This window comes from Pseudomonas sp. HMWF006 (assembly GCF_003061205.1).
In the GTDB taxonomy this organism is placed as follows: domain Bacteria; phylum Pseudomonadota; class Gammaproteobacteria; order Pseudomonadales; family Pseudomonadaceae; genus Aquipseudomonas; species Aquipseudomonas monsensis.
This window is the reverse complement of the sequence record NZ_QAIU01000335.1, coordinates 46,125-101,493: the sequence shown is the minus strand read 5'-3', so window position 1 is coordinate 101,493 and position 55,369 is coordinate 46,125. Positions and strand designations below refer to the sequence as shown.

Genomic DNA, 55,369 nt, shown 5'->3' with positions numbered 1-55,369 from the left:
GAGCAAGACAGCGCTACCCGAGACGACTTGCTCAAGCAACTCGAAGCCGGCAAGCCGCAGTTCGATGCGGTTCCGGCGAAGATTTTCTTCAGTCTGCTGCTGCAAAACACCAAGGAAGGGTTCTTCTGCGACCCGATCCACGGCGGCAATAAAGGCATGGTCGGCTGGACCATGATCGGCTTCCCCGGCGCCCGCGCCGATTTCATGGATTGGGTGGAACGCAACGAGCAATACCCCTTCCCGGCAGTTTCGATTCGCGGCGAGAGGGCCTAAGCATGGCAACCGTAATGAAGAAGGTCGACGCAGTGATCGTCGGTTTTGGCTGGACCGGCGCGATCATGGCCAAGGAGCTGACCGAAGCGGGGCTCAATGTGCTGGCGCTGGAGCGCGGGCCGATGCAGGACACCTACCCCGACGGCAACTATCCGCAGGTGATCGACGAACTCACCTACAGCGTGCGCAAAAAACTCTTTCAGGACATCTCCAAAGAGACGGTCACCATCCGCCACAGCGTCAACGACATCGCCCTGCCCAACCGCCAGCTCGGCGCGTTCCTGCCGGGTAATGGCGTCGGGGGCGCCGGTCTGCACTGGTCGGGCGTGCATTTTCGCGTCGATCCGATCGAGCTGCGCATGCGCAGCCACTACGAAGAGCGCTACGGCAAAAACTTTATCCCCAAGGACATGACCATCCAGGACTTCGGCGTCAGCTATGAAGAGCTGGAGCCGTTCTTCGATTTCGCCGAAAAAGTCTTCGGCACCTCCGGCCAGGCCTGGACCGTGAAGGGCCAACTGGTCGGTCAGGGCAAGGGCGGCAACCCTTATGCGCCGGATCGCTCCAATCCGTTCCCGCTGCAAGCGCAGAAAAACACGGTGTCCGCACAGCTGTTCGGCAAAGCGGCGACAGAGGTCGGTTACAAACCCTACAACCTGCCGTCGGCGAATACTTCAGGGCCGTACACCAATCCCTACGGCGCACAGATGGGGCCGTGCAACTTCTGCGGTTTCTGCAGCGGTTATGTTTGCTACATGTATTCCAAGGCCTCGCCGAACGTGAACATTCTGCCGGCGCTAAAGCCGTTGCCGAATTTCGAACTGCGGCCTAACTCACATGTGCTGCGGGTCAACCTCGACAGCACCAAGTCCAAGGCCACCGGCGTGACTTACATCGACGGCCAGGGCCGCGAGATCGAGCAACCGGCGGATCTGGTGATCCTCGGCGCCTTCCAGCTGCACAACGTGCGCCTGATGCTGCTGTCGGGCATCGGCAAGCCTTACGACCCGATCAGCGGCGAAGGCGTGGTCGGGCGCAACTTCGCCTACCAGAACATGGCGACCATCAAGGCGTTCTTCGACAAGGACACCCACACCAACAACTTCATCGGTGCCGGCGGCAACGGCGTGGCGCTGGATGACTTCAACGCCGACAACTTCGACCACGGGCCGCACGGCTTCGTCGGCGGCTCGCCGATGTGGGTCAACCAGGCCGGCAGCCGGCCGATTGCCGGTACTTCGAACCCGCCGGGCACACCGGCCTGGGGCAGCGCGTGGAAACGTGCGACCGCCGATTACTACACCCACCAGGTGTCGATGGACGCCCACGGCGCGCATCAGTCCTACCGCGGCAACTACCTCGATCTGGATCCGGTGTACCGCGATGCCTACGGCTTGCCGCTGCTGCGGATGACCTTCGACTGGCAGGAAAACGACATCAAGATGAACCGCTTCATGGTCGAGAAAATGGGCAAGGTCGCCCAAGCCATGGGCCCGAAAGCCATCGCGGTGATCGGCAAACAGGTCGGTGATCACTTCAACACCGCGGCTTACCAGACCACCCACCTCAACGGCGGCGCAATCATGGGCACCGATCCGAAGAAGAGCGCCCTGAACCGCTACTTGCAGAGCTGGGATGTGCACAACGTATTTGTGCCGGGCGCCTCGGCATTCCCGCAGGGGCTGGGCTACAACCCGACCGGACTGGTGGCGGCGTTGACCTACTGGTCGGCGAAGGCGATCCGCGAGCAGTACCTGAAAAACCCCGGCCCGCTGGTTCAGGCATAAGGAGCGATGACCATGAACAATCTCGTTATCGCCACCCTGGCCCTGCTCGGCAGCGCTGCTGTACACGCCGCCGACGTCGATCAAGCGTTGATCAAACAAGGCGAATACCTCGCCCGCGCCGGTGACTGCGTGGCCTGCCATACCGCCAAGGGCGGCAAGCCGTTCGCTGGTGGCCTGCCGATGGAAACCCCGATCGGCACGATTTACTCGACCAACATCACCCCCGACCAAACCGGCGTCGGTGATTACAGCTTCGAGGACTTCGACAAGGCCGTGCGCCATGGTGTCGCGAAAAACGGCAGTACGTTGTACCCGGCCATGCCGTATCCGTCCTACGCCCGCGTCAGTGAAGGCGACATGCAGGCGTTGTACGCCTACTTCATGCACGGCGTCGAACCGGTCGCGCAGGAAAACAAGGCCAGCGACATTCCATGGCCGCTGAGCATGCGCTGGCCGTTGATGGGCTGGCGCTGGATGTTTGCGCCGAAAGTCGAGGACTACAAGGCAACCTCGGACGATCCAGTCATCGACCGTGGCGCCTATCTGGTCGAAGGCCTCGGCCATTGCGGCGCCTGCCATACGCCACGGGCCCTGACCATGCAGGAAAAATCCCTGAGCGCCACCGACGGCAAAAACTTCCTCGCCGGCAGTGCGCCGCTGGAAGGCTGGATCGCCAAGAACCTGCGCGGCGATCACAAGGACGGTCTCGGCAGCTGGAGCGAAGCGCAACTGGTGCAGTTCCTCAAGACCGGACGCAGCGACCGCAGCGCGGTGTTCGGCGGCATGAGCGACGTGGTGACCCACAGCATGCAATACATGACCGACGCCGACCTGACCGCGATCGCCCGCTACCTCAAGTCGTTGCCGGCCAATGATCCTGCCGATCAGCCGCACCAGTACGACGAAAAAGCCGCCAAGGCTCTATGGAACGGTGACGACAGCCAACGCGGCGCAGCGGTGTACATCGACAACTGCGCGGCCTGCCACCGTACCGACGGCCATGGCTATACCCGGGTGTTCCCGGCGCTGGCCGGCAATCCGGTGCTGCAATCGGAAGACCCGACGTCACTGATCCACATCGTGCTCAAGGGCGGCACCCTGCCGGCCACCCACTCGGCGCCGTCGACCTTCACCATGCCGGGTTTCGCCTGGCGCTTGTCGGATCAGGAAGTAGCCGATGTGGTGAGTTTTATTCGCGGCAGTTGGGGTAACAAGGGCGCGCCGGTCAAGGCTGACGATGTCGCGAGCCTGCGCAAGAACGATATGCAGACGACTTCCAAGGATGATTTGGGGCAAGTCACCACGCATAACTAACGGCTGCGATTGATACGCCGCTGGCACGGTGCGACTTTTCGTGCGGTGTCAGCGGCCGATCAACGCTTGGACTGAAAGCCTTTGAACTGCGCAAATGCATCGGCCAGCTGCAGGTAAAGCTTCTCGTCGTATTTGTCGATGTCGCCATCGCCGTCAGCATCGACGGCGTCTTCGGAGATCACGTCATAACGACCATTGGCCTGCGACGACGAAGCATAGAGCGAATAGTCGTAATCCATCATCTCGGTCGCGTCTTCATCGTAGTGATAAAACGCGATTTCCGGACTTTCATCTCGGTCCATATCCGAGATTTCCAGCAGTATTCTGATAGCCATGAATAAAATCCCTCAGACTTGAATCCGTGCTTGAGATTAGAGTTGGGGATAATTCCAGTCTACTGTCAGAGTTGACAGGGTGTATAACCACTCCGTCAGTCACGTTGTTCCATCCGTGCTGTAAATGCATACACCTGTCAAGTCTGACAGTAGACGCTCGCATTTACGTTACCTAATGTGCAAAGGGACATAGATTCAGGTCCTTAATATTGCGCTGGCAGGGAGCACACAGACATGAGCTACTCACTGTTATATGAGTTCAGAGACACGGATGGGAATGGCACAGCTGAAGCGGTCATTTCCCGATACAACAATGGTGATGCTGTTAATTCATTGCCCGACATCGTCGTCACAGCGTACGCCAATATCGCCAACGGGAAATATGACACGGTAAGTGGAGTCGACGACGTTGAGGGTGACGGCGACACTGATGAGGATGACGACTCCTATTACACCCTGGCAGGCGACCTCGCCTCTGCGATTGTCGGCTTGAGCACCGTCGGCGCGGGACGTCTTTACAGTTGCATGCTTATCTCATTTGCAGACAACGCCTCAAAGGGCAAACTTGCCGACGTCAATATTGGCTTGTTTAATGTCGCAAACTCCGATTTGACTCGCCCGGATTCAGTCGTGACCGTCACGGGTTATGACAACGGATTGTATAAAAAAGTGATGGGGTCGACGGACGCTGACGGTGATAACGATATTGATCTGGACGATGAGTTTATTTTCAGAAAAATCGCGGGTTCCTTTGCATCAATGAGGGAATTTAATATTTGAAATAATCACTCACATGGTTGCTACCGTTTTGACCAATCACTGTCCGACAAAAACCTGCAGGCGTAAATCATGCAGGTTTTTTTTGCATTTGTCGCCCTGTGCGTTACGGATTAACGATACTCGCATAAGCCTTGGCCAATGCCACTAACTTGGCCTTGTCATCACTATCTATATCACCGTCGCCGTCTACATCTTTTTTGTCCGTGCGAATGGTGAAGGACTTGCCTTGATCGCTGGACACCGCGACCACGTAGATCGAATCGACCAGAGCTTCGGTCGACAACTCCTCCTCGGCATTCCAGCCCAGTTCCTTGCGGGCAAGTTGCATCGAAACAATGGTATTGGGTTCCGATTGGCTCGGCAGCAACATTTGTAGGAATACACCACGCTGATTAAGAAACGACATAAATTAAATCCTTTTAGAGTTCATATACAGGCATCAGTGCCGGTAAGTTTCGAAGGCTATAGTTGATAACTTTCCTTCACAACCAAACATATGTTTCGTGGGTTTTCTCTTGTTCCAGTTATTTATATGAACAACCCAGCACATGGCAGACCTGAACCGTGCCCGTATTCCTTGGCCGAACGGTACTGGATCGTTAAGGGCGTAACCTTGTACTGTATGCATGTACAGATTTGAGGTTCGCGCAATGATCAACCCTCTCCCCCCGCGCGGTCGCGGCACCGCGACCAATCCGCACAACCGCTTTGCGCCGAACCGTTCGGTGGCCGAGGATGACGGCTGGTATCAGGAAGTGCCCGAAACGCAGAACACCGAGGTGATGATCGAAACCGCGAAAACCATCATCACCCGCAACACCTCGCCGGACCTGCCCTTCGACCGCTCGATCAACCCCTACCGAGGCTGCGAGCATGGCTGCATCTATTGCTACGCGCGGCCCAGCCATGCCTATTGGGACATGTCGCCCGGGCTGGATTTCGAAACCAGGCTGATTGCCAAGACCAACGCCGCCCAAGTGCTGGAAGAACAGCTCGGGAAAAAAGGCTATCAATGCGCGCCGATCAACCTGGGCTCCAATACCGATCCGTATCAGCCGATCGAGCGCGAACACAAAATCACCCGCCAGACCCTCGAAGTGCTGCTGCGCTATCGGCATCCGGTGACCATCATCACCAAGGGTTCGCTGATCTTGCGCGACCTCGACCTGCTCACTGAACTGGCGCAGCAAAGGCTGGTGGCGGTGATGATCAGCCTGACCACACTGGACGACGAACTCAAACGCATCCTTGAACCCCGCGCCGCAGCGCCCAAGGCCCGGCTGCGGGCGATCCGGGTAATGCGCGACGCGCGGATTCCTGTGGGTGTGCTGTGTTCGCCAATGATTCCGATGATCAATGACAGTGAGATCGAAAGCCTGCTGACTGAGGCGCATGCGGCCGGCGCGCAGAGCGCTGCGTACATGATGCTGCGGCTGCCGCTGGAAGTGGCGCCGCTGTTCGAGGAGTGGTTGCAGGCGCACTACCCGCAGCGGGCGGCCCATGTGTTGAGCCTGATCCGCCAGAGCCGTGGCGGTGAGCTCTACGACAGCCGTTTTGGCGCACGCATGCGCGGCGAAGGGGTGTTCGCCGACCTGCTGGCGCAGCGCTTTGCCAAAACCATCAAGCGTCTAGGCATGAATCATCGCGAGGGCTACAACCTCGATTGCACAGCGTTCTGTCCGCCGGGACGCCAGATGTCGTTGATTTAGCAAATCCTTCGAGGTCGCAAACTCGCGTCTATCGAAGTCAGTAAGAAACGGGAACCCTTCGCAGAGCCTTTACGCGGGAACAAAGCCTGTATGAAGTCATACAGGCTTTGTTTTTATTCAAGGATTGATAATGGCGCTATAAGCCTTGGCCAGGGCGATTAACTTTGCCTGATCATGACGGTCGATATCACCATCGCCGTCTACATCTTTAAGCCCGCCAATTTTAAACGTTTTGCCTTTATCGGACGATATTGCACCCACGACCTTGGAATCAACAAGCATCTCGGATACCAGTCCGGTCGCTGGATCAGTCACTGCTTTCTTAGTTGAAAAGCGCATTTCCACTAGAATTTCGCTTCGAGGGACAGTTATTTCGACCCTCTCTAAAAAAACCCCTCGAACACTGTCTGGACGTGCAATTGATGTCATAAAAAATCCCTTTCAAGTTTGTTTGCCTAATGACTTCCATGGCTCTTCGGATAATACGCACCGCTGTCAAAGTGGCAATCCACTATATGTTGCATCAAGTATCGTAGTTTTAATCGGCAACTGTTCGCGCGTCCCAATCCCTGAGTACCCCTGACGCAGCAGCCAAGGTGAGGTGCCGGCGGCGAGCTCGCTGGCTCGAGGGCTTCGGGGTAAATCACACCGCCTTCTGTCCGCCGGGTCGCCAGATGTCGTTGATTTAGCGACAATTAGTCGATGGTTGATGGGTTGGAATCCTTCCGCCGGAACAGGCCAGTCACGTTTTTCGTGACCTGGAACACACGTTCTAGAGCGCTTGATTCAGTTTGAGTTAAGTTTCGGCGGCTACCTTATTCATCGAGTGACTGACGGGTCGGGATGACCCGGATGTTTTAAACAGCCACTGGCTTCATATCGGAATACACGGGAACGACTCCCCGAATCCGCCAAAGAGGATGAATCATGAGTGACAAGGATAAACAGCCTTTGGCTGCGTCGGCGCAAGCCGTCCCTGGGGCGGAATCCGCCGATGCAGCGCTGCGAACGATCGTTGACGGCTTTTTGCATTTTCATCATGAGGTCTTCCCGCAGCAGGAAGAACTCTTCAAGAAACTCGCCACGGCGCAATCGCCCCGGGCAATGTTCATCACCTGCGCCGACTCGCGCATCGTCCCTGAGCTGATCACCCAGAGCTCCCCGGGTGATCTGTTCGTGACCCGTAACGTCGGCAACGTCGTGCCGCCTTACGGCCAGATGAACGGCGGCGTTTCCACCGCAATCGAGTACGCGGTGCTGGCGCTGGGCGTGCAGCACATCATCATCTGCGGCCATTCCGATTGCGGCGCCATGCGTGCGGTGCTCAACCCGGACAGCCTGGAAAAAATGCCGACGGTCAAAGCCTGGCTGCGCCACGCCGAAGTCGCGAAAACCATGGTGCACGACAACTGTCACTGCGCCGACGAAAAAGAAAGCATGCCGATCCTCACCGAGGAAAACGTCATCGCCCAACTGCAGCACTTGCGTACCCATCCTTCGGTAGCCTCGCGCATGGCGAACGGTCATCTGTTCATCCATGGCTGGGTCTACAACATCGAAACCAGCGAAATCAAAGCTTACGACGCGGATCAGGGACGTTTCCTGCCGCTCGATGGCAGCCACCCGATTCCGGTGGCGACGCCCAAAGCGCGCTTCTAAATCTTCCTAAAAATCTGTGTGGTTTGACGCCGGCCGCTGTTTCAGCGGCCTGGCCTCGCCACGCCTGAAGAAAGCTTCGGGAGAATCACCATGCGTGCTGCTCAATTGAAAGCGGTTCTGCCACGGGAGCTGTTGGCTTCGGTGGTTGTGTTCCTGGTCGCCCTGCCGTTGTGCATGGGTATCGCAATTGCTTCCGGGTTGCCGCCGGCCAAAGGCCTGATCACCGGGATCATCGGCGGTCTGGTGGTGGGTTGGCTGGCGGGTTCGCCGTTGCAGGTCAGCGGGCCGGCGGCGGGTCTGGCGGTGCTGGTGTTCGAACTGGTGCGTCAGCACGGTATCGAGATGCTCGGGCCGATTCTGCTGCTCGCAGGTTTCCTGCAACTGGTGGCCGGTCGCCTGAAGCTCGGTTGCTGGTTCCGGGTCACGGCGCCAGCGGTGGTGTACGGCATGCTCGCCGGGATCGGGGTGTTGATCGTGCTCTCGCAGGTGCATGTGATGCTCGACGCCAAGCCGCAACCCTCCGGTCTGGATAACCTGACGGCCTTCCCCGGCGCGGTGGCGCAAGCCTTGCCGTCGTTTGGCTGGCAGGCCGGGTTACTCGGGCTGGCGACCATTGCGGTGATGTGGCTGTGGGAGAAATTCCGTCCGCACTCGCTGCGGTTTATTCCCGGCGCGTTGCTCGGCGTAGGTCTGGCCACGGGCGCCAGCCTGCTGCTGGCGTTGCCGGTGAAACGGGTCGAGGTGCCGGAGAATCTGGCCGAAGCCATCGACTGGCTGAAACCGGCGGACCTGCTCAGCCTGGCCGACCCGACGCTACTGATCGCGGCATTTGCCGTGGCGTTTATCGCCAGCGCCGAAACCCTGCTGTCTGCGGCAGCAGTAGACCGCATGCACAGTGGCGTACGTTCTGACTTTGACCGTGAGCTGTCAGCGCAAGGTGTCGGCAACATGCTCTGCGGGCTGGTCGGTGCGCTGCCGATGACCGGGGTGATTGTGCGCAGTTCGGCCAACGTCCAGGCCGGCGCGACCACCCGTTATTCGACGATCTTTCATGGTCTGTGGCTGCTGGGGTTCGTGTTGTTGCTGTCGAGCGTGCTGCAAAGCATTCCGGTGGCGAGTCTGGCCGGGGTGCTGGTCTACACCGGTTTCAAACTGGTCGACCTCAAGGCCTTTCGCGGTCTGGGCCGTTACGGGCGGATGCCGATGTTCACCTACGCCGCCACGGCGCTGGCGATCATCTTCACCGACCTGTTGACCGGGGTACTGATCGGTTTCGGTCTGACCCTGCTGAAACTGGCGTTCAAGGCTTCGCGCCTGAAGATCAGCCTGATCGACCTGCCGCAGGATGGCGAGATGGAGTTGCGCCTGGTGGGCGCGGCGACCTTTCTCAAGGTGCCAGCCTTGACCCAGGTGCTGGGCAGCATTCCCGAAGGTACGACGGTGCATGTACCGCTCAATAACCTGAGCTACATCGACCATTCGTGTCTGGAGTTGCTGGAAGAGTGGGGCCGGGCGAATGCGGCTAAGGGATCGAAGCTGTTGATCGAGTCGCGCGGGTTGAAGCGACGGCTTGAGGGGCGGGTTCGGACCAATACTGGTGTCGGCGCCGCCGGCTGAATCTCCAGGTTGAACTCAAACCCTGCAGGAGTGAGCCTGCTCGCGATGGCGATCGTTTCAATCAACATCTCTGTTGACTGACCCATCGCCATCGCGAGCAGGCTCACTCCGACATTGGATTGTGCGTGGCTTACGCGGCTGGCTGATCCAGTTCCAGGCCCACGCCCAGGCGGCGGCCCATGCATGGCCAGCGCTTCCACGCAGCACCGGTATCCGGGCTGCTCAGCTTGTCGCGGTAAGCTTCGACCGATTCCAGCGCAAAGCTCTCGTCGTCGAGCATTTCGTCGATGGTGTGATGCACCACTTCGTCCAGTTGATTGGCAAATTCCTCACCGAGCAATTGGTGAGCAATCAGATTGGCGACCGTCATGTCCAGGGGGATCAGTGGCTGGCCGAGGTGCTTGATGTACAGGTCGTTGACCTCTTCGACAAAGCGGTGTGCCAGATAGGCTTCGTCCAGCAGACTGTCCAGACCCACCGGCGGCTGGATAAAGTACTGCTCGGCGATTCTCAGCACCGGTTTGATCTGTGACTCGATTCCCGCTTCCCTGGCGACTTCATTGGCTGCATCCAGCATGTCTGGTACTTCGTCGATATAGGCGGTGACGAAGCTCGTCAACGCTTCTTCACGGTTAGCGTCCGGCAACTGGATGGCCGAATGCAGATGAGGCAACTTGGCTTCCAGCTGACGCTTGAGCCGTCCGGTTTGGTTTTCGGTTTGTCGGGCTTTTTGGATCTGCTCGCGCAATGCGGCGGTGTTCATGAAAACTCCAGGGTACAAGGCAATGAAATAGGGAAGACATAAGTTAGCTGGCTTACGAAAAATGCTAAGACGCATTTGTCATAATTATTTCATCCTTGATGCACCGGCGTTATATCGGTTCGCCACCACTCGTCTGCATCCTTCTCCATTCGTGCCCTCGAACGCAAGTACCCGCTGTTTCAGTTCATTTACGTCGGCACATTGCAAATTCCGCTCGCTGTCTATACTCGCCAGTGAATGGAGTTAGCTGATGACGCCCGACTGCACCCGCAGCAAGGCCCGGCGATTCAAGTTCGTAGTCTGATGCAGCCGCTCCCTTGCCGCAGGCGTTACGCCTCCGGGATAACAAGAACGATAAGGGGAACCCGCAATGATGCGACATCCACACGTCTGGATGGGCCTCCTGTTGTGGTCGATTTTCAGCCCGGCCCACGCGGCCTGGACTGTGAATATGGCGCCTGGAGCGACTGAAATCAGTCACGCAGTATTCGATCTGCACATGACCATTTTCTGGATCTGTGTGGTGATCGGAGTCATCGTCTTCGGCGCCATGTTCTGGTCGATGATGGTGCACCGCCGTTCAACCGGGCAGGTCGCCGCAAAATTCCACGAAAGTACCACCGTCGAAATTCTCTGGACCGTCGTGCCGCTGCTGATCCTGGTGGCAATGGCCGTTCCGGCAACCGCCACCCTGATCAAGATGTACGACACCAGTGAGCCGGATATTGATATCCAGATCACCGGTTATCAGTGGAAGTGGCACTACAAATACCTGGGCCAGGACGTCGAATTCTTCAGCAACCTGGCCACGCCCGCCGAGCAGATCCACAACAAGGAAGCCAAGGGCGAGCACTACTTGCTTGAAGTCGACAAGCCATTGGTGCTGCCGACCGGGGCCAAGGTGCGCTTCCTCGTGACCTCCGCCGACGTGATCCACTCCTGGTGGGTGCCGGCATTCGCGGTCAAGCGCGATGCGATCCCGGGGTTTGTCAACGAAGCCTGGACCCGGATCGACAAGCCCGGCCTCTACCGTGGCCAGTGCGCCGAACTGTGCGGCAAGGATCACGGCTTCATGCCGATCGTGGTCGAGGTCAAAGAGAAGGCCGACTACGAGAAGTGGCTCGCCGAGCGCAAAGCCGAGGCCGCGCAGCTCAAGGAGCTGACCAGCAAGGAATGGACCCTCGACGAACTTAAAGAGCGCGGCGACAAGGTCTATCACACCACCTGCGTGGCCTGTCACCAGGCCGAGGGCCAGGGCCTGCCGCCGATGTTCCCGGCGCTCAAGGGCTCGAAAATCGCCACCGGCCCGATCAAGGATCACCTGAGCATTGTCTTCCACGGCAAGCCCGGCACCGCGATGGCGGCGTTCGGCAAGCAGCTGTCGGAAGTCGATATCGCAGCGGTCGTGACCTACGAACGTAACGCCTGGGGCAACAACAAGGGCGACATGGTCACGCCAAAAGAAGTGCTGGAGCTGAAACAGGCGGAAAGCAAATGAACCGGTCTATCGCGTACGTCGTGAACCGGCCGGGGCAGCGCGCCCCGGCCCGCCCCACCCACTCACGTAAAGGAGACCGGCCATGAGCGCTGTCATTGATGACCACGGTCATGCCGACCACGCCCACGGCCCCGCCAAAGGCCTGATGCGCTGGGTGCTGACCACCAACCACAAGGACATCGGCACGCTGTACCTGTGGTTTGCGTTCCTGATGTTCCTGCTTGGCGGCTCGTTCGCCATGGTGATCCGCGCCGAGCTGTTCCAGCCCGGTTTGCAGATCGTCGAGCCGGCATTCTTCAACCAGATGACCACCATGCATGGTCTGGTGATGGTCTTCGGTGCGGTGATGCCGGCGTTCGTCGGCCTCGCCAACTGGATGATCCCGTTGATGATCGGCGCGCCGGACATGGCCCTGCCACGGATGAACAACTTCAGCTTCTGGCTGTTGCCGGCGGCGTTTCTGCTGCTGGTCTCGACCCTGTTCAGCCCCGGTGGCGGGCCGAACTTCGGCTGGACGTTCTACGCGCCACTGTCCACCACCTACGCGCCGGAAAGCGTGACGTTCTTCATCTTTGCCATCCACCTGATGGGGATCAGTTCGATCATGGGCGCGATCAACGTGATCGCCACCATCCTCAACCTGCGTGCCCCCGGCATGACCCTGATGAAAATGCCGCTGTTCGTCTGGACCTGGCTGATCACCGCGTTCCTGCTGATCGCGGTGATGCCGGTGCTGGCCGGGTGCGTGACGATGATGCTGATGGACATCCACTTCGGCACCAGTTTCTTCAGTGCCGCCGGTGGCGGTGACCCGGTGCTGTTCCAGCATGTGTTCTGGTTCTTCGGCCACCCCGAGGTGTACATCATGATCCTGCCGGCGTTCGGCGCCGTCAGCCAGATCATCCCGACCTTCTCGCGCAAGCCGCTGTTCGGCTACACCTCAATGGTCTATGCGACGGCGAGCATCGCGTTCCTGTCGTTCATCGTCTGGGCGCACCACATGTTCGTGGTCGGCATCCCGCTGGTGGGCGAGCTGTTCTTCATGTACGCAACCATGCTCATCGCCGTGCCGACCGGGGTGAAGGTGTTCAACTGGGCCAGCACCATGTGGCAGGGCTCGCTGACTTTCGAGACACCGATGCTGTTTGCCGTAGCGTTCGTGATCCTGTTCTCGATCGGCGGCTTTTCCGGGTTGATGCTGGCCATCGCCCCGGCGGACTTCCAGTACCAGGACACCTACTTCGTGGTCGCGCACTTCCACTACGTGCTGGTGCCCGGGGCGATCTTCGGGATCTTCGCCTCGGCCTATTACTGGCTGCCAAAGTGGACCGGGCACATGTACGACGAAACCCTTGGCAAGCTGCACTTCTGGCTGTCGTTCGTCGGCATGAACCTGACCTTCTTCCCGATGCACTTTGTGGGTCTGGCGGGGATGCCCCGGCGGATCCCGGACTACAACCTGCAGTTCGCCGACTTCAACATGGTCTCGTCGATCGGCGCGTTCATGTTCGGCGCCACGCAGATCTTCTTCCTGTTCATCGTGATCAAGACCATTCGCGGTGGCGTGCCAGCCCCGGCCAAACCGTGGGATGGTGCCGAAGGGCTGGAGTGGAGCGTGCCGTCGCCGGCGCCGTATCACACCTTCACCACGCCGCCGGAAGTGAAATGACTGTGGGAGCGAGCTTGCTCGCGAAGAACGATAACTCGGTTTCACTGAGAAACCGCAGCGCCTGCTTCGCGAGCAAGCTCGCTCCCACAGAGATTCAGGTGGAGGCTGAAAATCATGGCTGACTCGATCTCGCTGAAAAAACTCGTCACCCGGCTGCTAGGGGTCGTGGTGGCAATGTTTGTCTTCGGCTTTGCCCTGGTGCCGATCTACGACGTGATGTGCAAGGCCTTCGGCATCAATGGCAAGACCGCCGGGCAGTACGAAGGCGAGCAGGTCGTCGATACCTCACGCCAGGTGCGCGTGCAGTTCCTGTCGACCAACACCGCCGATATGCCATGGGACTTCTACCCCAAGCATGACGAACTCACCGCGAACCCAGGCGCGGTCAACGAGATGATTTTCATCGCGCGCAATCCCACCGACAAACCGATGAGTGCGCAAGCCGTGCCGAGCATTGCGCCCAGCGAGGCGGCGGCATATTTCCACAAGACCGAATGTTTTTGCTTTACCCAGCAGGTGCTGCAGCCCGGTCAGCAGATCGAGATGCCGGTGCGTTTCATCGTTGACCGCGACATGCCCAAGGACGTGAAGCACCTGACGCTGTCCTACACGCTGTTCGATATCACCGCCCGACATCCTCCGGTGGCTGTAAACACTGGCGGTTAAGCGTGCCCGATAAGGAGAACAATAAATGGCAACTCATGAGCACTATTACGTCCCGGCCCAGAGCAAGTGGCCGATCATCGCCACCTTCGGCATGGTCATCACCGTGTACGGCCTGGCGACCTGGTTCAACGATCTGAAGGCGGCACGCCCGGAATCCCACGGGCCGTACATCTTTTTCGTCGGCGGGCTGTTGCTGGCGTACATGCTGTTCGGCTGGTTCGGCGCGGTGATCAAAGAAAGTCGCGCCGGGCTGTACAGCTCGCAACTCGATCGCTCGTTCCGCTGGGGCATGAGCTGGTTCATCTTCTCCGAGGTGATGTTCTTCATCGCCTTCTTCGGCGCGCTGTTCTACGTGCGGCACATCTCCGGCCCGGCACTGGGGGGCGAAGGCCCGAAAGGCATCGCGCACATGCTCTGGCCGAACTTCCAGTTCACCTGGCCGCTGTTGCATACGCCGGACCCGAAACTGTTCCCGCCGCCCAAGGAAGTCATCAGCCCGTGGGGCCTGCCGCTGATCAACACAATTCTGCTGGTCAGCTCCAGCGTCACCATCACCATCGCCCACCATGCCTTGAAAAAGGGCCATCGCGGCGCGCTGAAAATCTGGTTGGCGATCACCGTGTTGCTGGGCTGCGCGTTCCTTGGCTTCCAGGCTGAGGAATACATGCACGCCTACCACGAACTGGGCCTGACCCTCGGCTCGGGCATTTATGGCGCCACGTTCTTCATGCTCACCGGGTTCCACGGTGCGCACGTGACCATCGGCACGATCATTCTGTTCGTGATGCTGATGCGCATCATGAAGGGCCATTTTGACAACGAGCACCAGTTTGGTTTCGAAGCGGCGAGCTGGTACTGGCACTTCGTCGACGTGGTGTGGATCGGCTTGTTCATCTTCGTTTATGTGCTTTGACAACAGCCGCAAGCGGCAAGCTTCAAGCTCCAAGCTTGCAGCTCAAAGCTAGAAGCTTGCAGCTACCACGTAACGTGGGACACCAGTTGGCCGCTGTAAAAGCCCCAGGCGATCAAGCCGACGGTGATGGCGGCCAATGCCACCCGAACACTCAAGGCGATGACCAGGCGATTCGAGCTGCTGTCGTCCTTGACCAGGAAAAACAGGCCGCTGAACAGGCTGATCACCGTGGCAATCAGCAGCACGACAATGGCTGCTTTGAGCATGGGAAGACTCCGGGGGACAGGCGATGCAGTTGAGTATAGCGATCGCGACGACTGACTTTGTGGCGCGGCCATGAAGCGCTTTCACCCGGGAGTGATACCGACCGTGGTGGTGGCGCTGTTGCTGCCGCTGCTGGTGTCGCTGGGCTTCTGGCAACTGGGCCGGGGTGCGGAGAAAACCGCCCTGCTCGCCAGTTACGCCGAACGCCGCGCCGCCGCGCCGATGGCCAGCAGCGAATTGCTGCACAGCACCGACCCGGCCTATCGCCGGGTGCATCTTTACGGCCAGTTCGATGGTGGCCACAGCCTGCTACTCGACAACCGTCAGCGCAACGGCAAGGTCGGCATCGAGCTGCTGCAACCGTTTCAGGACCGCGCCACGGGTCTTTGGCTACTGGTCAATCGTGGCTGGCTGCCGTGGCCGGATCGCCGCGTAACCCCGCAATTCACCACCCCGGCCGAGGCACTGAGTCTCGATGCCTGGGTCTATGTCGCCCCCGGCGCGACCTTCCAGTTGCACGCCGACCCGGCCAGCAGCACCTGGCCGCAAACCATCACCGCCGTCGAGCCAGCCAGGCTGTGGAAAACCCTCGACCGCGACGGTTTCGCCTACGAACTGCGCGCCGAACCCGGCCCTGCCAGCTATGAGGCCGACTGGCCGGTGGTCGCCATGGGCCCGGAAAAACACCTCGGTTACGCCGTGCAATGGTTTGCCATGGCCACCGCCCTGCTCGGTCTCTACATCTACCTTGGATTGCACAACGCAAAGGAGAAACACCATGGGAACGGCCATGAATCCACCCAGCATGTCTGAGGCAAAAACCCCGGCCAGCCGTCGTCGTGGACGGGTCCAGCTGCTGCTGATTCTGCTCGGCGTGGTCGGCCCGATGATCCTCGCCACCGGCATGTACAAATTGCAGTTCTGGGTGCCGGAAGGGCGCAGCTACCACGGCGAACTGATCGGCAACGGCCAGTCCCGCGCCGACCTCGGTGTGCAGGCCGATGAACAGCGCTGGCAGATGCTGGTGACCGCACCCAGGGACTGCGCGGTCGATTGCCAGCAACTGGTGTACCTCGCCCGGCAGATCCAGATCGGCCTCGGCCGCGATGCCGGACGCGCCAGCCACGCCCTCGCCGCCGCGCAACCGCTGGGCGCCGACTATGAAGCCAAGCTGAGCCGCGAATACCCACAGTTGCAACGCTACCCGCTGGACGCCGCCACCTTCAGCAAGACCACCGGCGACAAGGCCACGCCGCAGCTGTGGATCATCGACCCGCACGGCAACCTCGTGCTGCGCTACGACCCGAGTGTGAAGGGCAAGGACTTGCTCAACGACCTGCGCCACCTGCTGAAACTGTCGAACATCGGATAAGGGCATCGTCATGGCCAAACCTGGATTTCGCCTCGCGCTGTTTGCCACCCTGCTGGCACTGATCGTCGTGCTGCTCGGCGCCTACACCCGCCTGACCCACGCCGGCCTCGGCTGTCCGGACTGGCCGGGCTGTTACGGTTTTATCAGCGTGCCGAAAAGCGAAGCCCAGCTGGCCCATGCCGAACTGCATTACCCCGACTCGCCGGTGGAGGCGCACAAAGGGTGGAACGAGATGATCCACCGCTACTTCGCCGGGACCCTCGGCCTGCTGATTTCGATTCTGGCCGGACGCGCCTGGGTCAATCGCCGGCATCCGGGACAGCCGCTGAAGCTGCCGTTGTTTCTGCTGGCGGTGGTGTTCGCCCAGGCAGCGTTCGGCATGTGGACGGTGACGCTCAAACTCTGGCCGCAAGTGGTCACCGGGCATTTGCTCGGCGGTTTTGCGACATTGAGCCTGCTGTTCCTGCTGACCTTGAGACTCTCCGGCGTGCTGCCGGCGCTGACCGTGCCCAGGCGTTTGCAGTATTGGGCGACGGCGGGACTGTTGCTGGTGATCGGCCAGATCGCGCTGGGCGGCTGGGTCAGTTCCAACTACGCGGCGGTGGCCTGCATCGACTTTCCGACCTGCCACGGTCAATGGCTGCCGCCGGCGGACTTTGCCAACGGCTTTCACCTGACCCAGCACATCGGCCCGAATTACCTCGGCGGCCAACTCGACAGCGATGCGCGCACGGCAATCCACCTGACCCACCGCATCGGCGCGTTGCTGGTGACGCTGGTGCTGCTCGGGCTGGCCTGGCAACTCAGAGCCGTCGGCATGACCCGGCTCGCCGGGCTGGTGCTGGTCGCCCTCGGCGCACAAATAACCCTCGGCATCAGCAACGTGCTGTTCCATCTGCCGCTGCCGGTGGCGGTCGCGCACAACGCCGGCGGTGCGGCGCTGTTGCTGACGATGGTGCTGGTCAATTACCACGCACGGACCAGTCTGGTCCGGCTCAAACAGCCGGTGCTCGCACGCTGGCGCCTCAGCCCGCGTAAACACGTGGCGGCGCCCATCACCATTAAAGGAGAAACGCCATGGCGCTTCTGATCGGCGAACGTCCCGCGCAAGCGCTGTGGCGTGACTATCTGGAGCTGACCAAACCGAAAGTGGTGGTGCTGATGCTCATCACCTCTCTGGTCGGCATGTTCCTCGCGACCCGTGCCGGGGTGCCGTGGACCGTGCTGGTGTTCGGTAACCTCGGGATCGCCCTGTGTGCCGGCGGTGCGGCGGCGGTCAACCATGTGGTGGACCGGCGCATCGACGCGGTGATGGCGCGCACCCACAAGCGGCCATTGGCTGAAGGCCGGGTATCGCCGGCTGCGGCACTGACCTTTGCCTTGGTCCTGGCGCTGCTCGGCCAGGCCTTGTTGCTGACCTTCACCAACCCGCTGACTGCCTGGCTGACCCTCGCCTCTCTGCTCGGCTACGCGGTGATCTACACCGGTTTCCTCAAGCGCGCGACGCCGCAGAACATCGTCATCGGCGGCCTCGCCGGCGCCGCCCCGCCACTGCTTGGCTGGACCGCCGCCACCGGTCATGTCAGCGCCGAACCGTTGCTGCTGGTGCTGATCATCTTCGCCTGGACCCCGCCGCACTTCTGGGCGCTGGCAATCCATCGTAAAGAGGAATACGCCAAGGCCGACATCCCGATGCTGCCGGTGACCCACGGCGAGCATTACACCAAAGTGCACATTCTGCTCTACACCTTTGCGCTGCTGGCGGTGAGTCTGCTGCCGTACGTGATCCACATGAGCGGCGTGCTGTATCTGCTGTGCGCCCTCGCGCTGGGCGCAAGGTTTCTGCAATGGGCCGTGGTGCTGTACCGTGGCACTCGGCCGCACGCGGCGATCAACACCTTCAAGTACTCTATTTATTACTTGTTCCTGTTGTTCATCGCCCTGCTCGTAGACCACTACTTACTGTTGAACTTATGACTCGAACCCAGAAAACCGTCTTCATCCTCGTCGCCGTGATCGCGCTGATCCTGGGACTTACCGTCAACAAAGTGCTGAGTGGCAAGGGCCAGGGCGACCCCACTGCGCTGATCGATGCCGGCATCATCCTGCTGCCGCAGAGCCGCACCTTGCCGGGCGTGACCATGACCAATCAGGATGGCCAACCGGTCGCCATCGACGAGTTGAAAGGCAAGTGGAGCCTGCTGTTCTTCGGCTACACCTTCTGCCCGGACATCTGCCCGACCACCCTCGCCCAACTGCGCCAGATCAAGAGCGAGTTGCCCAAAGACGCTGTGGACAAGTTGCAGATCGTACTGGTCAGCGTTGACCCGAACCGCGATAACCCGCAGCAGTTGAAGCAGTACCTGGGCTACTTCGATCCGCAGTTCATCGGCCTGACGCCGAAGTCGATCGAAGAGCTGCAGAAGGTCGCCAATGCGGTGAGCATTCCGTTTATTCCGGCCGATACCAGCAAGCCCAACTACACCGTGGATCACAGCGGCAACCTGGCGGTGATCGGGCCGGACGGGACGCAGCGCGGGTTTATTCGGGCGCCGTTGAACAACGCCAAACTGGTCGCGCAGTTGCCGGTGATGCTCAACCGCAAATAAACGCTGGAGAGCGAAAAACCCCTCACCCTAACCCTCTCCCGGAGGGAGAGGGAACTGACCGAGGTGTTTGTTCGAGTTGCGCCGACCTGCAATTGTGAGTCGAACTCAGGCTCGAAGAGCTTGAAGATCGGCCCCCTCTCCCTCTGGGCGGTCCGACGTTTCGGGAGGGCTGGGGTGAGGGGAAGCTTCACAGCAGGTCCAAAGCCAGACACAAAAAAGGGGACGCTCATAGCGTCCCCTTTTTCGTTGCAGCAATCTAAATCAGAACGCCGGCAATACCGCGCCTTTGTACTTCTCGGTAATGAACTTCTTCACTTCCGGGCTGTGCAGGGCAGCCGCCAGTTTCTGCATCGCGTCGCTGTCTTTGTTGTCCGCACGGGACACCAGGATGTTCACGTAAGGCGAGTCGTTGCCTTCGATCACCAGCGCATCCTTGGATGGATCGAGCTTGGCTTCCAGCGCGTAGTTGGTGTTGATCAGCGCCAGATCGACCTGGGTCAGCACGCGCGGGATGGTCGCGGCTTCCAGTTCACGGATCTTCAGGTCTTTCGGGTTCTCGGCGATGTCTTTGACAGTCGACAGAATGTTCTTCGAATCCTTCAGCTTGATCACGCCCGCCTTGTCCAGCAGCAACAGCGCACGGCCGCCGTTGGTGGCGTCGTTCGGGATTACCACGTTGGCGCCGCTTGGCAGTTCATCGAGCTTCTTGTACTTGTTCGAGTACGCACCCAATGGCTCCAGGTGCACGCCGGTCACAGCGACCAGGCTGGTGCCCTTGGCCTTGTTGAACTCGTCGAGGTACGGCTGGTGCTGGAAGAAGTTAGCGTCCAGACGCTTTTCGGCGACCTGTACGTTGGGCTGAATGTAGTCGGTGAACACCTTGACCTTCAGCTCCACGCCTTCTTTGGCCAGCGCCGGTTTCACGAACTCGAGGATTTCCGCGTGCGGCACCGGGGTGGCGGCAACGGTCAGGGTTTCTGCAGCGTGGGCCGAAAAAGCGGCTACGGCAGCGAAAGCAGCGATCAGTTTTTTCATTCAGCTAACTCCTTTTCAAAGCGCCCGTGTGGCGCCTGCCAGCGAATGGCCGGCTCATCTCTTGATTTACAAAAACCGGTTATTTGCGCGAAAAATGCACGACCAGTCGATCACCGACCATTTGCAGCACTTGCACCAGAATCAGCAGCAACACGACGGTGACGATCATCACGTCAGTCTGGAAACGCTGGTAGCCGAAACGGATCGCCAGGTCACCCAGACCACCAGCACCGACCACACCGGCCATCGCCGTGTAGGACACCAGTGTAATCGCCGTCACCGTAATCGCCGCGAAAATGCCCGGACGGGCCTCTGGCAGCAAGGCGTTCATGATGATCTGCCGGGTGGTCGCGCCCATCGACTGGGTGGCTTCGATGATGCCGCGATCGACTTCACGCAGTGCGGTTTCCACCAGACGCGCGAAGAACGGGGTCGCCCCCACCACCAACGGCGGAATCGCCCCGGCCACGCCCAGCGAGGTGCCGGTGATCATCACGGTGAACGGGATCATCACGATCAACAGAATGATGAACGGCAGCGAGCGCAGGATGTTCACCGCCAGCGACATGATCGCGTAGACCACCCGGTTTTCCAGCAACTGCCGCGGGCTGCAGAGAAACAGCAGCACACCCAGCGGCAGGCCGAGCAGAACGGTGAACAACAGCGAACCACCGAGCATCATCATGGTGTCGTTGGTGGCCAGGCCGATTTCCAGCCAGTCGATGTTCTGGAAGAACAGCTTGATGGCTTCAACTGCGGCGTCGTAATTCTTGATTGCAGCGTCGTACATTTCCATTAACGCAGCACCTCCATGTGAACGTCAGCGGCGGCGAAACGGGCGAAGGCCGCTTCCATGTCGCCACCGGTGACGGCGAGGGTCAATTGCCCGTAAGGAATGTCTTTGATGCGGTCGATGCGACCGGCGAGGATGCTGTAGTCGACCCCGGTTTCCCGGGCGACGGTACCGAGCAACGGCGCGTAAGTCGCTTCGCCCTGGAAGGTCAGGCGGACGATACGGCCCGGCACGTGAGCGAAGTCATCACGCTGCTCGTTTTCGTCGATCTGCTCGCTTTCCTGCACAAAACGCTTGGTGGTCGGGTGCTGCGGATGCAGGAACACATCGGCCACCGAGCCTTGCTCGACGATCACGCCAGCGTCCATTACCGCCACTTGGTCGCAGACGCGACGGATCACGTCCATCTCATGAGTGATCAGGACGATGGTCAGTTTCAGTTCGCGGTTGATCTCGGCCAGCAGTTGCAGGACCGACGCGGTGGTCTGCGGGTCAAGGGCGCTGGTGGCCTCGTCGCACAGCAGAATCTTCGGTTTGGTCGCCAGGGCGCGGGCGATGCCGACGCGCTGTTTCTGGCCGCCGGACAATTGCGCCGGGTACTTCTTGGCGTGATCGGACAGGCCGACCCGCGCCAGCAACTCGGCGACGCGCTGATTGATCTCGCTGGTCGACAGTTCGCCGGCCAGGGTCAGCGGCAGCGCGACGTTGTCGGCCACGGTCTTGGAGGCGAGCAGGTTGAAGTGCTGGAAGATCATCCCGACTTGCTGGCGGAAACGGCGCAGGCCGTTGGCGTCCAGCGCGGTGACTTCTTCGCCGTCGACGAAAATCTTGCCGCCGCTGGAGTCTTCCAGGCGATTGATCAGACGCAGCAGGGTACTTTTTCCCGCACCGGAATGGCCGATCAGGCCGAACACCTGACCGTTTTCAATCGCAAGACTGGTCGGGTGCAGGGCGGGAATGTCCTTACCGGCGACGCGGTAAGTTTTGTGGACGTTTTGAAACTCGATCACGTAGCGAACCTTGTGGGGCGCGTTAGAAAAGGATCAGCGGTTAGCCGGGCGCGCATTTTAGCCTGTCCGTATAGAGGTTCTTAGCATTTATTTCGCAATTAACCTTCGATTTGGCAATAACAAGATCAAAGGTCATAAAAAAGGAACGCCCAAAACCCTTGTCAGTCATTAGGTAAGCGACTTGAAAACCCTGGGTACCGTGCCCGGGAACCACTCAAGAGTCCCCGCCCTTATCGGGGTCAATCGAGGAGTTTACGTCTGATGAGCAGCAAGAAACCTACGACCGACAAAAGCCAGATGGCCGGAACCGATACCAAGGATCGCGCCAACACCAACGCCAAACTCGACAGCCTGGAGACCTTTCGTTCCGACGCCACCGGCCAGGCCCTGCGCACCAACCAGGGGGTGAAGGTCGCCGACAACCAGAACACCCTGAAGGCCGGCCCGCGCGGGCCGTCGCTGCTGGAAGACTTCATCATGCGTGAGAAAATCACGCACTTTGACCATGAGCGAATCCCGGAGCGTATCGTCCACGCCCGCGGTACCGGCGCGCATGGTTTCTTTCAGGCCTACGAGAACCATTCGACACTGACCAAGGCCGGTTTCCTGCAGGATCCGGGGAAAAAGACCCCGGTGTTCGTGCGTTTTTCCACCGTACAGGGGCCACGCGGCTCCGGCGATACCGTGCGTGACGTGCGTGGTTTCGCGGTGAAGTTCTTCACCGACGAAGGCAACTTCGACCTGGTCGGCAACAACATGCCGGTGTTTTTCATTCAGGACGCAATCAAGTTCCCCGACTTCGTCCACGCGGTGAAACCCGAGCCGCACAATGAAATCCCCACCGGTGGCTCGGCTCACGACACGTTCTGGGACTTCGTATCCCTGGTGCCGGAATCGGCGCACATGGTCATCTGGGCGATGTCCGACCGGGCGATCCCGAAAAGCCTGCGCAGCATGCAGGGCTTTGGCGTGCACACCTTCCGCCTGGTCAACGCCGAGGGCAAATCGCGCTTCGTCAAATTCCACTGGCGCCCTACCGCCGGCACCTGCTCACTGGTGTGGGACGAGGCGCAGAAACTCGCCGGTAAAGACACCGACTACCACCGTCGCGACCTCTGGGAAGCCATCGAGATGGGCGATTACCCGGAATGGGAGCTGGGTGTGCAGATCATCGAGGAGGAAAACGAGCACGACTTTGATTTCGACATCCTCGACCCGACCAAACTGATCCCCGAAGAAATCGTGCCGATCACCCCGCTGGGCAAGATGACCCTCAACCGTAACCCGGACAACTTCTTTGCCGAGACCGAGCAGGTCGCGTTTTGCCCAGGCCACATCGTGCCCGGCATCGACTTCTCCAACGATCCGCTGCTGCAAGGTCGACTGTTTTCCTACACCGACACGCAAATCAGCCGACTCGGCGGGCCGAATTTTCATGAGCTGCCGATCAACCGCCCGGTGGCACCGTTCCACAACGGTCAGCGCGACGCGCAGCACCGCACGGTGATCGACAAGGGTCGTGCATCCTACGAACCAAACTCGATTGATGGCGGCTGGCCGAAAGAAACCCCGCCGGCGGCGCAGGACGGTGGCTTCGAGAGCTACCCGGAACGCATCGACGCGAACAAGATCCGCCAGCGCAGCGAATCGTTCAGCGACCACTTCTCCCAGGCGCGGCTGTTCTTCAACAGCATGAGTGAGCACGAGAAGGAACACATCATCGCCGCCTACAGCTTCGAACTGGGCAAGGTCGAGCGGGAGTTCATCCGCGCGCGGCAAGTGAACGAGATTCTCGCCAACATCGACCTGGAACTGGCTAAACGCGTCGCGGCCAATCTGGGCCTGCCGGCGCCGGGCAAAGGCACGGTCGAAGTGCGCAAAACTTCGTTCGATCATTCGCCGGCGCTGAGCCAGGCCAATCTGCTGCCAGAAAACATCAAGACCCGCAAAGTGGCGATTCTTGCCGCCAACGGCGTCGATGGTGCGGCGATTGATGCGATGAAGAAGGCCTTGGCGGCTGAAGGTGCACACGCCAAATTGCTCGGTCCGACCTCGGCCCCGGTGAAGACTGCCGACGGCAAAACCCTGGCGGTGGATGCATCAATGGAAGGCATGCCTTCGGTGATCTTCGATGCGGTGTTCGTGCCGGGTGGCGCGGCGTCAATCAAGGCGTTGAGCGGCGATGGCGTGGCGTTGCATTACCTGCTGGAGGCGTACAAGCATCTGAAGGCGATTGCGCTGCACGGCGAGGCCGAACAGTTGCAGGATCTGCTGAAGCTGGAAGCGGATGCAGGGTTGCTGCAGGGCAAGGATGTGAAAGCGTTGACCCAACCGTTCTTTGCCGCGATCGGGCAGCATCGGGTTTGGGCGCGGGAGCCTAAGGCGAAGGCCATTCCGGCTTAAAAGCTTCGTTGGCTGAAAGGACGCTTTCGCGAGCAAGCTCGCTCCCACAAGGGATCTCTGGTGAACACAGATTTTGTGTCAGGCCCAAGATCAAATGTGGGAGCGAGCTTGCTCGCGAAGCTTTTAAGGTTTACGCGGACTCAAGACCATCTGCGCCGGTACTGTGCGCAGAGTTTGCTTCACAATCTTCAGATCAAAATCCGGGTTCAACTTCTTCACCCGCTTGGTCAGCAGAGTCGCCAGCCACGGATAGTCATCGGTACGCGGCGCCTGAATGCTCACCGCACACTCGTAATTCACCACATCGGCGGCGATCGCATCCAGTTGCCGGCGAAGTTTGCGGCTATCGGTGATGTTCAGCGCCACCGTGGTGCTCTCGGCGGTCGGGTCGATCACCTTGGCTTTCGGTTTGGCTTCGGCAGCCAGCAGTGCGGCTTCAGCTTTTTCCAGCTCGGCTTTGCGGGCTTCGGTGATGGCGCCGTTGACGCCACCGGTCAGCGCCGGAGCCTTGGGCATCAGGGCGCGGGCACGGCTCAGCGCAGTGGCAGCGGCATTCACGTCGCCTTTCTGCAACACGATCTGACTACGGCGCAGATAGGCTTCGGCCAACTGCCGCTGGTATTGCTCAAGGGACTGATCGTTGGGGCTCTGTGCCTGCAAGGCGGCCAATTGGTCTTCGGCGGTGGCCAGTTCGCTGCTGGCCAGGCTTTGCTCCAGCTGTGCGATGGCCGTGGCCCGCGCGTCGGGGACTTCAGCCACCGGCGGCGTGCTTTGGCAGGCGCCCAGCAGCACGGAAAATGCGACAAGGAGCAGATAACGGGAGGCGAACGGCTTCATTCCTGCGACTCTCTAATTGCGCAAAAAGCGAGCAAGTCTACACCCCTCGACGGGGCAGAACAAAACTCAGCAGAAACAGTGCGGCCGCCGTCACAACGATTGACGGCCCGGCCGGGGTGTCCTTGAACCACGACAGTGCCAGCCCGCCACACACGGCGAGCATGCCCAGCAGGCTCGCGCCCAGCGCCATCTGCTCCGGTGAGCGGGCGTGACGTTGTGCCGCAGCGGCCGGGATGATCAGCAGCGAGGTGATCAGCAACACCCCGACGATTTTCATCGCCACCGCAATCACTACTGCGATCAACAGCATCAACGCCATACGCAGGCCCGCCACCGGCAGGCCTTCGACTTTGGCCAATTCTTCATGCACGGTGATCGCCAGCAATGGCCGCCACAGCGTCACCAGCAACACCAGCACCGCCGCGCTGCCGCCGAGGATCCACGCCAGATCGGTCGGACTGATCGCCAGCAGGTCACCGAACAGATAGGCCATCAGGTCGATCCGCACTTCATGCATGAAGCTTAGTACCACCAGGCCGAGAGAGAGCGTACTCGGCGCGAGAATTCCCAACAGCGTGTCGGACGCCAGCGGCTGGCGCTGTTGCAAGGTCACCAGCAAAACCGCCAACAACAGGCAACCGACCGTCACCGCCACCGCCGGGCTGACATCCAGAAGAAAGCCGAGCGCCACACCGAGCAGTGCGGCGTGGGACAAGGTGTCGCCGAAATACGCCATGCGCCGCCAGACCACGAACGAGCCAAGCGGACCCGCGACCAGCGCCAGCGCCAGACCTGCAAGCAGGGCATACAACAGAAAATCAGCCATGCTTGCAGTGGTCTCCGTGAACGTGGGTATGGCCCGCATCGGGCGCCTTGACCACCGAACCGTGCAGGTCGTGGGCGTGGTCGTGATGGTGGTGATAGATCGCCAGGCTCGGCGCATTCTTGCCGAACAGCTCGACGAACGCCGGATCGCCGCTGACCTGCTCGGGATGCCCGGAGCAGCAGACATGACGGTTAAGGCAGACCACCTGGTCGGTGGTGCTCATGACCAGATGCAAATCGTGGGACACCATCAATACGCCGCAGCCGTGACGGTCGCGCAGCCGGGTAATCAGGCTGTACAGCTCGGCTTGGCCGGCAACATCGACGCCTTGCACCGGCTCATCGAGCACCAGCAACTCCGGCTCGCGCAGCAGCGCCCGAGCCAACAGCACGCGCTGCATTTCACCGCCGGAGACGCTTTGCACCGGACTGTCGATGACGTGTTCGGCACCGACTTCCTTGAGCGCCGCCAATGCACGCGGACGGTCTACGCCGGGCACCAGGCGCAGGAAGCGCAGCACCGAGAGCGGCAAGGTCGGATCGACGTGCAGTTTCTGCGGCATGTAGCCAACGCGCAGTTTCGGCTTGCGCCAGACGCTGCCACTGTCCGGTTTCAGCAGGCCGAGCACGGCGCGCACCAGGGTGGTCTTGCCTGCACCGTTGGGGCCGATCAGGGTGACGATCTGCCCCGGTTCGACGCTCAGTTCGATATTGTCCAGCACCGTCTGCCCGGCAAACGTGACGGCGACGTGCTGAAGACGGATCAACGGGTTGCTCATCAAGCCCCCTGGCAACCGGAGCACAGGCCGACCACTTCGACGGTCTGGGTTTCGACGATGAAACCGACATCCCTGGCGCTGTTGATGATCGCGTCGCTGATCACTTTTTGTTCAAGCTCGATCGCCGCGTGGCAGTCGCGGCAGATCAGGAACTGGCCCTGATGCGCGTGCTCGGGATGCACGCAACCGACGAAGGCGTTAAGCGAAGAGATACGGTGCACCAGGCCGTTTTCCAAAAGGAAATCCAGCGCGCGGTACACGGTCGGCGGTGCGGCGCGACGACCGTCCTGCTCGCTCAACACCGCGAGAATGTCGTAGGCGCCCAGCGGCTTGTGGCTCTGCCAGACCAGTTCCAGCACCCGCCGGCGCAATGCAGTCAGGCGCAGGCCTTTCTGGGCGCACAAGGCATCGGCCTCGGTCAGTGCGCTGTGCACGCAATGAGAGTGGTCGTGGGGACGGCTGGCAATCGGTGTAATAGGCATGGGCGGCGACGAGTTTTGATAGAGACGTTATTATGTTACCCGTTCTCGCCTCCTTGAGTGGTCATCGTGTCCCGACTTTTTTCTGTTTTTGTGGCGTTTGTCGCCAGTTTTCTGCTGATCGGTTCGGCTCAGGCCGAGGTCAAGGTCCTCACCAGCATCAAACCGTTGCAACTGATTGCTGCGGCAGTGCAGGACGGTGTGGCCATCCCGGAGGTGCTGCTGCCGCCGGGTGCTTCGCCGCATAACTACGCGCTGCGCCCGTCCGACGTGCGCAAGGTGCAATCAGTCGATCTGCTGTACTGGATCGGCCCGGACATGGAAGGTTTCCTGCCACGTGTACTGAACGGGCGGACCCTGCCGAGCGTAGCGGTGCAAGACCTGCCGGGCATGAAACTGCGTCGTTTCGCCGAGGACAGCCACTCCCACGCCGAAGACGCCGACGAGCATGATCACGATCACCGCCCGGGCACGCTGGACGCGCATTTGTGGTTAGCGCCGGTCAACGCGCGGGTCATTGCCGAGAAAATGGCCGCTGACTTGAGCGCTGCCGATCCGGCCAACGCCGAACGCTATCAGAGCAACGCCAAGGCGTTTGATGAGCGTCTGGATGCATTGGATCAGCGTTTGAAGAAGCGTCTGGCCAGCGTTGAAGGCAAGCCGTACTTCGTCTTTCACGAGGCGTTTGATTACTTTGAAGAGGCTTATGGCCTGAAGCATGCCGGTGTGTTCAGCGTAGCCGCCGAAGTGCAGCCCGGTGCGCAGCATGTTGCGGCGATGCGCAAGCGCTTGCAGGAAGTGGGCAAGACTTGTGTGTTCAGTGAGCCGCCATTGCGTCCGCGTCTGGCCGAGACTTTGGTGGCCGGCCTGCCAGTGAAACTTGCTGAGCTGGATGCGCTGGGCGGATACACCCCGGCGACGGCTCAGGGCTATGAGCAAGTGCTGGAGAAGCTGGGCAATGATCTGGCAGGGTGCCTGGAATCGCTGTAACCCCGGCATCGGTATTGCCACCATTCGCGAGCAGGCTCGCTCCCACAGGATCGCCGAAACCCTGTGGGAGCGAGCCTGCTCGCGAAGCTTTTAAAGGGCAAAAGGCAACGGTGTATTGACCTGCTGCCGCTGCGCCAAACGCTGCTCGAACTCCTTGGGATCGTGAATCAGCACGTCCTGCCCGGCAAACTGCTCCGCCGCGATCAATCGCGACAGCCAGAACCGCACACACGCCACGCGCAGCAGGGTCGGCCACAACTCAGCTTCCGCCGCCGTGAATGGTCGCAACGCGGCATAAGCGCCAAGAAATGCCCGAGCTCGCGGGCCATCGATCAGGCCGTCCTCGTCCGAACACCAGTCATTCAAGGCAATCGCCACGTCGTACAGCATGGGCCCCGAGCAGGCGTTGTAGAAGTCGATCAGCCCGGTCAGGTGCGTGCCTTCGAACATCGCGTTATCGCGGAACAGGTCGGCGTGAATATTCGCCCGAGGCAAGGCGAGAATCCGCTCTTTCTGCACGGTGATTTCATCCAGCGCCTTGTGCAGTAGCGCACGCGGCGCATCGCTCAGGTGCGAGAGAAATTCGGTGCCCTCCTCCAGCATCCAGTCCAGGCCACGATCGGTCTTGCGCTTGATCATGCGCTCGCCCTGGGTCGCCAGGTGCAGATGTGCCTGCAACTCGCCGACTTGCGCGCAATGCTGCGCGTTGGCGACCTTGATGTGCTTGCCCGACAGACGTGGCTGCAACAGCGCCGGCTTGCCCTTCAGCTCACGCAGCGCCACGCCGTCGGTGGTGCGCAGTGCGTAAGGCACCGGCAGATCGGCCTCGTGCAGGACGTCGAGCAAGTCGATGAAGAACGGCATTTCCTGCACCGGGCCACGCTCGACCAGGGTCAGGACGAACTCGCCCTGCTCCAGGCTGATAAAGAAATTGGTGTTTTCACTGCCGGCGGCAATCCCCTGGAAATCAAGCAGACGGCCAAGCCCGTAAGGGGCGAGAAAGGTTTCCAGCTCGGGCCGAGCCAGGGGGGTGAACACAGACATGGTTAAAAACTGCTCAGTTCGGGCGCCGCCAGCACAGCGGCGCCGATTAAAGTTAAGAGACTACTTCCATTCGAAAATCTTCCACGACGGAATCAGCATATCCGGCTGATCCGAGCGGATGAAGTTTGCATCGGTACCGTCCGCACGCACCAGAAAATAGGGCGGGAATCCTTTCTTGGTGACCTTGATCGCATACAGGAAACCGTTCTGACGGTACTCCTGGATGGTCTTGTCACCCTCGGTACGGATGGTGACTTCCGGGTCCGCTGACGGCGCATCATCCGCCGCGATCGCAACCAGCGGTGAGACAGCAATCAAACTGACCAGCAGCAAGCGATTTAACGTACGCATGATAACCTTGTCCCTTTGTCGTCAACGGTCCCGCTATTCTAGCGCCGGGCCCGCCGAAAAGGTTGATTCTGCTCATGAGCCAAGCCCCCCTCGTCCTGGTGGACGGTTCGTCTTACCTGTACCGTGCTTTCCACGCACTGCCACCGCTGACCACCTCCAAAGGCCTGCCGACCGGCGCGGTCAAAGGTGTGCTGAACATGCTCAAGAGTCTGCGCAAGCAGTACCCGGACAGCCCGTTCGCCGTGGTCTTCGACGCCAAGGGCGGGACGTTTCGCGATGAGATGTACGCCGAATACAAAGCCAACCGCCCAAGCATGCCCGACGACATGCGCGTGCAGATCGAGCCGCTGCACCAGAGCGTGATCGCCCTCGGCTTCCCGCTGCTGTGCGTGGAAGGCGTCGAGGCTGACGACGTGATCGGCACCCTCGCCCGCAGCAGTGCGGCGGCGGATCGCCCGGTGATCATCTCCACCGGCGACAAGGACATGGCGCAACTGGTCGACGGCCACATTACCTTGGTCAACACCATGTCCGGTAGCTCGATGGACGTAGAGGGCGTGAAGGAGAAATTCGGCGTCGCTCCGGAGCAGATCATCGATTATCTGGCACTGATGGGCGATTCTTCCGACAACATCCCCGGCGTTCCCGGCATCGGCCCGAAGACTGCGTCCGGCCTGCTGGTGGGCGTCAACGGCGGCCTGACCGAGCTCTACGCAAACCTCGACATCGTCCCGACCCTGCCGATTCGCGGGGCCAAGACCCTGCCGGCCAAGCTCGAAGAGCACAAGGAGATGGCGTTTCTCTCCTATCAACTGGCGACCATCAAGGTCGATGTGCCGCTGGACGTTGAACTCGATGATTTGCAGATGGGCGCCGAAGACCCGGCCAAGCTCTACGAGCTGTACTCGCTGCTGGAATTCAAAAGCTGGATCAATGATCTGGATCGCGACGCCAAGCGTCAGGAACTGAGCGCTGCTGCCGAGCCTGCACCGGCTGGCGATCTGTTCAGCGCGCCAGCGGAAGAAGCGCCTGTCGCTCCCGTCGAAGCTGCCTACGAAACCATCCTCGATCAGGCGCGTTTCGACGTCTGGCTGGAAAAACTGAACAACGCCAGGCTGTTCGCCTTCGACACCGAAACCACCGGCATCGACGCGCAACAGGCGCAACTGGTCGGCCTGTCGTTCGCCGTGCAGGCCAACGAAGCGGCGTACATCCCGCTGACCCACTCCTACATCGGTGTACCGGAGCAACTGGATCGCGACACCGTGCTGCGCGCGCTCAAGCCGATTCTGGAAGACCCGAACAAGCTCAAGGTCGGCCAACACGCCAAGTTCGACATGAACATCCTGGCCAACTGCGCCATCGGCGGCGATCAGAGCCAGGGCATCCACGTGCGCGGGATTGCCTTCGACACCATGCTTGAGTCCTACGTGCTCAACTCCACCGCCACCCGCCACGACATGGACAGCCTTGCGCAGAAGTACCTGGACCACACCACCGTGAGCTTCCAGGACATCGCCGGCAAAGGCGCCAAGCAACTGACCTTCGACCAGATCGCCCTGGAACAGGCCGGGCCGTATGCCGCCGAAGACGCCGACATCACCTTGCGGCTGCACCAGACCCTGTTCGAAAAACTCAGCGCGATCCCGAGCCTGGCCAGCGTGCTGACCGACATCGAGATGCCACTGGTGCCAGTGCTGGCGCGCATCGAACGCCAGGGCGCGTTTGTCGACGCCGAGCTGCTCGGTATCCAGAGCATCGAACTGGGCAACAAGATGGTCGCGCTGGAGCGCGAAGCGTTCGAGATCGCCGGCGAAGAATTCAACCTCGGCTCGCCGAAGCAGCTGGGCGTGATCCTTTACGAAAAACTCGGCCTGCCGGTGCTGAAAAAAACCGCCAAGGGCCAGCCGTCCACCGCCGAGGAAGTACTGGCGAAACTTGCCGAGGACGATCACCGCTTGCCGAAGGTGCTGATGGAGCACCGCTCGATGAGCAAGCTGAAAAGCACCTACACCGATCGTCTGCCGGAGCAGATCAACCCGCGCACCGGGCGCATCCACACCTCGTACCATCAGGCCGTGGCTTCCACCGGCCGCTTGTCCTCCAGCGATCCGAACCTGCAGAACATTCCGGTGCGTACCGCAGAAGGCCGGCGCATCCGCCAGGCTTTCGTGGCGCCAAAAGGATACAAACTGCTGGCGGCGGACTACTCGCAGATCGAACTGCGGATCATGGCGCACCTGTCCAAAGACGAAGGCCTGATGAACGCCTTCCGCAACAACCTCGACGTGCACACCGCTACCGCTGCCGAAGTGTTCAAGGTCGAACTCAATGAAGTGACCTCCGACCAGCGCCGTGGCGCCAAGGCGATCAACTTCGGTTTGATCTATGGCATGGGCGCGCAGAAGCTCGGCAAGGACATTGGCGTCGACACCAAGACCGCCAAGGCCTACATCGACACCTACTTTGCGCGCTATCCCGGCGTTCGCGAGTACATGGATCGCACCCGCGCCCAGGCCGCGGATCAGGGGTATGTCGAGACGTTCTTCGGTCGTCGGCTGTACCTGCCGGAGATCAACTCGAACAAGCCGCAGGAACGCGCAGCCGCCGAACGCACGGCGATCAACGCGCCGATGCAGGGCACGGCCGCCGACATCATCAAGAAAGCCATGGTCGCGGTGGATAACTGGCTGGCGACGTCCGGACTGGACGCGAAGGTCATCCTGCAAGTGCACGACGAACTGGTGCTGGAGGTGCGTGAGGATCTGGTCGAGCAGGTCAGCGCGGAGATTCGCGTGCACATGAGCGAGGCGGCGAAACTGGATGTGCCGCTGCTGGTCGAAGTGGGTGTGGGCAACAATTGGGATGAGGCTCACTAAGCCATTTACCGACGGTTTGCCGCGACACGACGTGGCGGCAAACCCGGCAAGTCCTGCTTATTTCGAAAAGCACTTGGGATTATTCCAAAGCTTTTCAAAAAAAATCTGAACTAATCTTGCAGCACACTACTCAGAGTTACTGAATGGCTGGTGAAGCCCTTCGATGCTCCTATGTTGTGTTAAGTGTTGGCAGATATCTGAACCCCGCCCTAGCGGTTCGGAACTTAAACCCCGGAATTTCTCCCTCCCCAATGAAATCCGGGGCTTTTTTTGCCCGAAAATCGGCTGCGGCACGCGCAGGCACCACAGCCAATTTTCCAATCCCTGTTTACTCAGCCGCCTCGGCGCCTTTGTCTGCCAATTCCATCCAGCCCGCCAGAACAGTGTAGGCCTCTTCCAGGCCCATGCGTTTTGGCGCCGAGAACAGCTGGATCGTCACCAGATCGCCCCAACCCTTGCGAATTTCCGACTGCACCTTGAGCAGGGTGTTCTTGGCTGCGCCGTAGGTCAGCTTGTCGGCCTTGGTCAGCAGAATGTGCATCGGCATGCCGGCGGCAACGGCCCAATCGAGCATCAGCAGGTCGAAGTCGGTCATTGGATGACGGATGTCCATCATCAGAATCAAACCTTTCAAACTCTCCCGGCCACCGAGATAAGCCTCGAGGTGACGCTGCCAGTGTTGCTTGAGCGGGATCGGTACTTTTGCATAACCGTAGCCCGGCAGGTCGACCAGACGCCGATCATCGTCTAGCTTGAAGAAGTTCAACAGCTGTGTGCGCCCCGGGGTTTTCGAGGTGCGCGCCAGGCTGGCGTGAGTCAAAGTGTTCAGGGCGCTGGATTTGCCGGCGTTGGAGCGACCGGCGAAAGCCACTTCAAAGCCTTCGTCGTCCGGGCACTGGTCGACTTTGGCGGCACTGAGCATGAACGTGGACTGTTGGCACAGGCCGAGGATGGGATTCTTGAGTTGCATGGGATTTCCGATGTGGGCGGCGCCGGGATTGGGCGCGGAACGCGGTGTCGCTTCCGTTTCAGTGACGCCAGTATATAATGCCGCAGATTTTGTGTGTGCTTTGTCCCAGCGAAGGATGAAGTTCACGAGAGCGACAGACCTTGATTGCGCATTAGAACGCAGAACGCTCTCAACCCTGAAAAGGTCGTTTTATGACGAAATGGCTGCTGGCTGCCGGAGTCTTGATGCCGCTTTACAGCGCACAGGCTACACAGGATCCGGAAGCAGTGTACAACCGTGTTTGTGGTGCCTGTCATTCCGGCCAACTACCCATGGCGCCCGCAAGAGGCGATCAGGATGCTTGGACGCCGAGGTTGGCGAAAGGTATGGGGACGCTGGTGCAACACGTGACCCAGGGTTTCAAGGCGATGCCGCCGCGTGGTTTGTGCATGGACTGCAGTGCCGAGGATTACCAGGCCATCATCCTCTGGATGAGCGAGAGTAAACCCGGTCCATAACTCTTAACCCTTAGCCGTAGTTGGATTAGCTGATGAACAAATTGATCGTGAGTCTGCTGTTGACCGTGGGAATCTCCGGTATGGCCCATGCTGCGGGCGATGCCGCAGCAGGACAGGCGAAAGCCGCCGTATGTGGAGCCTGCCATGGCCCGGACGGGAACAGCATGGCGCCAAACTTTCCGAAACTGGCCGGCCAGGGTGAACGCTACCTGACCAAACAACTGCACGACATCAAGTCGGGCAAGCGTCAGGTTCTGGAAATGACCGGCCTGCTGACCAACCTGAACGACCAGGACCTGGCCGACATCGCGGCCTACTTCGCCAGCCAGAAAGGCAGCGTCGGCGCCGCCGATCCGAAGATCGTCGCGCGCGGTGAAGCCCTGTTCCGTGGCGGCAACCTGGAAAAAGGCCTGCCAGCCTGCACCGGCTGCCACTCGCCGAACGGCACCGGCAACGCGGCCGCCGGCTTCCCGCACCTGGGTGGCCAGCACGCTCAATACATCGCCAAGCAACTGACCGACTTCCGCAAGGAAGAAGGCGGTCGGGCCAACGACGGCGACGCCATGACCATGCGCACCATCGCCCGCAAACTGAGCGATGAAGACATCGCCGCAGTCGCCAGCTACATTCAGGGCCTGCACTAAGGGCCTCAAATCGAGCGTTGGCCGGGGCGGAGATCTCCTGCAACGTTAACGCTCGATTAATCCGGCGCAGCAAGTATAAAAAGGGTGGCTTTGGCCGCCCTTTTTTGTGGCCGCTGCCGTTACACTACAGAACTCATGCCCGCCAGGATCTGTCTGAAAACAGGTCGCGCGAGGCGACCAAAATTGTCCAGGAGTAAAGCATGCGTAATCTGATCATCAGCGCCGCTCTCGTCGCTGCCAGCCTGTTTGGCGTGACCGCCCAGGCCGCCGAAGCCCCTGCCGCCCCTTACGTGGAACTGGCCAACCCGGTGCCGGTTGCAGAGCCTGGCAAGATCGAAGTGGTCGAGCTGTTCTGGTACGGCTGCCCACACTGCTACGCGTTTGAACCGGTGATCAACCCGTGGGTTGAAAAACTGCCGTCCGACGTCAACTTCGTACGTATTCCAGCCATGTTCGGCGGCCCTTGGGACGCGCACGGCCAGATGTTCCTGACCCTCGAGGCCATGGGTGTCGAGCACAAGGTTCACGCGGCGGTTTTCAATGCCATCCAGAAAGAACACAAGAAACTGACCGACAAGAACGACATGGCTGACTTCCTCGCCACTCAAGGCGTGGACAAGGACAAGTTCCTCGCCACCTTCGACTCGTTCGCCATCAAGGGTCAGATCGTGAAAGCCCGTGAACTGGCCAAGAAATATGAAATCACTGGCGTGCCAACCATGATCGTCAACGGCAAATACCGTTTCGACATCGGCTCTGCCGGCGGCGCCGAACAAGCGCTGAAACTGGCTGATCAACTGGTCGCCAAAGAGCGAGCGGCAACCAAGGCTGCTGCCAACTAAGCGCGGCCATCGCCATGCGCCGCTGGAAGACCGAACGCATCGTTGGCCTGCATGACCCGCAGGTCAACGAGCATCACCTGGCATCCACGGGCCTGCCCGCAGACCAGCGCCTGCGCTTGCTCAGTTTCAACATCCAGGTCGGCATCAGCACCGAGCGTTATCGGCATTACCTGACCCGCAGCTGGCAGCACCTGCTGCCGCACACCGGGCGCTCGGGCAATCTGCAGAAGATCGGTGACCTGCTGGGCGATTTCGACCTGGTCGCCCTGCAGGAAGCCGACGGCGGCAGCCTGCGGTCTGGCTACGTCAATCAGGTCGAACACCTGGCGCACCTCGGCGCCTTCCCCTACTGGTATCAACAACTCAATCGCAACCTCGGCCGACTGGCCCAGCACAGCAATGGCGTGCTCAGTCGACTGAAGCCGTGGGCGATCGAAGACCATCCGCTGCCCGGACCGAAAGGTCGCGGCGCGATCCTGCTGCGTTTCGGCGAAGGCCCGGAAGCGCTGGTGGTGGTGATGATGCACCTGGCCCTCGGCGCGCGGGTGCGCAGCCTGCAACTGGCCTATATTCGTGATCTGATCGGTGGCTACAAACATCAAGTATTGATGGGTGACATGAACACCCATGCCAGCGATCTGCTACAACATTCACCGCTACGCGATCTCGGCCTGCTGGCCCCGCAGCTGGAAGCCACCTTCCCCAGCTGGCGCCCGCAGCGTTGCCTTGATCATATTTTGCTCAGCCCGACCCTGACCCTGGAAAAGGTCGAAGTGCTGGCCCAACCCATTTCCGATCACCTGCCGGTCGCGGTAGAGATTCGTCTGCCGGGTTCGCTCACGGCCGATGCATTGCCCGCGTTGAGTCCTGCCCCTCGCGGAACCCCTGAATGAGCGACGAAGCCCAGCGCTGGAAAGAGAAGTACCTCAAAAGCATCGAACAACAGGACAAACTCGAAAGACGCTGGGCCGCCCGGCTCGACTTGCTGCGTCGCGGTCTGGTGCGCAGCACGCTGGCAGCCGAAGGCACCGACAAAGTCGTTGATCAGTGCATGAAAGAGATGCGCGAAGTGGTCCGCACCGACGACATGGATGCCGGCCTTGCCGCCCTGTTGCCGCGCCTGGAAAAGGCCGTGCTCGATTCCGAGCAGCGCCGGGAAACCCGCATCGATCAGGTCAGCACCGCCCTCACCGCTCTGGTGACCCAATTGCAGTCTTTGCCGTTGCCACGGGAAGTCGCGCAGCCACTGAAGAAATTCGCCAAACAACTGGACAGTCGTGTCGGCCAGGCGCGAGAGATGCCGCTGCTGCTGAGCGAGCTGAGCGGTTTGCAGGGCAAGGCGCTGAGTCAGCTCGAGAACCCGGCCGAGCCCGGGCGCCCGGGATTGTTTCAGCGTCTGTTCGGCAGCCGCGACAGCGAAGAGCCGCCAGCACCAAGCGCAGAAGCCACTGCGCCGGTTCAGACGGCGCCTGCGGTGCAAGTACCCATCACCCCAGAACTCCCACCGGAACCGGTGCAAGCCGAACCCGTTGCAGTCAGTGAGCCGGCAATCAGTGCCCCCGCGCTCGCCGCGCCAATGTCTGCGTCAGAGGCGGACACGCCCGCACCGCAACCCCGGCAGGAGCCCGAAGTGGTTGCCTTTGTGCCGCCCACTGTCGCCGTTGAAGAAGCGCCTGCTGCGGTCAAGGTCGAGCCCGCAGCGTCCGGACCCGAAGTGCTGGTCGCGCCAGTCCCGGCCGCGACGTCGATCACCCCGATCACCTGCAACCCCGACGAACTGATCCATCCTGGCGATCCGGCACCGCTGAGCCTCGACAGCCTGCCCCTGCCCGAGCCCATCGCTCAAGCCCTGGCCGCCATTGACCCGGAACAATCCGAACACGACATTCTCTTCGCCCTGCCGGATTCTCCGGAGCCGTCCTACAGCTCCGTGGCCAGGCACATCGAAGAAACCCTGATCGGTCTGCTCGACGACCTGACCTTGCCCGAACGCCACCGGCCGCAAGCCGAAGCCATGCGCGAGCGGCTCAAACACGGGTTGAACTGGTACGAACTGATCCCGATCCTCGACGATCTGGCCACCTTGATGCTGGCAATCACCGACAGTGGCCAGCACGAATTCGAAGCCTATCTGCAGCAACTCAATGAACGCCTCGAAGCGTTCCAGAGCAACTTGCAGGCGGCCAGCGAAGGGCATGCCGACAACAGCTCCGCAGCGCGGGCCATGGACACGCAGATCCGCGAACAGGTCGACGGCTTGCAGACCAGTGTGCAGGAAGCGGCGGATCTGGATGACCTCAAGCAAGTGCTGGAGAACCATCTCGAAGGCCTGCTTGGCACGATGGATCAGCACCAGAAGCAGCGCGATGCTCGCGAGCAGGAAGTCGCGGCGCGCCTCAAAGGCCTTTCCGAACGCGTGGCGCACATGGAGCAGGAGGCCCAGGGTTTCCGTGAACACCTTGAGGAACAGCGCCAGAAAGCCCTGATCGACCCGCTCACCGGCCTGCCTAACCGCGCAGCCTGGAGCGAACGCCTCGAGCATGAGATCAAGCAGTGGCAGCAACATGGCAACACCTTGAGCCTGGCGATGCTCGACCTCGATCACTTCAAGCGGATCAACGACAACTACGGCCACCTCGCGGGCGACAAAGTGTTGAAGATCATCGCCACGGTGCTGCGCAAGCGCCTGCGTGGCCCCGACTTTATTGCCCGCTTCGGCGGCGAAGAGTTCGTCCTGCTGCTGCCGGCCACGCCGCCAGCGGTCGGCGCCAAGCTGCTGGAAAATCTGCGCGCGGCAATTGAAGCCTGCCCGTTCCACTTCAAGGGCGAGCGGGTAACCATCACGATCTCCATGGGGATGACCACGTTTCGCTCGGGCGAACACAGCGATCTGGTTCTGAAAAGAGCCGATCAGGCGCTATATCGGGCGAAAAACGCCGGGCGCAACCGAGTCGAGCTGGGCTAGGCAAATTGTTCCATATTGTTTAAATCCGCCCGCTGACAGTCGAGAGACAGGGCAGTACGTTACACTGTTGCATTATTGTCTTGTGTGTACTGCCCTCTGCCATGAAATTCTTTGCCCTCATTGCGTCGTTACTGTTTTTGGCCGGCTGTGCCAGTGGCCCGCGCTACGACACCCGCCATTCTTCGGCCAATCACGACAGCCGCATCCAGTTCGTGATCATCCATTACACCTCGACTTCGCTGGAGCGTTCGCTGCAACTGCTGACCCACGGTGAAGTCAGCAGCCATTACCTGATCGGCGACGACAAGGGCGGCACCATCTACAAGCTGATGGATGAAAACCTGCGCGCCTGGCACGCCGGGGAAAGCCAGTGGCAGGGGCGCACCTGGCTCAACTCCAGCTCGATCGGCATCGAAATCGTCAACCCGGGTTTCAAGGACACTCCGACCGGACGCCAGTGGTATCCGTACAGCGAAGCGCAGATTCAGTCGTTGATCGTCCTGCTCAAGGACATCAGCAAGCGCCACGGCATCAGTGCGCAACACATCATCGGCCACAGCGACATCGCCCCCCTGCGCAAGCTCGATCCCGGGCCGCTGTTCCCGTGGAAGCGCCTCGCCGCCGAAGGCTTGGGTAAATGGCCGAATGAGCAAGCGGTGGCGCGCCAGCAAGCGCTGTTCGACAGCCGTGAACTGCCGGGCATTAGCTGGTTCCAGGCGCAGTTGGCGCATCTGGGTTACGACACGCCGCAGACCGGTGAACTGGATGTCGCCACCCGCCATGTCCTCGCGGCATTCCAGATGCACTACCGCCCTTCTCGCTTCGACGGAACGCCCGATGCACAAACGGCTGCGCTGTTGCTGGTGCTGAACCAGACAAAATAATGACGCCCGCCCGACGGTCAGGGCGAAAACGCAATCAGCAGCTATAACTCATTGGTAATTCTTCGGATATTCCATGATGGCTGCTACCCGAGAGACGCTGCGTAGCTGGTTTTATCGCCCCTGGTTTTTGGCGACGATCGCGGCTGTCCTCAGTGCCAGCCTGTTGATCGCCGGCGGAATGTTCGTCGCCATGCATCAGATCAAGCAAAGCGAAAGCCAGGAAATGAATGCCCAGGGCGAACGCTTCCTTGCCCGCCTCGAACAATTGTTCGGCCAGTTGCGCGAAAGCCTTGACGACCTCCAAGCCCAGCCATTACGCAGCTGCGATGACGAAATGATCGCCACGCTGCAACAGGTGACCTTCAATTATCGCTTCGTCTACGAAGCCGCCTACATGGATGCCTCACGCATCTGCTCCAACCGTCCGCGCCAGGAAGGCCTGTCGGTGGTGCGGGCGCCGGACATCAAGGGCCCGACTTACAGCTATTGGCTGAACACCACCACCGAACCCGATGAAAACCGCGCCGCCCTGATGCTCGGGCGCGGTAATTTTCGCGTGGCCACGTCACGCGGACACCTGACCGACATGGTCGATCTGTCGCCCGGCAGCAGCCTGCTGGTGGTGCTCGACCATGGCAACCGGGCGATCCCGGTGCTCGGCGCGGCGCAGGCCTGGCCACCGAGCGAATCGTGGCCACCGAAGAGTCGCGAGGCCTTGCAGGTTACCCAGTCCCGGTTGATCTATCGCATGCCCACCAACAACCCGGAGTATCAACTGGTGTTGATCACGCCGAGAACCGCCATGCACATTCCTGCCATCTGGTGGTGGATGGTGCCGGCCTGCCTGCTGCTGGGCGCGTTCGTGGGGTTCTTCGTGTTTTTACTGGTGCGCCAGCGCCAGTCACTCGACGCCGAACTGCAAGGCGCCATCCGTCGTGGCGAGTTGCAGGTGCTGTACCAACCGATCTTCGACCTCGACAGCCGCAACTGCGTCGGCGCCGAAGCACTGTTGCGCTGGCGCCGTCCGGACGGCACGCTGACCAGCCCGGACCTGTTCATTCCTCTGGCGGAAAACACCGGGCAGATCCGCCAGATGACCGACTTTGTCCTGCAGCGCCTGCTGGAACAATTGGGCCCGATATTGCGGGCCAATCCGCAACTGTATATCTCGGTCAACCTCGCTGCCTGCGACGTGATGGTGCCGCGTATCGGCCAGGTCATGGCGCGGCTGCTGACCCTGCACCGGGTGGCAGCGCGGCAAATAGCTTTTGAAGTGACCGAACGCGGCCTGATTGATGTGGTGGTGGCGCGGGAAAACCTGCAAGCGCTGCGCGCTGTTGGTCATCAGGTGCTGATCGACGATTTCGGTACCGGCTATTGCAGCCTCGCCTACCTGCAAACCCTGCCGGTCGACTGCCTGAAAATCGACAAGGCGTTCATTGATGCGCTCGGTCACGATGCCGCCAGCAGTGGCGTCGCACCGCACATCATTCACATGGCGCAAGCGCTGGATCTGAAGGTGATTGCCGAAGGCATCGAGCTTGAATCGCAAGCGCAATTGCTCAGCAGTGAGGGCGTAAAGTTCGGTCAGGGCTGGCTGTTCGCCCATGCCTTGAGCGCAGTGCAGTTCATCGAACTGATCACCCGCGGACGCCGTCTCGCAGGTCGACGCCTGGACGACGAGGCCTAAACCGCCAGCGCCATGTAAAACTGCGTACCCTGCCCCGGTCTTGAGTAGACGCCCATGCGCCCGCCGTGCAACTGGACAATTTCCTTGCACAGCGCCAGGCCGAGCCCGGCTCCGCCCTTTTTGCGTCCAACCTGCACAAACGGTTCGAAGATTCGCCCTTGCTGACCGTAGGCAATGCCTTCGCCGTTGTCCTCGACGCTGATGATCACCCGCTCGCCATGTCGACGTGCCTGCAAGCGGATCTGACCGTCGCGGGCGGTATGACGCAAGGCGTTGTCGATCAGGTTATCGAGCACGCGGTCGAGCTGCGCCTGATCCGCCTGCAAGCGCGGCAGCGGGCTTTGCACTTCCACATTCAAGGCAATGCCCTTCTGCGCCGCCGACTCGGCGAAACGCAGCTGCGCCTGTTCCAGCAAGTCTTCGATGGAGCACGGCGCCAAAGTCAGCTTCTGCAAACCGTTCTGGTAGCGCGAGAAGTTGAGCAAGTCGTTGATCAACTGCATCAGGCGCTGCATCTCTTCGTTCACGGTATCGAGCAGATCGGCCTCACGCGATTCCGCCGGGAACTTCGCCCGCTCGCGGAACAGGCCGAAGGCCATGTGCATGCCGGTGACCGGCGTGCGCAACTCATGGGAGGCGCGCAAGACGAACTCGCTGCGCACCCGTTCGAAGGCGCGTTGCTCGGTAACGTCGTGCAAGACCATCACCGCACCGAGAATATGCCCCTGGGTGTGGCTGACCGGCGTCAGGCTGTAGGTCAGCAAACGGGATTCGCCATCGACTTCGATACTCAAGTCCTCCGGCGCACGCTCAAGGGTGCCGCCGCGCAGGACCAATTGCAGCTGTGCATCCAGCTCCGGCCGTTCAAGCGCCGAGCCCAGGCCCTGGCCGAGTCGATCATCGTCCCAGCCCAACTGCCGCTGAGCCACCGGGTTGAGGTGTTCCAGATGCCCCTCGCGGTCGATCATCAACAAGCCGTCGTCGATGCTGTCGAGCACCGCCTGCAGACGTTGCTGACCGGCCAGCAGTTCATCGACGTTGGTCGCCTGATGCTCACGCAGCGCTTCGGCCATCAGCCCGAAACGACGGGACAACAGGTTGACCTCCATCGCCGATGAGATTGGCAGGGTCACCTCGTAATTGCCCTGGCCAATGTTATCGGCCGCTTTGGCCAGCACCTCGATGGGCCCCCCTAAACGCCGGGCGATGCCATGCGCAGTGACGAAGCCGATGATCAACACCGCCAGCCCGACCAGCCCAAGCAGACCGGCAATCAGCAACGCCCGATTGCGTGCCTCTTGCTGGACGGCGTTGATGTTGTCGAGGGCCTGCTTGTGCTCGGCAATCAGCCCGTTGCGCAGAATGTTGAAACGCTCTCGGAAGTCGGCGTTGCCGCTCATCGCATTCGAGGGGTCGAGTGACTGCAGAAAATTCAGGTAGTCGGCCTTGGCCTGAGTGAAACCGTATTGCCGGCCATCACCCTCCCGCTCCCGCTCCCGGGCGATCCCCTCATCCAGCAACTGGAAGTAATACTGTTTGGAAGCTTCAAACGCCGCGGGGTCAGGCTTTTCGGCGAGCATGATGATCAGTTGATCGCCCAGCGTCTTGCGCAGCTTGAGGCCCAGATCCAGGGTGACGAAATTGTTGCGCACCAGCGTTTCCTGAGTACCGGCCATCTGCATCACGCTGACCAGCCCGAGCAACAACCCGAGCAGCGCCACGGTGATCAATGCGGAAATGCTCAGGAACAACCGCGTGCGCAACTTCATCGCCAGTTTCATCGTCGGGCGCTCACAGGTTGTACTGCTTGCGCTTGCGATACAGGGTCGAGGCGTCGATACCGAGGGTTTTTGCGGCCTGATCCAGTGTGCCGGCGGTGGCCAGTACCGCACCGATATGCGCCTTTTCCAGCTCATCGAGGCTCAGCGCTGCGCCAACGCGAGGTGCATTGTTGGCCGGTTGTTCGGCCATGCCGAGGTGGCTGATTTCCACACGTTCCTGCGGGCAGATAATGCTGGCGCGCTCAACGACGTTGCGCAGTTCGCGAATATTGCCTGGCCAGCGGTAGCCGAGCAGCGCTTCACGGGCCTCGTCACTGAACCCGCGCGCCGGACGCGCATACTCTTTGACGAAGCGGGCGAGGAAGCGGTCGGCGAGGGTCAGGATGTCCTCGGCGCGCTCGCGCAGCGGCGGCAGATGCAGCGTGATGACGTTCAAGCGGTACAACAGGTCTTCACGGAAGCGACCGTCGCGCACCATGTCCTCGAGGTTGAGGTTGGTCGCGGCCAGAATCCGCACATCGGCGCGACGGGTCACCGGATCGCCGACCCGCTCATATTCCTTGTCCTGAATAAAACGCAGCAGTTTCGGCTGCAAAGTCAGGGGAAAGTCGCCGATCTCGTCGAGAAACAGCGTGCCGCCATCGGCCTGATTGACCCGGCCCAGCGTGCTTTCGCTGGCACCGGTAAAGGCCCCGCGACTGTGGCCGAACAGCTCGCTTTCCATCAATTCGGCAGTCAGCGACGGGCAGTTGATCGTGACGCAGGACTTCTTCTCGCGCTTGCTCCAGCCATGAATTGCCCGAGCCAATTCACCTTTACCGGTGCCTGACTCGCCGAGAATCAGAATGTTGGCGTCGGTGCTCGCTACCTGCCGCGCCGTTTCCAGTACGACTTTCATCGCCGGGCTGTGGGAGTCGAGGCCGTCCTTGGGTTTGCGGATTTCGCCTTCGAGGGCTTCAAGACGCGCCGAGAGCTGGCGCACTTCCAGTTGCTTGGCCGTGGCCAGGCGCAATTGATCGGGACTGCAGGGTTTGACCAGATAGTCGGCAGCGCCGGCCTGGATCGCGTCGACCGCGGTATCCACAGCCGAGTGAGCGGTGACGATCACCACGCGCATCCACGGCGCCTGAATGCGCATCTGCGCCAGTACGTCGAGGCCGTTGTCTTCGCCCAGGCGCAAATCAAGGAAGCACAGGTCGAAAACCTGACGTTGCAGCAATGCCTCGGCCTGGGCCGCGCTGTTGGCCGTGGCCACCGTATAACCTTCGTCTTCGAGGCAATAACGGAAGGTTCGCAGGATGGCGGATTCATCGTCCACCAGCAGAATGCGGCCTTGATGCTCAGTGGCAGATTCCATTTTTCCTACGCTCCATAGTGATTGATCTTGGTTTAGTCCCGGAAAAATCGGGCAAGTTGCATGGTTGATTCTGAACGATGCCAGCCATAGGAGGGTAGCCCTCTCCTGCCGTTACGGCCAATACGTTGATTTCGTTGGTTTTTTAAACAATCACCGGTTTGCAGGACATTCCCTGCGTATCTTTCTGACATCCGTGTCGTGCTCTCAATTCCATAAGAATGAAATCTCCTACGAAATAATCGTGCATTCCGCACGACCTTGGATGACCCATCGTGCAGGATGCGTCGCCAAGGTTTTTCACCATGCATATAACTTATTGATTTTATTGAATATTTCTCAATGAAAAAACTGGCACGCGGGCTGCAATACCTCATTCAGCCCGGGCAGAAACCAACTGCCCCAACCCAATAAGTGTGAGGAACCCAGGATGACTCGCCAACGTGCCGCCCAAGTGCGTATCTCGCCACTGCATATCCAGCAAGGCCTGTTTGGCGTGCTCGCGCTGTTGGTGACCCTGATCGCGTGCCAGCAATACCTGCGCTGGGAAAACAGCCAGCAGCCTGAGCCGTTGATCTCGATTCAACACAGCACGCAAACGCATTTCAGCGCCGTCAGCAGCAGCCAGGCCGAAAGCACTTCGATGCGCATGATGGATGTTGACCAGACGCAGCCGCTGGATCAGCTGCCACGGGAAGAGCGCTGGGTTTTCTGAGTGAACCAATGAATTCAGGCGCGCAGCGCCGGAACACGCAATATCCCTAAATAGAAGTAAGGAGAATCACCATGTTGAGTTGGGCAATTACATTTTTGATCATTGCCATCATCGCCGCCGTCCTGGGCTTCGGTGGTATCGCGGGCACCGCCACGGGTATCGCCAAGATTCTCTTTGTCGTATTCCTGGTGATGTTCATCGCTTCCTTCTTCTTTGGCCGTCGCGGCCGAGGTTAACGATGAGCGTGTTAAAGACACTGGCAGCCGCCCTGCTTCTGGGCGGTAGTGCCATGGCGCTGGCGGCCAATGATGGCCAGACGCGGGTCAATGAGCTGCTCGGCTCCGACCCGCAATACAGGGAAACCTGGCAAGGCGTGGTGAAGAAGGAAGAACGCCTGCCGGAATGGGTGATGAACCTGTCCGGCACGCCGGATCAGCAGATGAACGCCGTGACTGAAGATGGCGATCAGTATCTGGTCGGACCGCTCTGCGAGTCGGCGGATAAATGCCTGAACCACCGCTTGATCGTCGCGTTCAGCTTCGACAAGAAAGATGCCTACGCCATGCTCGTCGATGTGCCCGAAGGATTGCCGGCCGACAAGTCGCCGACACGACATGCCACCTACCGCTTCCTCGGTAAACCCGACCAGGGCATGCAGGATCTGCTGATGGAAACCCTGAAGAAAGATCCGAACTGGTATTAAGTTTCGAACATAAGAGCAGCGCCCCGCTGCTCTTGATTGCGCCCACCCGATGAAGGCCGGCGCATGACCAGGGGGCCGGGACGTTCTGACTGCAACAGGGTCGGAGTGACCTACGGGTACAGGGAGTGCCTGCGCGAGGGCCGGGTCAGGGTAAAAGCTGCGCCGCAGGTTCGCCGAGCCTCAGTGGTTCGACGGACTTGCGCTGGGCTTTGCAACACGCAAAACATTGATCCAGAGCGCCCATATCCTCCTTTTTATCGCTGACACTGCGCGCAAAAACATTACGCGGTGTTTCCTGGCGACCGTATATCGAGAAAGAGACCGTTTAAACAGTAGGACTTCTAGTCTTGCAATGTAGGCTTTTTCCTAAATTTTCCGCCGATTTTACTCGTTCAAAAAACAACCAACCTACGCTGTAATGGCCGGTTCACGGCACTTATGCCGGCTGAAATGTCGCAATCGAACCGGTTGGGACGCCAGTTTCATTTAAAAAAGCTCATGCCGATTCGGCATAGGGTAGGCGTTTACGGCATTAGACGGCGCAACCTTGCATCGGAATAGTTGCGCCTTTTTCGCCTGCCGAAGAGCCGTAAACACGCGCTTCGGGGCACCTTATACGGAGGCAGATGCACAGACTTTTCCGCTAAAGAGCGTTCCAGTTCCTGCATGTGCCTGAGTCAAACGCAAGTAAGGGTAAAGATAATGAAGAAGGCAAAACTCAGCCTCGCCTGGCAGATCCTCATCGGTCTGGTTTTAGGGATTGCAATTGGTGCGTTGCTCAACCACTTCAGTGCCGAAAAGGCCTGGTGGATCAGTAACGTCCTGCAACCGGCAGGCGATATCTTTATCCGTCTGATCAAGATGATCGTGATCCCGATCGTCATCTCGTCCCTGATCGTCGGCATCGCCGGCGTGGGCGACGCCAAGAAGCTTGGGCGCATCGGCCTGAAGACGATCATCTACTTCGAAATCGTCACCACCATCGCCATTCTCGTCGGCCTGGTGTTGGCGAACGTGTTCCACCCGGGCGCCGGCATCGACATGAGCACCCTGGGCACTGTGGACATCTCCAAGTACCAGGCGACCGCCGCCGAAGTGCAGCATGAACACGCGTTCATCGAGACCATCCTCAACCTGATCCCGTCGAACATCTTCGCGGCCATGGCCCGCGGCGAAATGCTGCCGATCATCTTCTTCTCCGTGCTGTTCGGTCTCGGTCTGTCGAGCCTGCAGTCGGACCTGCGCGAACCGCTGGTGAAGATGTTCCAGGGCGTTTCCGAGAGCATGTTCAAAGTCACCCACATGATCATGAACTACGCCCCGATCGGCGTATTCGCCCTGATCGCGGTGACCGTCGCCAACTTCGGCTTCGCCTCGCTGCTGCCGCTGGCCAAGCTGGTGATCCTGGTTTACGTCGCCATCGCCTTCTTCGCCTTCGTGGTGCTGGGCCTGATCGCCAAGTTGTTCGGCTTCTCGGTGATCAAGCTGATGCGCATCTTCAAGGATGAGCTGGTCCTGGCCTACTCCACCGCCTCCTCGGAAACCGTGCTGCCACGGGTGATCGAGAAGATGGAAGCCTACGGCGCACCGAAAGCCATCTGCAGCTTCGTGGTGCCGACCGGTTACTCGTTCAACCTCGACGGTTCGACCCTGTACCAGTCCATCGCGGCAATCTTCATTGCCCAGCTGTACGGCATCGACCTGTCGATCAGCCAGCAACTGCTGCTGGTCCTGACCCTGATGGTCACCTCCAAAGGCATCGCCGGTGTACCGGGCGTGTCCTTCGTGGTGCTGCTGGCAACGCTGGGCAGCGTCGGTATTCCGCTGGAAGGCCTGGCCTTCATCGCTGGTGTCGACCGCATCATGGACATGGCGCGTACCGCACTGAACGTGATCGGCAACGCCCTGGCGGTCCTGGTGATCGCTCGTTGGGAAGGCATGTACGACGACGCCAAGGGCCAGCGCTACTGGAACTCCCTGCCGCACTGGCGCAGCAAGGAAAAACTGCCGGCTGGCGAGATTTCCAAGAACTGATTGCTGAACCCTGGGGAGATTGGCTCCCACAGTGACCGAGCCAGCCTTACCAACAAACCCCGGAGAAATCCGGGGTTTGTCGTTTCTGGCGACCCCGCTATCATTCGCCGCATCTTCCGGGGGATTTTGACTGATGCTTAATGGCCTGTGGCTTGGCTTCTTCGTCGTGGCAACCATCTCTGCGCTGGTGCAGTGGCTGGTCGGCGGCAATGCCGGAATTTTCGCGGCGATGGTGGAAAGCATTTTTGCCATGGCCAAGCTCTCGGTCGAGGTGATGGTGCTGCTGTTCGGCACGTTGACCCTGTGGCTGGGCTTCCTGCGCATTGCCGAAAAGGCCGGGATCGTCGAATGGCTGGCCAAGGTCCTCGGGCCGCTGTTCCTGCGGCTGATGCCGGAAGTCCCGCCGGGTCACCCTGCCCTCGGCCTGATCACCCTGAACTTCGCTGCCAATGGCCTCGGGCTGGATAATGCGGCCACGCCGATCGGCCTCAAAGCCATGAAGGCGCTGCAGGAACTCAACCCCAGCGCCACCATCGCCAGCAACGCGCAGATCCTGTTCCTGGTGCTCAACGCGTCGTCCCTGACCCTGCTGCCGGTGACGATCTTCATGTACCGCGCCCAGCAAGGCGCGCCGGACCCGACCCTGGTGTTCCTGCCGATCCTGCTGGCGACCAGTTGCTCGACCATCGTCGGTTTTCTCTCGGTGGCGTTCATGCAGCGCCTGCGCATCTGGGACCCGGTGGTGCTGGCCTATCTGATTCCCGGCGCGCTGATCCTTGGCGCTTTCATGGCATTGCTGGCGACCCTGTCGGCCACGGCGCTGGCCGGGTTGTCGTCGATCCTCGGCAACCTGACGCTATTCGGGCTGATCATGTTGTTTCTGGTGATCGGCGCGTTACGCAAGGTGAAGGTCTACGAAGCGTTCGTCGAAGGCGCAAAAGAGGGCTTCGATGTCGCCAAGAACCTGCTGCCCTATCTGGTGGCGATGCTCTGCGCGGTCGGCGTACTGCGTGCTTCCGGGGCGCTGGACTTCGGTCTGGATGGTATCCGCCATCTGGTCGAGTGGGCCGGCTGGGACACGCGGTTTGTCGACGCGTTGCCGACGGCGATGGTCAAACCGTTTTCCGGTAGCGCCGCACGGGCGATGCTGATCGAGACCATGAAGACTTCAGGGGTCGACAGCTTCCCGGCGCTGGTAGCGGCGACGGTGCAGGGCAGTACCGAGACCACGTTCTATGTGCTGGCAGTGTATTTTGGCGCAGTGGGGATTCAGCGGGCGCGGCATGCGGTGGGGTGTGCGTTGCTGGCTGAGCTGGCCGGGGTACTGGGCGCGATTGGCGTCTGCTACTGGTTCTTCGGTTAACCACTAATCCCATTGTGGGAGCGAGCTTGCTCGCGAATGCGTCCGGTCAGTCAACATCATCGCTGAATGACCCACCGCATTCGCGAGCAAGCTCGCTCCCACAGGGGTTGTGTGTCGGGCTTAAGGTTTTGGGGGGGCGAGTTTCTGGCCTTGGTCGACAGCCCAAGCCACGACTTTGGCGGTCAGGCGATCACTGGCCTGGCCAAACCCCGCAACCACCGCTGGCACCTGCACATCGCTCAGCGGCTGACGCTCTTCAAAGCGGCGACTGGCGAGAATCTTCTGGTCATAGCCACGCACCAGCAACGCATCGACCCGTACCACAGCGCTGGCCTGACGGCCCTGATACTCGGTCTGAAACGCCTGCAAACTGCCGCCCAGCTCCAGATCCGCCGCAAAGTTGCTGTCATCGGTACTCAGCAACGTCACCCGGCCATCACGCACAAAGCCATCGAGCAGTCGATTGCGCACCAGCACCGGTGCCGGATCGCTCCAGCGCGAGCCTTTGTAGCTGCTGATCACATCACCCTGCGGAATCACTGCAATGGTCGGCCGGTTCAACGCCTCGCTGGCCTGCAGCTTGTTCAGTCGCAGCGACCAGGACTGAGCGGCGGCTGAGCTGGCCGAGGCAGGCGCCTGGGCCGATGGCAGGCGATACACGTCCGACGGATCGGCCTGCGGCAGGATCGAGCACGCGCCGAGCAGCGAGAAACCGGCGAGGAGGGCGAAGTGAGTCAGCTTCATGGCGTGAATTCCTTGTTCTTGTCACGGCCCAGCAAGTAACCGCTGGGGTTGGCTTCAAGGCGTTGGGAAATGGCGCGCAGCGAGGTCAGCGTCTCGCGCAATTCGCGGATGGCCGGGGCCAGGCCATTGAGGCCCTGCATGCCGTTGTCGAGGGAATTTTCGTTCTTGCTCAGCAACGTGTTGATCGTCGCGCTGCTCTGTTCCAGCGACTTCATCGCCTGCTCGGCACTGCCGAGCGCCTGTTTGCCCTGATCGTTGAGCAGGCCATTGGCGTTGCGCATCAGAAGCGACGTCTGCTCGAGCATGTTGCTGGCCTGTTTGCCGACACTCGCCAGTTGCTGCATGGCCTGGCGCAGGTCGCCGCGCTGATCGTTGATCGAGCCGGTGGTCTGCTCCAGATGGGCCAGGGTGTTGCTGACGCGCTCGACGTTCTCCGGGGAAAACATCTGATTGGCATTGCTCAGCAGCGCGGTGATGCCGCTCATCAAATCGTTACTGTCATTGAGCAGCCGCGAAATAGGCGAGGGCGACGCAACGATGGTCGGCAGGTTGCCGTCATGGCCACGCAGCTTCGGGCTCTCCGGTGTGCCGCCGCTGAGCTGGATGATCGACGTACCGGTGATCCCGGCCAGCGCCAGTTTGGCCTGGGTGTCCTCCTTGACCGGCGTGTCGCCGCCCAGACGAATCCGCGCCAGCACGCGCCGTGGATCTTTGGGATCAAGGCGCAGATTGATCACATCGCCGACCTTGATCCCGCTGTACTGCACCGGGCTGCCCTTGGACAGCCCGCTGACCGCCTCGCTGAAGACAATCTCGTAATCCTTGAACTCGGTGTCGACACTGGACTTGGCCAGGAACAGACCGAAGAGCAGGGCGCCAGCCACCACTATCACGGTGAACAGGCCGATCAACACATGATGGGCTCGGGTTTCCATGTCAGACCTCGTTGAGCAGTTTGGCGGCGTCCAGCGCCGAGCGGCCGCGCGGGCCGTGGAAGTATTCGTGAATCCACGCGTCGTCGGTTTCCGAGACGACGTCGATGGGGCCGGCGACCAGCACTTTCTTCTGCGCCAGCACCGCCACGCGGTCGGTGATGGTGTAGAGCGTGTCGAGGTCGTGAGTGACCAGAAACACACTCAGGCCCAGCGCATCGCGCAGGGTCAGGATCAATTGATCGAATTGCGCCGCGCCAATCGGATCGAGGCCGGCGGTGGGTTCGTCGAGAAACAGGATGTCCGGGTCCAGGGCCAGCGCCCGGGCCAGCGCGGCGCGTTTGATCATGCCGCCGGACAGCGAGGCCGGGTATTTGTCCGCCGCCGACAGCGGCAGCCCGGCCAACGCCAGTTTCACCGCCGCCAGGTGTTCGGCATCGTTGCGGCTCAGGCCGGCGTGTTCGATAAGGGGCAGGGCGACGTTCTCGGTGACGGTCAGCGAGGAAAACAGCGCGCCTTTCTGAAACAGCACGCCAAAACGCCGCTCGACCAGCGAACGCTCATGTTCGGACAGGCTCGGCAGGTTCTTGCCGAACACTTTGACCATGCCTTCGCTGGGCCGGCGCAGGCCGACGATGCTGCGCAGCAACACCGATTTGCCGCTGCCGGAGCCGCCGACCACGGCGAGAATCTCGCCTTTGTACAAATCCAGATCGAGGCTCTCGTGCACGCTCTGGCTACCGAAGCGATTGCCCAGGCCACGGACTTCGATCACCGCCTCCGAGGGCGCGCGGGGTAGACGACTCACCAGCCCATCTCCATGAAGAACAGTGCGGCCACCGCGTCGAGCACGATCACCACGAAAATCGACTGCACCACCGCAGACGTGGTGTGCGCGCCGACCGACTCGGCGCTGCCACTGACCTTGAAACCTTCCAGGCAACCGATCGCCGCAATCAGGAAGGCGAAGATCGGTGCCTTCACCAAGCCGACCAGAAAGTGCTGGATGCCAATGTCGCTTTGCAGCAGCGAAAGGAACATCGCCGGCGAAATCCCCAACGACACCGCACACACCACGCCACCGCCGATGATCCCGCAGAGCATCGCCAGAAACGTCAGCATCGGCAGCGCCACCAGCATCGCCAGCACGCGCGGCACCACCAACAGCTCCATCGGGTCGAGGCCGAGGGTGCGAATCGCGTCGATTTCTTCGTTGGCCTTCATCGAGCCGATTTGCGCGGTGAAGGCACTGGCGGTGCGCCCGGCCATCAGGATCGCCGTGAGCAACACCCCGAACTCGCGCAGGAACGAGAATCCCACCAGGTCCACGGTGAAGATCGTCGCGCCGAAACTGGCCAGCACCGTCGCGCCGAGAAAGGCCACCACCGCACCGACCAGAAAGGTCAGCAGCGCCACGATCGGCGCAGCGTCGAGGCCGGTCTGTTCGATGTGCGCGATCATCGGCGTGATCCGCCAGCGTTTGGGCCGAAACAGGTTACGCGCGATGGTTTCCAGAATCAGCCCGACGAAGCCGAGCAGTTGCAGGGTGTCCTGCCAGACCGTGTCCACGGCACGTCCGATGCGCGTGAGCAATTGCACGCTGACGCTGACTTCCGGCTCCTTGATCGGTACACAGAAATCGGTCAGCGAGCAGTAAACGGTTTGCAACAAGGCACGGTCGGCCGAGGACAAGGTGCAATCGGGATGTTCGGCGGACTTGCCCAGGCGCTCGGAACCGAGCAACTCCACCAGCAACGAGGCACCGGCGGTATCGAGGGTGCCAAGGCCATTAAGGTCGATGGGAGTATTGGCGTCGTACTGGCCGCGCAGCGACTCGCTCAGGTGCTTGAGCTCGGCGTAATGGGCGAGCGTCCAGTCTCCGATGACCCGCAGGCGGGCAGGGCTGATCGACGTGTCCAGGTGGGCACTGCCGGTGATCGAACGGCTGGTCATAAGCTCCGTGCTTGTTCGTCTGTTGAGCGAACTAACGTAATAGCACGAACCGGATTACTTTTCTTTGGTCGCTGTGCTGTCTGTGACTTCGAAGCGCAATACGCCAATCACCTGGCCATCCTCGGTCAACACCCGCACCTGCCATTTGCCGGCCGGGTTGCCTGGGAAGTTCTGCTTGTGCGTCCACGCCCGGTAGCCTTCCTTGCGCCCGCCGTGGATATCGAGGGCAATGCGGTCGACTTCCTGGCCGTTGAACTGCCACACGTGATAGATCCGCTCATCCAGCCCGCGCGGCGCATTGATCGCGGTGTAGGCGTAGAGGCCGCCGTTGCGGATCTGCTCGGCGCTGACCTGGTCGAGGCTGGCACCGGGGGTGCGGTCCTGCAACTGAGTGCTGATCGCCACGTCGGTCATCCACAGCGTCGCCGGCGGCACCCACGAGCGCAGCGTCCAGCCGACCGCGCCGATGCCGAAAGTGATGCACAGAATGGCCAGTACATTGCGCACGGTGCGGATCGGGAAGATCGACGCCAGACTCGGGAACGACATCACCACCGCCGTGCCCAGCGCCCATTTGAAACTCTGCGCGGTGGTCAGGTGCATGATCACCGGCAGGGCGGTGAGCAGGGCAGCGAACAGGGTCAGGGTGTGCAGCGCGAGAAACGCCCAGCGTCGTGGCGCCAGCCATTTGTAATAGAGCGGATCGACAATCGAAATCAGCGCGGCGATGCACAGCAGGCCGGTGAAGATCAGTTGGCCGCTGTTCCAGGTGGTGGTGATGAAGAAGAACGGCAGGACGAAAAACAGGCTTTCCTGGTGGATCATCTGCGTTGCGTAGCGCAACAGCGGTTGCGGAATTTCCCGCTTGAAGATCCGCGTGAACAGCCCGGTCAGGGTGTTTTCCAGCATCAGCCAGATCCAGCTCAGCAGCATGATGATGGTGATCCAGCTCGCCAGCCCCTGCTGGCGATCGACCAGAATGAAACTGCCGACCCCGGAGATGAAACCGCCAAGCGCAATGACCCCGGGATAGCGCTTCATCAGTTCGAGAATGCGCTGGATCAGGTCGGGGATTTTTGGCATGTGGGCAGTTCACGGCTGGAGAGGAAAAAACCCCGACAGAGTACCGTCCGCAGGCGTCTGTGGCGAGGTTGGTGGTCACCTGAACACAACTCATTCCCCTGTAGGCGTGAGCCTACAGGTTCAGTGTCCGGCGGATTTTCGGCGGTGCAGGCGCCAGCCAATCAGCACCAGCAACACCAGGCCGAGACCGCCGGCAATCAGCCACAGCGCCTCATCATCACTGATCAACGGTTTCTCGATCCGCAGATACCCCGGCTGCAACAGCAATTCGCGCATGGCCTTGTTTGCCGTTTCCAGCGTCACGCCTTGCAGCTCGCGGGCGGGGTTGGCAAAGCGCCCGTCCTCGTAGTCGCCCAGCGCGCTCCAGTAATAATCAGCCATCGCGCTGTTGCCTTGCACGGCCCAGGCCTGATGGGCGATGGCGGCCTGTTTGATCCGGGCGAAGGTGTCGGGGTCGAGGCCGTTTTTCAGCAAGTCGGCCTTGAGGTCTTCCAGCACCTGTTGCGCTTCGGCGAGGTCATCGCGATCCACGTCGGCATTGAGGCTCATGAAACCGACCCCGCCAAACACCTCACGCTCGGCCCATGGCCCGTAGGACAAACCGTGGTTCAGGCGGATCTGCCGGTACAGCGCCCAGTCGAGGTAGTCCTTGAGGATGTCGAAGGTTTCGTCGTACTGATCGTCGAGTACCGGCTCCGGCACCAGCCAGTGCAGCTTGGCACTGTCGCCGATGAAGCCGCGGGTGAGCGTGCGTTCATGGGCCGCACTGGTGCGGATGTCCGGCAGCTCACGGTGCTCGGCCGGGTCCACGGCTTCGAGCGCGCCCCAGGTACGCTCCAGGTAAGCCGGCAGCAGTTTATCGAGCTCGCCGACGACGATCAGGGACATGTTGTTCGGCGCGTACCAGGTCTTGCGCACCTTCTCCAGTTGCGCCTGGGTCAGGTGACCGACTTCCGCACGTTGCGGGCATTTCAGGCCCAGCTCCACCGCCAGTTGATTGCTCGCGGTGTGGCCCAGATCCTGGCGGTCGAGAAAACGCTGCAGACGCGTGTAATGGCCGCCGTCCTCGCGCTCGACCACGCGTTTGGCGGCGTTGATCGCGTTGTCGTCAATGCGGGTCTGAGTCAGCAGGCCGAGCAGCAGGTCGAGCACCTTGCGCTGGTTCTTCGCCGGGGCTTCGATGACGAACGTGGTGTCAGCGTTGCTGGTGAATGCGTTCCACTCGCCGCCCAGCGCCTGCATGCGCTCTTCCAGTCCGCCTTCGCCAGTAGCGTCGACGCCACTGAACAGCAGGTGTTCCAGCAGGTGCGGCAGCTCTTTTTCATCGCAGTCGAAATCGTCGAGGCCGACGCCGACCACCAGGCGGATCGCCACATGCCCGCGTTCGGTGCCGGGCTTGAGCAACAGCTGCAAACCATTGGGCAGCGCATAGCCTTCGACCTGAAAGCGATCAACGGCGAAGGCGGGCAGGGAACCGAGCAACAGACAGGCGAACAACAGGCAACGCATAACAGGCTTCCGTACGGCTGATTTGGAGATCCGTGTCGTCAGTCAGGGCCCCA

The 55,369-nt window shown here is 60.6% G+C and carries 54 protein-coding genes; 31 read left to right on the top strand and 23 right to left on the bottom strand.

Features of this window, described 5'->3' with window-relative positions:
* From DBR24_RS13900 to DBR24_RS13890, 3 genes are all read left to right on the top strand, one after another.
* On the top strand, positions 1-273 hold a 273-nt coding region (locus tag DBR24_RS13900), incomplete at its 5' end, for a gluconate 2-dehydrogenase subunit 3 family protein (protein ID WP_146189039.1).
* 2 nt (positions 274-275) lie between these two features.
* Complete coding sequence (locus DBR24_RS13895) at positions 276-2,060, top strand: GMC family oxidoreductase (RefSeq protein ID WP_123470249.1); 1,785 nt, start codon at positions 276-278, stop codon at positions 2,058-2,060.
* 12 nt (positions 2,061-2,072) lie between these two features.
* Positions 2,073-3,374 carry a cytochrome c gene (locus DBR24_RS13890; RefSeq protein WP_128615051.1) on the top strand — a complete coding sequence of 434 codons (1,302 nt, stop codon included), beginning with the start codon at positions 2,073-2,075 and terminating at the stop codon, positions 3,372-3,374.
* A 59-nt stretch (positions 3,375-3,433) separates the two neighbouring features.
* Here the strand turns inward: DBR24_RS13890 and DBR24_RS13885 are convergent, their stop codons facing one another.
* A complete protein-coding gene (locus DBR24_RS13885) occupies positions 3,434-3,709 on the bottom strand; it encodes a hypothetical protein (RefSeq protein WP_123470245.1) in 276 nt (91 codons plus the stop codon).
* Between the two features lie 234 nt (positions 3,710-3,943).
* On the opposite strand from DBR24_RS13885, the gene DBR24_RS13880 reads away from it, so the two are divergent.
* Entirely contained in the window at positions 3,944-4,489 is a 546-nt protein-coding gene (locus DBR24_RS13880) for a hypothetical protein (RefSeq protein ID WP_128615050.1), read from the top strand.
* 103 nt (positions 4,490-4,592) lie between these two features.
* Here the strand turns inward: DBR24_RS13880 and DBR24_RS13875 are convergent, their stop codons facing one another.
* On the bottom strand, positions 4,593-4,895 hold the full coding sequence (locus tag DBR24_RS13875) for a hypothetical protein (protein ID WP_123470241.1): 303 nt from the start codon (positions 4,893-4,895) through the stop codon (positions 4,593-4,595).
* A gap of 244 nt (positions 4,896-5,139) precedes the next feature.
* On the opposite strand from DBR24_RS13875, the gene DBR24_RS13870 reads away from it, so the two are divergent.
* Complete coding sequence (locus DBR24_RS13870; RefSeq protein ID WP_128615049.1) at positions 5,140-6,198, top strand: PA0069 family radical SAM protein; 1,059 nt, start codon at positions 5,140-5,142, stop codon at positions 6,196-6,198.
* Positions 6,199-6,315: 117 nt separating this feature from the next.
* Here the strand turns inward: DBR24_RS13870 and DBR24_RS13865 are convergent, their stop codons facing one another.
* The gene (locus DBR24_RS13865; protein WP_128615048.1) at positions 6,316-6,627 is read right to left on the bottom strand and encodes a hypothetical protein; all 312 of its coding nucleotides are present in this window, start codon (positions 6,625-6,627) and stop codon (positions 6,316-6,318) included.
* A gap of 498 nt (positions 6,628-7,125) precedes the next feature.
* Between DBR24_RS13865 and DBR24_RS13860 the strand changes: the two genes are divergently transcribed.
* Both DBR24_RS13860 and DBR24_RS13855 read left to right on the top strand, forming a co-directional pair.
* Positions 7,126-7,857, top strand: coding sequence for a carbonic anhydrase (locus tag DBR24_RS13860; RefSeq protein WP_123470235.1), 732 nt, complete (start codon positions 7,126-7,128; stop codon positions 7,855-7,857).
* 90 nt (positions 7,858-7,947) lie between these two features.
* Positions 7,948-9,474: a SulP family inorganic anion transporter gene (locus DBR24_RS13855; RefSeq protein WP_128615047.1), complete on the top strand. Its 1,527-nt coding sequence runs from the start codon at positions 7,948-7,950 to the stop codon at positions 9,472-9,474.
* Between the two features lie 130 nt (positions 9,475-9,604).
* Here DBR24_RS13855 and DBR24_RS13850 read toward each other — a convergent pair whose 3' ends face one another.
* Positions 9,605-10,237 (bottom strand): hypothetical protein, encoded by a 633-nt coding sequence (locus DBR24_RS13850; protein ID WP_128615046.1) that lies wholly within the window; start codon positions 10,235-10,237, stop codon positions 9,605-9,607.
* 370 nt (positions 10,238-10,607) lie between these two features.
* Here DBR24_RS13850 and coxB point away from each other — a divergent pair, with 370 nt between their 5' ends.
* The 4 genes from coxB to DBR24_RS13830 all read left to right on the top strand — a co-directional run bounded on the left by coxB (position 10,608) and on the right by DBR24_RS13830 (position 14,983).
* Positions 10,608-11,735: a cytochrome c oxidase subunit II gene (coxB, locus tag DBR24_RS13845; RefSeq protein WP_128615045.1), complete on the top strand. Its 1,128-nt coding sequence runs from the start codon at positions 10,608-10,610 to the stop codon at positions 11,733-11,735.
* Positions 11,736-11,817: 82 nt separating this feature from the next.
* Complete coding sequence (gene ctaD / locus DBR24_RS13840) at positions 11,818-13,404, top strand: cytochrome c oxidase subunit I (protein ID WP_128615044.1); 1,587 nt, start codon at positions 11,818-11,820, stop codon at positions 13,402-13,404.
* Between the two features lie 114 nt (positions 13,405-13,518).
* A complete protein-coding gene (locus DBR24_RS13835) occupies positions 13,519-14,070 on the top strand; it encodes a cytochrome c oxidase assembly protein (protein WP_128615043.1) in 552 nt (183 codons plus the stop codon).
* A 25-nt stretch (positions 14,071-14,095) separates the two neighbouring features.
* Positions 14,096-14,983: a cytochrome c oxidase subunit 3 gene (locus tag DBR24_RS13830; RefSeq protein ID WP_128615042.1), complete on the top strand. Its 888-nt coding sequence runs from the start codon at positions 14,096-14,098 to the stop codon at positions 14,981-14,983.
* A 62-nt stretch (positions 14,984-15,045) separates the two neighbouring features.
* Here the strand turns inward: DBR24_RS13830 and DBR24_RS13825 are convergent, their stop codons facing one another.
* Positions 15,046-15,249 carry a twin transmembrane helix small protein gene (locus DBR24_RS13825; RefSeq protein WP_123470223.1) on the bottom strand — a complete coding sequence of 68 codons (204 nt, stop codon included), beginning with the start codon at positions 15,247-15,249 and terminating at the stop codon, positions 15,046-15,048.
* 70 nt (positions 15,250-15,319) lie between these two features.
* On the opposite strand from DBR24_RS13825, the gene DBR24_RS13820 reads away from it, so the two are divergent.
* Genes DBR24_RS13820 through DBR24_RS13800 form a run of 5 tightly spaced genes read left to right on the top strand, consistent with a single transcriptional unit; the run spans position 15,320 to position 19,228 of the window.
* Positions 15,320-16,060 carry an SURF1 family protein gene (locus DBR24_RS13820; protein WP_128615041.1) on the top strand — a complete coding sequence of 247 codons (741 nt, stop codon included), beginning with the start codon at positions 15,320-15,322 and terminating at the stop codon, positions 16,058-16,060.
* Positions 16,026-16,619, top strand: coding sequence for a hypothetical protein (locus tag DBR24_RS13815; RefSeq protein WP_128615040.1), 594 nt, complete (start codon positions 16,026-16,028; stop codon positions 16,617-16,619). Before DBR24_RS13820 ends, DBR24_RS13815 begins: the two co-directional genes overlap by 35 nt.
* A 10-nt stretch (positions 16,620-16,629) precedes the next feature.
* The gene (locus DBR24_RS13810) at positions 16,630-17,709 is read left to right on the top strand and encodes a heme A synthase (RefSeq protein WP_128615039.1); all 1,080 of its coding nucleotides are present in this window, start codon (positions 16,630-16,632) and stop codon (positions 17,707-17,709) included.
* Positions 17,697-18,596: a heme o synthase gene (cyoE, locus tag DBR24_RS13805; protein ID WP_123470215.1), complete on the top strand. Its 900-nt coding sequence runs from the start codon at positions 17,697-17,699 to the stop codon at positions 18,594-18,596. Before DBR24_RS13810 ends, cyoE begins: the two co-directional genes overlap by 13 nt.
* The gene (locus DBR24_RS13800; RefSeq protein ID WP_102355457.1) at positions 18,593-19,228 is read left to right on the top strand and encodes an SCO family protein; all 636 of its coding nucleotides are present in this window, start codon (positions 18,593-18,595) and stop codon (positions 19,226-19,228) included. Before cyoE ends, DBR24_RS13800 begins: the two co-directional genes overlap by 4 nt.
* A gap of 261 nt (positions 19,229-19,489) precedes the next feature.
* On the opposite strand, the gene DBR24_RS13795 is transcribed toward DBR24_RS13800, so the two are convergent.
* The 3 genes from DBR24_RS13795 to DBR24_RS13785 form a co-directional block, all read right to left on the bottom strand.
* Positions 19,490-20,263, bottom strand: a complete 774-nt coding sequence (locus DBR24_RS13795) for a MetQ/NlpA family ABC transporter substrate-binding protein (RefSeq protein WP_128615038.1) — start codon at positions 20,261-20,263, stop codon at positions 19,490-19,492.
* A gap of 79 nt (positions 20,264-20,342) precedes the next feature.
* Positions 20,343-21,053 (bottom strand): methionine ABC transporter permease, encoded by a 711-nt coding sequence (locus DBR24_RS13790; RefSeq protein WP_177490549.1) that lies wholly within the window; start codon positions 21,051-21,053, stop codon positions 20,343-20,345.
* Between the two features lie 5 nt (positions 21,054-21,058).
* Positions 21,059-22,066, bottom strand: a complete 1,008-nt coding sequence (locus DBR24_RS13785; protein ID WP_123470209.1) for a methionine ABC transporter ATP-binding protein — start codon at positions 22,064-22,066, stop codon at positions 21,059-21,061.
* 261 nt (positions 22,067-22,327) lie between these two features.
* On the opposite strand from DBR24_RS13785, the gene katE reads away from it, so the two are divergent.
* Positions 22,328-24,469, top strand: coding sequence for a catalase HPII (gene katE, locus DBR24_RS13780; protein ID WP_128615037.1), 2,142 nt, complete (start codon positions 22,328-22,330; stop codon positions 24,467-24,469).
* A gap of 123 nt (positions 24,470-24,592) precedes the next feature.
* Here the strand turns inward: katE and DBR24_RS13775 are convergent, their stop codons facing one another.
* Genes DBR24_RS13775 through DBR24_RS13760 form a run of 4 tightly spaced genes read right to left on the bottom strand, consistent with a single transcriptional unit; the run spans position 24,593 to position 27,392 of the window.
* Positions 24,593-25,306: a PA5502 family lipoprotein gene (locus tag DBR24_RS13775; protein ID WP_128615036.1), complete on the bottom strand. Its 714-nt coding sequence runs from the start codon at positions 25,304-25,306 to the stop codon at positions 24,593-24,595.
* A gap of 37 nt (positions 25,307-25,343) precedes the next feature.
* Complete coding sequence (znuB, locus tag DBR24_RS13770; RefSeq protein ID WP_128615035.1) at positions 25,344-26,132, bottom strand: zinc ABC transporter permease subunit ZnuB; 789 nt, start codon at positions 26,130-26,132, stop codon at positions 25,344-25,346.
* Positions 26,125-26,910, bottom strand: a complete 786-nt coding sequence (gene znuC, locus DBR24_RS13765; protein ID WP_123470203.1) for a zinc ABC transporter ATP-binding protein ZnuC — start codon at positions 26,908-26,910, stop codon at positions 26,125-26,127. Before znuC ends, znuB begins: the two co-directional genes overlap by 8 nt.
* On the bottom strand, positions 26,910-27,392 hold the full coding sequence (locus tag DBR24_RS13760) for a Fur family transcriptional regulator (protein WP_123470201.1): 483 nt from the start codon (positions 27,390-27,392) through the stop codon (positions 26,910-26,912). The genes znuC and DBR24_RS13760 overlap by 1 nt, the downstream gene beginning before the upstream one ends.
* 66 nt (positions 27,393-27,458) lie before the next feature.
* Between DBR24_RS13760 and DBR24_RS13755 the strand changes: the two genes are divergently transcribed.
* Positions 27,459-28,379 carry a zinc ABC transporter substrate-binding protein gene (locus tag DBR24_RS13755; protein ID WP_128615034.1) on the top strand — a complete coding sequence of 307 codons (921 nt, stop codon included), beginning with the start codon at positions 27,459-27,461 and terminating at the stop codon, positions 28,377-28,379.
* A gap of 90 nt (positions 28,380-28,469) precedes the next feature.
* Here the strand turns inward: DBR24_RS13755 and DBR24_RS13750 are convergent, their stop codons facing one another.
* Both DBR24_RS13750 and DBR24_RS13745 read right to left on the bottom strand, forming a co-directional pair.
* Positions 28,470-29,423, bottom strand: a complete 954-nt coding sequence (locus DBR24_RS13750) for a homoserine kinase (RefSeq protein WP_123470199.1) — start codon at positions 29,421-29,423, stop codon at positions 28,470-28,472.
* A 60-nt stretch (positions 29,424-29,483) separates the two neighbouring features.
* Positions 29,484-29,774, bottom strand: a complete 291-nt coding sequence (locus DBR24_RS13745; protein ID WP_123470197.1) for a DUF2782 domain-containing protein — start codon at positions 29,772-29,774, stop codon at positions 29,484-29,486.
* A gap of 74 nt (positions 29,775-29,848) precedes the next feature.
* Between DBR24_RS13745 and polA the strand changes: the two genes are divergently transcribed.
* Positions 29,849-32,653 (top strand): DNA polymerase I, encoded by a 2,805-nt coding sequence (polA, locus tag DBR24_RS13740; RefSeq protein ID WP_128615033.1) that lies wholly within the window; start codon positions 29,849-29,851, stop codon positions 32,651-32,653.
* Between the two features lie 328 nt (positions 32,654-32,981).
* On the opposite strand, the gene yihA is transcribed toward polA, so the two are convergent.
* Positions 32,982-33,623: a ribosome biogenesis GTP-binding protein YihA/YsxC gene (yihA, locus tag DBR24_RS13735; protein WP_123470193.1), complete on the bottom strand. Its 642-nt coding sequence runs from the start codon at positions 33,621-33,623 to the stop codon at positions 32,982-32,984.
* A gap of 191 nt (positions 33,624-33,814) precedes the next feature.
* Between yihA and DBR24_RS13730 the strand changes: the two genes are divergently transcribed.
* The 7 genes from DBR24_RS13730 (at position 33,815) to DBR24_RS13695 (ending at position 41,145) form a co-directional block, all read left to right on the top strand.
* Entirely contained in the window at positions 33,815-34,120 is a 306-nt protein-coding gene (locus tag DBR24_RS13730) for a cytochrome c5 family protein (protein ID WP_123470191.1), read from the top strand.
* Between the two features lie 32 nt (positions 34,121-34,152).
* Positions 34,153-34,764 carry a cytochrome c gene (locus DBR24_RS13725; RefSeq protein ID WP_123470189.1) on the top strand — a complete coding sequence of 204 codons (612 nt, stop codon included), beginning with the start codon at positions 34,153-34,155 and terminating at the stop codon, positions 34,762-34,764.
* A gap of 200 nt (positions 34,765-34,964) precedes the next feature.
* Complete coding sequence (locus DBR24_RS13715; protein WP_123470185.1) at positions 34,965-35,606, top strand: thiol:disulfide interchange protein DsbA/DsbL; 642 nt, start codon at positions 34,965-34,967, stop codon at positions 35,604-35,606.
* 14 nt (positions 35,607-35,620) lie between these two features.
* Positions 35,621-36,499, top strand: coding sequence for an endonuclease/exonuclease/phosphatase family protein (locus DBR24_RS13710; RefSeq protein WP_128615031.1), 879 nt, complete (start codon positions 35,621-35,623; stop codon positions 36,497-36,499).
* Complete coding sequence (locus tag DBR24_RS13705; protein WP_128615030.1) at positions 36,496-38,571, top strand: GGDEF domain-containing protein; 2,076 nt, start codon at positions 36,496-36,498, stop codon at positions 38,569-38,571. Before DBR24_RS13710 ends, DBR24_RS13705 begins: the two co-directional genes overlap by 4 nt.
* Before the next feature lie 101 nt (positions 38,572-38,672).
* Entirely contained in the window at positions 38,673-39,455 is a 783-nt protein-coding gene (locus tag DBR24_RS13700; RefSeq protein ID WP_128615029.1) for an N-acetylmuramoyl-L-alanine amidase, read from the top strand.
* 76 nt (positions 39,456-39,531) lie between these two features.
* A complete protein-coding gene (locus DBR24_RS13695; protein WP_177490545.1) occupies positions 39,532-41,145 on the top strand; it encodes an EAL domain-containing protein in 1,614 nt (537 codons plus the stop codon).
* On the opposite strand, the gene DBR24_RS13690 is transcribed toward DBR24_RS13695, so the two are convergent.
* Together DBR24_RS13690 and algB are read right to left on the bottom strand one after the other, a co-directional pair.
* A complete protein-coding gene (locus DBR24_RS13690; protein ID WP_128615028.1) occupies positions 41,142-42,926 on the bottom strand; it encodes an ATP-binding protein in 1,785 nt (594 codons plus the stop codon). The two genes, DBR24_RS13695 and DBR24_RS13690, sit on opposite strands and share 4 nt — an antisense overlap.
* A gap of 10 nt (positions 42,927-42,936) precedes the next feature.
* On the bottom strand, positions 42,937-44,283 hold the full coding sequence (gene algB / locus DBR24_RS13685) for a sigma-54-dependent response regulator transcription factor AlgB (RefSeq protein ID WP_016986437.1): 1,347 nt from the start codon (positions 44,281-44,283) through the stop codon (positions 42,937-42,939).
* Positions 44,284-44,710: 427 nt separating this feature from the next.
* On the opposite strand from algB, the gene DBR24_RS13680 reads away from it, so the two are divergent.
* The 5 genes from DBR24_RS13680 to DBR24_RS13660 all read left to right on the top strand — a co-directional run bounded on the left by DBR24_RS13680 (position 44,711) and on the right by DBR24_RS13660 (position 49,095).
* The gene (locus DBR24_RS13680; protein ID WP_123470173.1) at positions 44,711-44,995 is read left to right on the top strand and encodes a hypothetical protein; all 285 of its coding nucleotides are present in this window, start codon (positions 44,711-44,713) and stop codon (positions 44,993-44,995) included.
* A 71-nt stretch (positions 44,996-45,066) separates the two neighbouring features.
* Positions 45,067-45,231: a DUF1328 domain-containing protein gene (locus DBR24_RS13675; RefSeq protein WP_003177151.1), complete on the top strand. Its 165-nt coding sequence runs from the start codon at positions 45,067-45,069 to the stop codon at positions 45,229-45,231.
* A 2-nt stretch (positions 45,232-45,233) separates the two neighbouring features.
* The gene (locus tag DBR24_RS13670; protein ID WP_128615027.1) at positions 45,234-45,698 is read left to right on the top strand and encodes an inhibitor of vertebrate lysozyme family protein; all 465 of its coding nucleotides are present in this window, start codon (positions 45,234-45,236) and stop codon (positions 45,696-45,698) included.
* Positions 45,699-46,400: 702 nt separating this feature from the next.
* The gene (gltP, locus tag DBR24_RS13665; protein ID WP_128615026.1) at positions 46,401-47,732 is read left to right on the top strand and encodes a glutamate/aspartate:proton symporter GltP; all 1,332 of its coding nucleotides are present in this window, start codon (positions 46,401-46,403) and stop codon (positions 47,730-47,732) included.
* 133 nt (positions 47,733-47,865) lie between these two features.
* Entirely contained in the window at positions 47,866-49,095 is a 1,230-nt protein-coding gene (locus tag DBR24_RS13660; protein ID WP_123470167.1) for a nucleoside recognition domain-containing protein, read from the top strand.
* 120 nt (positions 49,096-49,215) lie between these two features.
* On the opposite strand, the gene DBR24_RS13655 is transcribed toward DBR24_RS13660, so the two are convergent.
* From DBR24_RS13655 to DBR24_RS13630, 6 genes are all read right to left on the bottom strand, one after another.
* A complete protein-coding gene (locus tag DBR24_RS13655; RefSeq protein ID WP_128615025.1) occupies positions 49,216-49,839 on the bottom strand; it encodes an ABC-type transport auxiliary lipoprotein family protein in 624 nt (207 codons plus the stop codon).
* The gene (locus DBR24_RS13650; protein WP_128615024.1) at positions 49,836-50,774 is read right to left on the bottom strand and encodes an MlaD family protein; all 939 of its coding nucleotides are present in this window, start codon (positions 50,772-50,774) and stop codon (positions 49,836-49,838) included. Before DBR24_RS13650 ends, DBR24_RS13655 begins: the two co-directional genes overlap by 4 nt.
* Position 50,775: 1 nt before the next feature.
* Positions 50,776-51,579 (bottom strand): ABC transporter ATP-binding protein, encoded by an 804-nt coding sequence (locus DBR24_RS13645; protein WP_128615023.1) that lies wholly within the window; start codon positions 51,577-51,579, stop codon positions 50,776-50,778.
* On the bottom strand, positions 51,576-52,724 hold the full coding sequence (locus tag DBR24_RS13640) for an ABC transporter permease (protein ID WP_128615022.1): 1,149 nt from the start codon (positions 52,722-52,724) through the stop codon (positions 51,576-51,578). The genes DBR24_RS13645 and DBR24_RS13640 overlap by 4 nt, the downstream gene beginning before the upstream one ends.
* 54 nt (positions 52,725-52,778) lie before the next feature.
* Positions 52,779-53,807 carry a DUF5924 family protein gene (locus DBR24_RS13635; RefSeq protein ID WP_128615021.1) on the bottom strand — a complete coding sequence of 343 codons (1,029 nt, stop codon included), beginning with the start codon at positions 53,805-53,807 and terminating at the stop codon, positions 52,779-52,781.
* A gap of 120 nt (positions 53,808-53,927) precedes the next feature.
* Positions 53,928-55,316 (bottom strand): pitrilysin family protein, encoded by a 1,389-nt coding sequence (locus DBR24_RS13630; protein ID WP_123470155.1) that lies wholly within the window; start codon positions 55,314-55,316, stop codon positions 53,928-53,930.
* Positions 55,317-55,369: the final 53 nt, after the last annotated feature.

Coding starts and splice junctions, on each gene's coding strand:
- DBR24_RS13895 (WP_123470249.1), top strand. CDS start 276: ATGGCAACCGTAATGAAGAAGGTCGACGCAGTGATCGTCGGTTTTGGC.
- DBR24_RS13890 (WP_128615051.1), top strand. CDS start 2,073: ATGAACAATCTCGTTATCGCCACCCTGGCCCTGCTCGGCAGCGCTGCT.
- DBR24_RS13885 (WP_123470245.1), bottom strand. CDS start 3,709: ATGGCTATCAGAATACTGCTGGAAATCTCGGATATGGACCGAGATGAA.
- DBR24_RS13880 (WP_128615050.1), top strand. CDS start 3,944: ATGAGCTACTCACTGTTATATGAGTTCAGAGACACGGATGGGAATGGC.
- DBR24_RS13875 (WP_123470241.1), bottom strand. CDS start 4,895: ATGTCGTTTCTTAATCAGCGTGGTGTATTCCTACAAATGTTGCTGCCG.
- DBR24_RS13870 (WP_128615049.1), top strand. CDS start 5,140: ATGATCAACCCTCTCCCCCCGCGCGGTCGCGGCACCGCGACCAATCCG.
- DBR24_RS13865 (WP_128615048.1), bottom strand. CDS start 6,627: ATGACATCAATTGCACGTCCAGACAGTGTTCGAGGGGTTTTTTTAGAG.
- DBR24_RS13860 (WP_123470235.1), top strand. CDS start 7,126: ATGAGTGACAAGGATAAACAGCCTTTGGCTGCGTCGGCGCAAGCCGTC.
- DBR24_RS13855 (WP_128615047.1), top strand. CDS start 7,948: ATGCGTGCTGCTCAATTGAAAGCGGTTCTGCCACGGGAGCTGTTGGCT.
- DBR24_RS13850 (WP_128615046.1), bottom strand. CDS start 10,237: ATGAACACCGCCGCATTGCGCGAGCAGATCCAAAAAGCCCGACAAACC.
- coxB (WP_128615045.1), top strand. CDS start 10,608: ATGATGCGACATCCACACGTCTGGATGGGCCTCCTGTTGTGGTCGATT.
- ctaD (WP_128615044.1), top strand. CDS start 11,818: ATGAGCGCTGTCATTGATGACCACGGTCATGCCGACCACGCCCACGGC.
- DBR24_RS13835 (WP_128615043.1), top strand. CDS start 13,519: ATGGCTGACTCGATCTCGCTGAAAAAACTCGTCACCCGGCTGCTAGGG.
- DBR24_RS13830 (WP_128615042.1), top strand. CDS start 14,096: ATGGCAACTCATGAGCACTATTACGTCCCGGCCCAGAGCAAGTGGCCG.
- DBR24_RS13825 (WP_123470223.1), bottom strand. CDS start 15,249: ATGCTCAAAGCAGCCATTGTCGTGCTGCTGATTGCCACGGTGATCAGC.
- DBR24_RS13820 (WP_128615041.1), top strand. CDS start 15,320: ATGAAGCGCTTTCACCCGGGAGTGATACCGACCGTGGTGGTGGCGCTG.
- DBR24_RS13815 (WP_128615040.1), top strand. CDS start 16,026: ATGGGAACGGCCATGAATCCACCCAGCATGTCTGAGGCAAAAACCCCG.
- DBR24_RS13810 (WP_128615039.1), top strand. CDS start 16,630: ATGGCCAAACCTGGATTTCGCCTCGCGCTGTTTGCCACCCTGCTGGCA.
- cyoE (WP_123470215.1), top strand. CDS start 17,697: ATGGCGCTTCTGATCGGCGAACGTCCCGCGCAAGCGCTGTGGCGTGAC.
- DBR24_RS13800 (WP_102355457.1), top strand. CDS start 18,593: ATGACTCGAACCCAGAAAACCGTCTTCATCCTCGTCGCCGTGATCGCG.
- DBR24_RS13795 (WP_128615038.1), bottom strand. CDS start 20,263: ATGAAAAAACTGATCGCTGCTTTCGCTGCCGTAGCCGCTTTTTCGGCC.
- DBR24_RS13790 (WP_177490549.1), bottom strand. CDS start 21,053: ATGTACGACGCTGCAATCAAGAATTACGACGCCGCAGTTGAAGCCATC.
- katE (WP_128615037.1), top strand. CDS start 22,328: ATGAGCAGCAAGAAACCTACGACCGACAAAAGCCAGATGGCCGGAACC.
- DBR24_RS13775 (WP_128615036.1), bottom strand. CDS start 25,306: ATGAAGCCGTTCGCCTCCCGTTATCTGCTCCTTGTCGCATTTTCCGTG.
- znuB (WP_128615035.1), bottom strand. CDS start 26,132: ATGGCTGATTTTCTGTTGTATGCCCTGCTTGCAGGTCTGGCGCTGGCG.
- znuC (WP_123470203.1), bottom strand. CDS start 26,910: ATGAGCAACCCGTTGATCCGTCTTCAGCACGTCGCCGTCACGTTTGCC.
- DBR24_RS13760 (WP_123470201.1), bottom strand. CDS start 27,392: ATGCCTATTACACCGATTGCCAGCCGTCCCCACGACCACTCTCATTGC.
- DBR24_RS13750 (WP_123470199.1), bottom strand. CDS start 29,423: ATGTCTGTGTTCACCCCCCTGGCTCGGCCCGAGCTGGAAACCTTTCTC.
- DBR24_RS13745 (WP_123470197.1), bottom strand. CDS start 29,774: ATGCGTACGTTAAATCGCTTGCTGCTGGTCAGTTTGATTGCTGTCTCA.
- polA (WP_128615033.1), top strand. CDS start 29,849: ATGAGCCAAGCCCCCCTCGTCCTGGTGGACGGTTCGTCTTACCTGTAC.
- yihA (WP_123470193.1), bottom strand. CDS start 33,623: ATGCAACTCAAGAATCCCATCCTCGGCCTGTGCCAACAGTCCACGTTC.
- DBR24_RS13730 (WP_123470191.1), top strand. CDS start 33,815: ATGACGAAATGGCTGCTGGCTGCCGGAGTCTTGATGCCGCTTTACAGC.
- DBR24_RS13725 (WP_123470189.1), top strand. CDS start 34,153: ATGAACAAATTGATCGTGAGTCTGCTGTTGACCGTGGGAATCTCCGGT.
- DBR24_RS13715 (WP_123470185.1), top strand. CDS start 34,965: ATGCGTAATCTGATCATCAGCGCCGCTCTCGTCGCTGCCAGCCTGTTT.
- DBR24_RS13710 (WP_128615031.1), top strand. CDS start 35,621: ATGCGCCGCTGGAAGACCGAACGCATCGTTGGCCTGCATGACCCGCAG.
- DBR24_RS13705 (WP_128615030.1), top strand. CDS start 36,496: ATGAGCGACGAAGCCCAGCGCTGGAAAGAGAAGTACCTCAAAAGCATC.
- DBR24_RS13700 (WP_128615029.1), top strand. CDS start 38,673: ATGAAATTCTTTGCCCTCATTGCGTCGTTACTGTTTTTGGCCGGCTGT.
- DBR24_RS13695 (WP_177490545.1), top strand. CDS start 39,532: ATGGCTGCTACCCGAGAGACGCTGCGTAGCTGGTTTTATCGCCCCTGG.
- DBR24_RS13690 (WP_128615028.1), bottom strand. CDS start 42,926: ATGAAACTGGCGATGAAGTTGCGCACGCGGTTGTTCCTGAGCATTTCC.
- algB (WP_016986437.1), bottom strand. CDS start 44,283: ATGGAATCTGCCACTGAGCATCAAGGCCGCATTCTGCTGGTGGACGAT.
- DBR24_RS13680 (WP_123470173.1), top strand. CDS start 44,711: ATGACTCGCCAACGTGCCGCCCAAGTGCGTATCTCGCCACTGCATATC.
- DBR24_RS13675 (WP_003177151.1), top strand. CDS start 45,067: ATGTTGAGTTGGGCAATTACATTTTTGATCATTGCCATCATCGCCGCC.
- DBR24_RS13670 (WP_128615027.1), top strand. CDS start 45,234: ATGAGCGTGTTAAAGACACTGGCAGCCGCCCTGCTTCTGGGCGGTAGT.
- gltP (WP_128615026.1), top strand. CDS start 46,401: ATGAAGAAGGCAAAACTCAGCCTCGCCTGGCAGATCCTCATCGGTCTG.
- DBR24_RS13660 (WP_123470167.1), top strand. CDS start 47,866: ATGCTTAATGGCCTGTGGCTTGGCTTCTTCGTCGTGGCAACCATCTCT.
- DBR24_RS13655 (WP_128615025.1), bottom strand. CDS start 49,839: ATGAAGCTGACTCACTTCGCCCTCCTCGCCGGTTTCTCGCTGCTCGGC.
- DBR24_RS13650 (WP_128615024.1), bottom strand. CDS start 50,774: ATGGAAACCCGAGCCCATCATGTGTTGATCGGCCTGTTCACCGTGATA.
- DBR24_RS13640 (WP_128615022.1), bottom strand. CDS start 52,724: ATGACCAGCCGTTCGATCACCGGCAGTGCCCACCTGGACACGTCGATC.
- DBR24_RS13635 (WP_128615021.1), bottom strand. CDS start 53,807: ATGCCAAAAATCCCCGACCTGATCCAGCGCATTCTCGAACTGATGAAG.
- DBR24_RS13630 (WP_123470155.1), bottom strand. CDS start 55,316: ATGCGTTGCCTGTTGTTCGCCTGTCTGTTGCTCGGTTCCCTGCCCGCC.